The following is a 54984-nucleotide window of genomic DNA, read 5'->3' as shown; positions in this document are numbered from 1 at the left end:
GGATAGCGCGTGATGGCGTGCCGCCAGCGTGCTGCCGCCGAGGGCGGAGAGCTGCTCGGCGTGCAGCTTGACCGGCAGACCGGCGGCCTCGGCGGCGGCGAAGACCCGCTCCACCTGCGCCGGTGAGAACGCCAGATGTTCGCAGAAGGCGTCAACCGCATCCGCCAGGCCGGCTGCCGCCGCCTGCGGGATGATGGTGTCGCAGACCAGATTGATGTAGTCGTCGGCGCGGTTGGCGTATTCCGGCGGCAGCGCATGGGCCGCCAGACAGGTGGTTTTCACCTCGACCGGCAGCAACTCGCCCAACTTGCGCGCCACCCGCAGCATCTTCAGTTCGCTTTCCGGGCTGAGGCCGTAACCGGATTTGATCTCCACGCAGGTGACGCCTTCCGCCAGCAGCGGCCGCAGGCGGAACAGCGCCTGCTCCAGCAGCAGCGCTTCATCGGCCGCGCGGGTGGCTTTCACCGTGGAAATGATGCCGCCGCCCTGCGCGGCGATCTCGGCGTAGCTCACGCCGTTCAGCCGCTGTTCGAACTCGCCGCTGCGATTGCCGCCGAACACCAGGTGCGTGTGGCAGTCAACAAAACCGGGGGTGATGATGCCGCCGTCGAATTTCACCGTTTCGTCCGCGATCAGGCCGGACGGCAGCGCCGCATGTTCGCCAATCCAGACGATCTTGCCGTCGCGCACGGCGATCGCGCCGTCGGTCAGGGTGTGATACTTGCCGTCGCGCATGGTGACGATATCGGCGCCGTGCCACAGGCTGTCACAGTGAATCTCAGACGTCATTGCTTTCCTCCGCCGGAGCCGCAGCTCCCACATGGTTGTATATACAATTAAAAACAACCTAACGCATTCATCGGGATGTCACAAGGGGCGGGCGAAATTTTGTTATCAGGATGTGATCGATAGCGGAGATGCGGGCGCAGGGCGCGCCCGCCGGGGATCAGACTTCGCTGGTGAAGCGGCCGAACAGTTGATAACGGCTGCCGGGGTACAGCAGCCGGGCCGAGGTCACCACGGTTTTGCCGGACCAGGTGCGGCGATGGATCAGCAGGCCGGGTTCGTGGTCCTCCAGCTGCAGCAGCTCGCGCTCGCGCCGGGTGGGGATCACCGCTTCGACGATGTGTTCGCCGGCGGTCAGCGGCGCAGCCTGCGTCAGGTAGGTGTAAGGCGTGACGCGGTCGAAATCCTGCTTCAGGTAATCCGGCGCCACCTGCGGGTTGACGCAGCGGTCTTCCACCTGCACCGGCACATCGTTTTCGTAATGCACGATCTGCGAGTAGAACAGCCGTTGGCCGGGGTGAATGCCCAGCGCCGTCGCTTCTTCCTCGCTGGCCGCACGGGCCTTCAGCTCGAGGATCTTGCTGCTGTGGCGATGACCGCGCGCGGCAATTTCATCGGCGATGTTGTGCACTTCCAGCAGCGCGGTATGCGCCTTGGCTTCGGCGACGAAGGTGCCGACGCCCTGCATGCGGATCAAAAAGCCTTCGCTGGTCAGCTCGCGCAGCGCGCGGTTGATGGTCATGCGGCTGACGCCCAGTTCCGCCACCAGTTCACTTTCGGAGGGCACGCGCTGGTGCGGTTGCCAATGCCCCGCACGGATTTGATTCACGATCGCCTGTTTGACCCGTTGGTAGATCGGGGCGGGGGCATCGCTCATTGCAGCCGCCAGTTGTAACACGGTCTGTTGTTCAGCCACGACGTTAACCTCGTCAAATAAAAAAATAATAACACCAGTTTACTGTTGATGTCGGCGTATGTATATGTATATACAACTAGTGGCCGTCGCGCCAGAAACTTGCCGGCGGCCGCCAAAAATTCCCGAAGGCGCGCCATCGCCGCGCCTCATTCGCCGTTACACCAACAGTGGAATACTGCCATGCCTGCTTATTTTGCCCCACGCGCTTTGCTCCCTGAGGGCTGGGCGCATAACGTCCGGCTGGACGTCGATGCGCAAGGTTATCTGACTCAAGTTACCGCCGACGCTGAGCCGCAAGGCTGCACCCGGCTGCACGGCGATGCGGTGCCGGGCATGCCGAACCTGCACTCCCACGCTTTCCAGCGCGCGATGGCCGGGCTGGCGGAAGTGGCGGGCAACCCGCAGGACAGCTTCTGGACCTGGCGCGATCTGATGTACCGCCTGGTGCAGCGCCTGACGCCGGAGCAGGTGGAGGTAGTCGCCCGTCAACTGTATATCGAAATGCTCAAGGGCGGATACACCCAGGTGGCCGAATTCCATTATCTGCATCACGACGCTGACGGCAAGCCTTACGCCGATCGCGGTGAGATGACCGGCCGCCTCAGCGAGGCCGCGCATCAGGCCGGCATCGGCATGACGATGCTGCCGGTGCTGTACAGCTACGCCGGTTTCGGCGCGCAGCCGGCGCAGCCGGGGCAGAAACGTTTTATCCAGGATACCGAAAGCTATCTGCACCAGCAGCAGGTGATTGCCCGCCAGCTGGTGGATCGTCCGTTGCAGAATCAGGGGCTGTGCTTCCACTCGCTGCGTGCGGTGGAGCTGGGCCAGATGCAGCAGATTTTGGCCGCGTCGGATCGCACTTTGCCGGTGCATATTCATATCGCCGAGCAGCAAAAAGAGGTGAACGACTGCCTGACGTGGAGCGGGCAGCGCCCGGTGGCCTGGCTGTATGACCATCTGCCGGTCGATCAGCGTTGGTGCCTGGTGCATGCCACCCATCTGGATCGCGACGAGCTGGAAGCGCTGGCGCGCAGCCGCGCGGTGGCCGGGCTGTGCCTGACCACCGAAGCCAACCTCGGCGACGGCATCTTCCCCGGCGACGCTTACCTGCAGCAGCAGGGGCGCTGGGGCATCGGTTCCGACAGCCACGTTTCGCTCAACGTGGTGGAAGAGCTGCGCTGGTTTGAATACGGCCAGCGGCTGCGCGATCAGCGCCGCAACCGTCTGACGACGCCGGAACAGTCGGCGGTGGGCGATGTGCTGTACCTGCAGGCGCTGCAGGGCGGCGCGCAGGCGTGCGGCGCGCCGATCGGCCGGTTGCAGAGCGGCTATCGCGCCGACTGGCTGGTGCTGGACGGCGACGATCCGTATCTGGCGGCGGCGCCGGACGCCTCGATCCTCAACCGCTGGCTGTTCGCCGGCGGCAAAGAGCAAATTCGCGACGTGTTCGTCGGCGGCCGGCAGGTGATCGAGCAGGGGCGGCACGCGCTGCAGCAGCAGAGCGGCGCCGAGTTCCTGCAGGTGCTGAAAACCTTTCAGCAGGAGGCGTAATGAGCCTGACCCGTTTTAACTTCGCCGCGCTGCCGGTCAGCCCGTGGCGCAACGGCGGTGGGGAAACCCGTGAAATCGTCAGCTGGCCGCCGGGCGCGCAGGATTTTGACTGGCGCGCCAGCATCGCCACCATCGCACAGGACGGGCCGTTTTCCGCCTTTGCAGGCATCGATCGTTCGATCACGCTGCTGGAAGGCGACGGCGTGCGGCTGTTCAGCGCCGGGCATATCGACCATCAATTGGCGCGCGTCGGGGAGCCGTTCGCGTTCTCCGGCGACGTGGCGCTGGAAGCGACGCTGCTGGGCGGCGCCAGCCAGGATTTCAACATCATGACGCGCCGCGGCCGGCAGGCGGCCGAGGTGCGGCGCAGCACGGCGCCCGTCACCTTGCCACCCAACCGGGCGGGCGTGCTGTATGTGCTGAGCGGGGTCTGGTCGCTGCCGGGGGGCGGCGACCTGCGGGCGCGCGAGGGCGTCTGGTGGGCGGCGCAGGCGGCGGGCGGTGAAGTGGCGCCGCTGACGGCCGACGGCGCTCTTCTGTGGGCGAACATCACAGCCTGCTAACGCAGAGTAGAGTCCTGCGCCCGGTTATGGGATTATTCACTTTTCCCCATTAATCATAAAGAAGGGCGCATGGCTTCGCTGAAAGACGTCGCAAAACTTGCCGGAGTCTCGTTGATGACGGTGTCCCGCGCCATCAATGAACCCGGCAAGCTGCGGCCGGAAACCTACCGCCGCGTCAAACAGGCTATCGACCAGTTGGACTACGTGCCGGATCTGTCGGCGCGGCGTATTCGCGGTGACGGAAATCGCGTGCAGACGCTCGGCGTGCTGGCGCTGGACACCGCCACGACGCCGTTCTCGGTGGAAATGATCCTGTCGATTGAGAAAACCGCGCGCGAGCGAGGCTGGAACAGCTTCGTCGTCAACCTGTTTGCCGACGACAACGCCGAACAGACCGTCGATCTGCTGCTGGCGCATCGTCCGGATGGGGTGATCTTCACCACGATGGGGCTGCGCGAGGTGACATTGCCGGCCAAACTGCTGGACAAAAAGCTGGTGCTGGCCAACTGCGTCAGCCCGGCGCATTCGATCGCCAGCTACATTCCTGATGACGAGCAAGGGCAGTATGAGGCCACGCGCACGCTGATCGCCAAAGGCTATCGCGCGCCACTGTGCATTCATTTACCGGCGGATACGCTGGCGGCGGGCCTGCGCCGCCGCGGTCTGGAACGCGCCTGGCGCGAAGCGGGGCGCGATGTTGAACAGCTGCGGCAGTATCATCTCGATCTGAGCGGCGGCGATCAAAGCTATCGCGATTGCGTCGCGTTGCTGGAGCGGCATTTCTCTCCCGGTCGGCGCGATTGCGACGTCGTGGTGTGCGGGAACGATCGGATAGCCTTTCTGGTGTATCAGGTATTGCTGGCGCAAGGATGGCGGATACCGCAACAGGTGGCGGTGCTGGGTTACGACAATATGGTCGGCACCGGCGAGCTGTTCCTGCCGGCATTGACGACGGTGCAGCTGCCGCATTACGAGCTGGGCCGCCTTGCGGCGCTGCATGTGATTGAGCAGCGGGAGCAGCGTGAGACGGTGAAAGTGCCTTGCCCGCTATTGGCGCGTGGTTCGCTATAAGCGCACCGGGTGCGTCGCTGCGCGCCCGGTGCTCATTCCCATTATCCCCAGATGCTTGCCAGCCGCCATCCCGTGATGGGCTCGAACTGTGCCCGGCCGCCTTCGGCGAACAGGCTGAGGTGGCGCTCGCCCGCCGTCGGGTAGATGCGGCTGGTCAGGCAGGCCTGGCCCTGATTGACGAAGATCTCCAGCGATGAGCGGTCAATGAAGATCCGTAGTGACAGGGTGTCACCTTCCGGCAGCGGCACGCTGCGGCAGGTGCACAGGGCGGGGTTGTCATGAAAACGTTCCAGCACCAGCCGGTGCGCCTGATTGTCGACGAACAGGCGCGCCGCATTCCCGATGGCCAGCCCGTAACGCTCGGCGTCGTTGTCGGCCGGTCTCAACGTCAGGGTGAGTTCCTGCACGTCGTCCGCCAGCGGCAGATGCTGATTGGTCAGCGTCTGTGCCAAAAAGGTGTGCGATTCTCGGCGCAGCGCCGCCAGTTCACGCGCCGGGTTCATGCGGACGCTGCCGTCGGCAGCCAGCGTCAGCTCGCGCGGCAGGGTGAGGGCGCCGGCCCAACGGTGCACTTTGCTGGGCATCGGGGATTCCCACATATCCATCCAGGCAAACAGCAGCCGACGGCCGTCGGCGGCGGTGAAGGTCTGCGGCGCATAGAAATCGTGGCCGGCATCCAGCTCGCAGAAGGGTTGGGTCACCCTGAAGTCGCTGTCCGGCCGCCAGTGGCCGAGCAGATAGCCGCTCTGGAAGCGATTGCGGTAGCGGTAGCCCTGTGCCGCCAGCCCCTGCGGCGAGAACAGCAACAGGTGCTGTTCCCCCAGCGGGAAGAAATCCGGGCATTCCCACATATACCCTTGATGCGCCGCCAGCGCGCCGGCCAGCACCCGATCGAAGCGCCAGGCGCGCAGGTCTGCAGAACGGTACAGGCGCACCTGGCCGAGACCGTTTTCTTTGGCGCCGACCACCAGCCACCATTCGCCGTTCTCGCGCCAGACTTTCGGATCGCGGAAATGCTGAATGCCGTCCGGCGGGGCCAGCACCGGCCCATGTTTAACGAAGCGTATGCCATCTTCGCTGGTGGCGAGACATTGCACTTCCCGCACCTGGCTGTCGTCGCCGGGCTCGCCCAGCCACACGTGGCCGGTGTAAATCAGCGTCAGCACGCCGTTGTCATCCACGGCGCAGCCGGAAAAACAACCGTCTTTGTCATAGGGCGCATCGGGCGCCAGGGCGATGGGCTGGTGCTGCCAGCGGATCAGATCGCGGCTGGTCGCGTGCCCCCAGTGCATGGGCCCCCAGTGTTCGCTGTAGGGGTGATGCTGGAAGAAGGCATGATAGACGCCGTCAATACAGATCAGGCCATTGGGATCGTTGATCCAGCCGGCGGGCGGCGCGAGATGGAACTGCGGGTAGTATTCGTCTCGGCGCTCTGCGCGCAGGGCTTCGACCGCATGGTCGGCTTGAGCTAAGGCAGTGTTCATTGGACAGACTCGCTTGATTTAATGGCGGATTGAAAGGGGGTTGCGCCGGCGGAACGTTCGCCGCGCAGCAGGAAACAGGAGACAAGCGTCGTGGCGGCGACCGCGCACCCCATCAGCAGATAGGTGTCGGCAAAGCCGATGCGGTCATAACCGTAGCCCGCCAGCGGCGACAGGAAGCTGGCCATCACCTGGGTGATGAACTGAAAGCCCACCAGGTAAAGCGTTGAGGAGAGGCGACTGTCGAAGCGGCTGGCGATGTATTTGAAGATAGCGATCAGCAGGATCGGCAACTCTACGGCGTGCAGCAGTTTCATGGCGGAGATCATCAATGCGCCACTGACCAAGCCGGAGCCGAACATGCGCAGCGCCATCACGCCACCGGCCAGCAACAACCCCTGTTTGGCGCCGATGCGGTTCACCAGCAGCGGCGCCAGGAACATACCGCCGGCTTCGAGGAAGACCTGCAGCGAGTTGAGGAAGCCGTACATCTCGTTGCCCTGTTCGCGTGAAGCGAACTGCGAGGCGAAGTAGACCGAAAATTGCTGATCGAAAACGTTGTACACGCTGATACCGAGCACAAACACCACCAGCGCCCAGAAGCCCGGCATACGCAGCAGCGCCAGCGCATCCTGCAGCCGCAGATTTTCCGGTTTGCCGAACGCCAGGCCGGCCATGGCGTTCGGCTTCAGCTCGCGCACCTGGCTGAGCAGCAACAGGAATACCACGGCGGCGGCGGAGGCCAGCCAGAAATTGATGTTCGGATCGATATTGAAGATAAAACCGGCCAAAAAGGTGGCGCTGGCCCAGCCGAGCGATCCCCACATGCGGGCGCGGCCGAATTCGAAACCGCTGATGCGGCTGACTCGCTCGGTATAAGATTCCAGCGCGCCGATGCCGGCGAAGAAGGTGGCGCCGATAAATACCCCGCCGACCAGCGCGCCGAGCGGCAGGCTGCTGGCCAGCAGCGGGGCGTAAACGTAGATAAAGAACGGGCCGGTCAGCAGCAGCATCACGCCGAGAAACTGCAGCAGGTGCTTGCGCAGCCCAAGTTTGTCCTGAATAAACCCGTACAGCGGCTGGGCGCACAGCGCCACCAACGAGATAGCGGAGAAGATCAGGCCGGTCTCGGCGCCTTTCAGGCCGATCTTCTGATTCAGCCACAGCGAGATCAGCGAAAAGCTGGAAGACCAGGTGAAAAAAAAGAAGAACAGCAGGCCGCTGAGCAGCACGTAATATTTTTTAGTTTCGCGGTTCATGGGTAGGGCCCCGGTGAGTGAAGTTAGTTCTATTGTTAACGTTAACTCGCAAAGGGATGAAGCCAGCAGATATCACGCATGCGATGTTAATCACAAAAGTTAACGTTAACATTTATGCCTTGTGATCGAGGTCACGGGTTGGCAAGGGGGCGATGCGCCCCCGGAGGATTAACGTTCGTTCAGCGAGCGCAGATGATCGTCGCGGCGCAGCGTCATCAGCGCAAACAGGCTGACCACCGAGGTGGCGACCACGTAGTAGGCGGGAATGTCGATATTACCGGTCTGTTTGATCAGGCCGGTGATAATCAGCCCGGCCGAACCGGAAAACACCGCATTGGACAGCGAGTAAGCCAGCCCCAAGCCGGTATAGCGCACCCGGGTCGGGAACATCTCCGCCAGCATCGCCGGGCCGGGGCCGGCCAGCAGGCCAACCACGGCGCCGGCGATCATGACCGCCAGCCCTTTGGCCCACAGTGAACTCTGCGCATCCTGCAACAGGTGCAGCAGCGGGAAGGTGAACAGGATCACCGCCGCCACCGCCGTCAGCATCACCGTTTTACGCCCCAGTTTGTCGCTGACAATGCCCGCCGGCAGAATGGTCAGGGCGAAGCCGACGTTGGCGAGCACCGTCGCCACCAGCGCCTGCTGGAAGGTGGCGTGCAATGAGGTTTGCAAATAGGAAGGCATCACCACCAGGAAGGTATAGCCGGCGGCCGACCAGCCCATCATGCGGCCGATGCCGATCAAAATGGTTTTCACCACGCCGCCCAGCTTCGCTTCCGGCGGCGCGGCGGCGTGTTCCGCATGTTGCTGCGCCTGGGTGAACGTGGGCGTTTCCTCGAGCTTTAGCCGCAGCCACAGCGCCACGGCGCCCAGCGGCAGCGCCAGCAGGAACGGAATGCGCCAGCCCCAGTCATGCAGCTGCTGCACGCTGAGCAGCGCGGCCAACAGCGCCACCAGCCCGGCCCCGGCCAGCAGGCCGAGCGCGACGGTCAGCGATTGCCAGGCGCCAAACAGCCCGCGCTTGCCCTTCGGGGCGAACTCGGTCATCAGCGACACGGCGCCGCCGAATTCACCGCCGGCGAACAGCCCCTGAAACATGCGCAGCAGCGTCAGTAGCAGCGGGGCGGCGACGCCGATCGAGGCATAGGTCGGCATGACGCCGATCAGCGCGGTGGCCAGCGTCATCAACAGCAGAACCGCAATCAGCGTTGGGCGACGGCCGATGCGATCGCCGATGCGGCCGAATATCACCGCGCCGATCGGCCGACAGAAAAACGCCAGCGCGAAGGCGGCGTAGGTGAGGATCAGGCTGGTGATTTCGTTTTCACCCTGCAGCGTGAAAAAATTGGCGGCGATAACGATGGCCAGGAACCCGTACACCCCGAACTCATACCATTCGATAAAGTTGCCGACCGAGCCGGCCAGCAACGCCTGACGCGAGCGGCGCGCGTCGAGAGTCTGTTGATTCATCCCCGTTCCCATACTTTTGAATTATTGTTCGTCAGTTCTAAATTTATACGACAAAACAATCAATTGATTTCAGCGGGAACTGTGAGGCGCTCAGCGCATGCTGTCGATACGCCACCATTCGGGGCAAACATCGGTGAACGCAGTGGATGGAGGAAGAGTGAAAACAAAAAAGGGCCGACGAATCGGCCCTTGAGCGGGGGAATGCCGTTACCGTTTAGGCCCGGCGTTCACCAATTTTTCACCCGCCGGGGTGACGGTATATTTGGCGAAGTTATCGATAAAGCGCTGCGCCAAATCCTGCGCTTTCTCCTGCCACAGCGACTCGTCGGCGTAGGTTTTGCGCGGATCGAGGATCGACGGATCGACGCCCGGCAGCGCGGTCGGCACCTCCAGCCCGAAGATCGGCAGCGTGAACGTCCCGGCCTGCTCAATGTCGCCATTCAGAATGGCGTCGATAATGCCGCGCGTATCCTTGATCGAAATACGTTTGCCGCTGCCGTTCCAGCCGGTGTTGACCAGGTAAGCCTGGGCGCCGGCGGCCTCCATGCGTTTCACCAGCACTTCGGCATACTGCGTCGGGTGCAGCGTCAGGAACGCAGCGCCGAAGCAGGCGGAGAAGGTCGGCGTCGGCGCGGTGATGCCGCGCTCGGTGCCGGCCAGCTTGGCGGTGAAGCCGGACAGGAAATGGTACTGGGTCTGCTCCGGCGTCAGGCGCGATACCGGCGGCAGTACGCCGAAGGCGTCGGCGGTCAGGAAGATGATCTTGCGCGCATGGCCGGCTTTGGACACCGGTTTGACGATGTTCTCGATGTGATAAATCGGATAGGAAACGCGGGTGTTCTCGGTCTTGCTGGCGTCGTCGAAGTCGATGCTGCCGTCGGCCAGCACGGTGACGTTTTCCAGCAGCGCATCGCGGCGGATCGCCTGATAGATTTCCGGCTCCGCCTGCGGCGACAGCTTGATGGTCTTGGCGTAGCAGCCGCCTTCGAAGTTGAACACGCCGTCGTCGTCCCAGCCGTGCTCGTCATCGCCGATCAGCTGGCGCTTCGGATCGGTGGAGAGGGTGGTTTTGCCGGTGCCGGACAGGCCGAAGAACACCGCCACGTCGCCTTGCTCGCCGACGTTGGCCGAGCAGTGCATCGAGGCGATGCCCTTCAGCGGCAGCAGATAGTTCATGATCGAGAACAGGCCTTTCTTCATCTCGCCGCCGTACCAGGTGCCGCCGATCAGCTGCATGCGTTCCGTCAGGTTGAAGGCGACGAAGTTCTCCGAATGCAGCCCTTGCTGCTGCCAGTCCGGGTTGGTGCATTTGGCGCCGTTCAGCACCACGAAGTCCGGCTCGAAGTCCGCCAGTTCGGCGTCGCTCGGGCGAATAAACATGTTTTTCACGAAGTGCGCCTGCCAGGCCACCTCGGTGATGAAGCGCACTTTCAGGCGCGTGTCGGCGTTGGCGCCGCAGAACGCGTCCACCACGAACAGACGCTTGCCGGAGAGCTGGTTGCCCACCAGCGTCTTCAGATGCTGCCAGACTTCCGGGGAGAGCGGCTGGTTGTCATTTTTGCCGGTGCCGTTGTCCGACCACCAGACGGTATCGCGCGTGGTGTCGTCGCGCACGATGTATTTGTCCTTCGGCGAACGGCCGGTGAACTCACCGGTCGCGACGTTGACCGCGCCGAGTTGGGTGAGGGTGCCGCGTTCCAGCGGCGGCAGGTCGGCGCGGGTCTCTTCGGCGAACAGCAATTCATAGCTGGGGTTATAGACGATGTCGGCGGCCTGATGGATGCCGTAGCGAGCGAGGGTTTGTGGGGTAACAGCGCGTGAAGACATATTCTACTTCCTTATGAGTCATATTATGCCTCTTTCCCGTGCGGTGCCGCGCGCAGGATTAAGGTTCGGATCAAGCTGACCGGATTCAGCTAATGCGTTTCCGGTTCTTTATTAATAAAACAGGGGGCTTTTTCGCCCTCCTATAGCATAGCAGCGAATTTAAGCCTGCTTACTTTAATTACAAAATGCTGACGATAATTAATTAAAACCAACCTTGGCGGAGGGTCACAATATTGAATTTCGCCGGCGTAATTTAGTTTTGCATTTTTATTTTTTATCATATCGTCAGGGCTGTCCACTGTTTTATTTCTTATTAGAAAAAGCGAAATCCACAATAGGATTTTTCGTAATCATTTGTTTTTGCTTGGCTATGGCAGGACTGTTGCGCCAGGTGAATCTAACCGTACTGTACGCTTGTCAGCAGGGTGAATAATGAAACAGATAAATGCAGAACTGGCCTGTGATAAAAATACGGCATCGTCCGAATCCTCAGGGTTAATTAATCAACTTCGTCAAATAGATATCGGTGCGGTACCGATCGCGTTGTTTATCACGATTTGCGCGATCGTGGCGATTTCCGCCTACGCCAACTTCCTGCCGAAGAATATGATCGGCGGCCTGGCGGTGATAATGACGCTGGGCTTTGCGCTGGCGCAGTTGGGAAAAAGCATTCCCGTGCTGCGCGATATCGGCGGGCCGGCCATTCTGTGTTTGATGGTGCCGTCGGTGCTGGTCTATTTCAATGTCTTCCAGCCCAACGTCATGGGCACCGTCCATTTGCTGATGAAAGACGCCAACCTGCTCTATTTCGTCATCGCCAGTCTGGTGGTCGGCAGCATTCTCGGCATGAACCGGGTGATCCTGATTCAGGGGATGATTCGCATGTTTGTGCCCTTGGTGGTTGGTACGGTGACGGCGGTGATCACCGGGCTGCTGGTGGGCAAGCTGTTCGGCTTTACCTTTTATCACACCTTCTTCTTCATCATCGTGCCGATCATCGGCGGCGGCATCGGCGAGGGGATTTTACCGCTGTCGCTGGCCTATTCGGCGATCCTGGGAGCGACGCCGGACGTCTACGTCGCGCAGCTGGCGCCGGCGGCGGTGCTGGGCAACATCTTCGCCATCGTGACCGCCGGGGTGCTGGCGCGCATCGGCATGCAGCGCAAGGCGCTGAGCGGCGACGGCATGCTGATCCGCTCGGCGCAGGAGAACGCGATGTTCGCCATCAAGGAGCAAAGCGGCAACGTCGATTTCCAACTGATGGGCGGCGGGTTGCTGGTGATCTGCGCCTTCTTTATCGTCGGCGGCCTGTTTGAACACATCGTGCATATTCCCGGCCCGGTGCTGATGATCCTGTTCGCGGTGCTGTGCAAATACTGCCGGGTGATCCCGGCCTCGATGGAGACCGGCGCGCACAGTTTCTACAAGTTCGTCTCCACCGCGCTGGTGTGGCCGCTGATGATCGGTCTGGGCATGCTGTACGTGCCGCTGGAAAGCGTGGTGGCGGTGTTCTCGGTCGGTTATGTGGTGGTCTGCGGTTCGGTGGTGCTGTCGATGGGGCTGGTCAGTTTCATGATTGCGCCTTACCTGAAGATGTTCCCGGTGGAAGCGGCGATCGTCACCTGTTGTCACAGCGGCCTGGGCGGCACCGGTGACGTGGCGATCCTGTCGGCATCGAACCGCATGGGGCTAATGCCGTTCGCCCAAATCGCCACGCGCATCGGCGGCGCTTCCACGGTCATTGGCGCGACGCTGCTGCTCGGTTGGTTAGTCTGAGTCCAGAATTTCTTATGGATAGCCGGGGTTGGATTGCCCCGGTTTTTTATTTCGAGGACAGCCGCACCCACAGCGTGATGAGCTATTTCAGCGAAAGCAACATCGGGCAGGACTTTAAAGGCGCGTACTCATCCGGGCCATTGCTCAACGACATCACGGCGATCCCGCATTTCTACGGCGCCAACATGCACACCCGCATTGGCGATACGATCTACGGTTTCAATTCCAATACCGATCGCGACTTCCTCACCGCCACCGGCGGATTGGATCCGCGACTTCGTGCGCGGTGAAGACAAGAACGATCTGACGCTGTTCAACACCGGCAGCGATTTCCTGGTGAAAGTGGTGGGGCAGCCGCTGGATGCGGGTGATTTCGTGTTGGCGTAATACAGGCAACAAAAATAGGGCGTTTTGGGCAAAAACCCGACAATTCCTATTAATTCCGTCATATTAGCGTGACATAGTAGCGCGCAGAAGGCCGGGCTTGCATACCTCGGGCTTCTGTCGGATCGCCAACCTTTTCGGTTGGCGATTCATTTTCCGCCTTTCAGCATGTTGATGGCGGCGCCGAGCAGGATGCGCCGTTCGATATCGTTGCTGTCGGCCAGCTGCCGCGCCAGATGTTTTTCCAGCGTTTCCACCGACAGCGCTTCGCCGCGATGGCGCAGCTGCATCACGCCGTCGCCGATCAGGCGTGCGACCTCATCCCATACGGGTTTAATCTCCTGTTCCGAGAACGTCATGGCCTACCTCGGTTGGTTGATTTTTGCCCAATGTAGCAGCTGAACTGCGGCTTCGCTACCGGCTGCCTAAAACAGGAAGCATAAAAAACAAGCCATCAGTATTTCTTCTGGTTTTTACGCTCAATACTTGCGGTGTCGAAAAGCAGGAGAAAACATCATGAACTGGGTCGAAACCTTAGCGGAGTACTACCGCCTGAGCCGCACGGGTGAAACGCAGCATTGGCTGTGTCGCCGCTGGTTGCCGCAGGGAGAGGCGCGCTTGGCCTATTTGCGGGAGTTGCTGGAGCCGACCGTGCCGCGGCGGCGGTGAGCAGGGCGCCGGCGTTTGGCCGGCGTCGTTTCGCGGGATTAACCGAAGGCTATCGCCGCCCAACGCAACAGCAGCAACGCCAGGCAGATCAGCAGCAGCACCACCACCATTTTACTGAGCTTGGCGCCCATGCGTTTTGTTGCCACGTTGTTTCCCCTTTAGCTGAAATACCATCCACCGGCGAGGATGATGAGGAAAAGCGTCACTAACGCGACGCCGTTGAGTAAATCGCTGAAGGTATCGTCAGCATCGATGTCATTTTGCCGCATGTTGCCGCCTGGCGGTCGCCATTGGGTGAATAATGTTCACAGTATGCGCCCGACAGCGCGACAGGCACAGCGAAGAACGGTAAAAACGCGTAAAGGCGGCGGTGGCGGAACGCGCAGTCGCGCTTGCGACGGATGCAGACGGCCGGCAATACGTTGTACTATCCTGTCTGCATTGATGCATTTTTCCTAAAGGTATAATCATGGCGACGGCAATTCCACAGAAATACGAGCACCTTGAGCGCTGGGCGTTCGGCGATACCGAGCAGCAGGCCGATGAAGTGGTGCAATTGATCCTCAATGGCACCAAAACGGCCACCTGTTCCAACCTCGACGGCGAGGGGATCCCGCAGGCCGGCGATCGGTTCCTGGTGGTGGACGGCAAGGGTGAGCCGGTCTGCGCGGTCGAGCTGACCGCGGTGGAAATGAAAACTTACGATCAGGTTGATGAAGCGCACGCCTTTGCCGAAGGCGAGGGCGATCGCTCGCTGGCGCACTGGCGCAAAGAGCTGCAGCGCTTCTTTGAAGAGTACGATCTGTTCTCGCCGGACATGACGCTGGTGCTGATGAATTTCAAAGTCGTCGACAAATTCTAATCTTATGCGCGCCGTTCCCTACGAGTGCCAGTGGGCCAGCCCGGAGCTGGCCGCCGATCTGATCGCCGGCCGCGCGACGCTGGCGCAAGACGAAAATTGGGCGCGCAGCGGCGCCCGCGATCGGGCGGAGTACGTCGAGTGGGCCAATCACGTGTGCGGCATGGCCTGTCTGAAAATGGTGCTGGGCCACCGCGACGGCGAAGCGCCGCCGCTGCTGGAGCTGGCGCGGCGCAGCCTGCCTTACGGCGCCTATGTGCGCGAAGGGGAGCGGATAAAGGGGCTGATTTACGCGCCGTTCGTCGAGTTCGTACGCGAGCAGTTCGCGCTGCAAGCGGAGGTGAAGGTGGGGCTGGAGGCCGCTGACGTGCCGGCGCTGCTTCAAGAATGCCGTTACTTTATCGCCTCGGTGCATCCCTCCATTCGCCGGCCGGAGAGCATACCGCCGCAGCGGGGCGGGCATCTGGTGCTGATCACCGCCGCCGATGCGCAAAGCGTGACCTTCCACAATCCTTCGGGCGACAGCCCGGCGACGCGCGAGCGGGTGCACCTGCCGCTCAGCCGCTTCACCCCTTTCTTTGCCGGCCGCGGCATCGCCATCGCATAAAAAAACGCGCTGTTTCCGATGAAAACAGCGCGTCGTCAGCAGTTCTGATGCATTTTCATGCCAGCCGCATCACCCAGGCGTCCGCCTGCCGATCGTAGTGCTGCTTGTACAGCAGTGACTGTTTGCCGTCGAGGATCGCCGGAATGCTGGTGTGTTCATCCCAACCGTCCAGCTGCATGCACAGATCCGGATCGGACTTGCAGGGAATGCTCAGGGTGCCGGCGCGGTCGGCGCCGGCGTGAAGATGCGCGTCATCGACCTCGAAGCTGCCAATTTTTACGACGGTTTTGCTCATGGGAACTCCTTGCTCAATGGTGTGGTAGGAGGTTAGACCAGTGCGGCCATCGGTAACAGCATAGCCAAGTGAGCAAAAAATGCCACATAAAAATTACATTTTGGAAACAATTTCCACGACGGCAAAGCACCGCGCCTAGTATTCCACCACAAAACTGAGATTGTCTTGATAGCTGCCGACCGCCACTTCCGTCTGCGCCGCATTGACCGCCGCCTTATACGGGATGCTTTGCGCCAGCCCGGTGCCGGCGCCGCTCTGTTTGTTGGTGCTATCCCAAACGGTCGTCGTATTGGGCAAGTAAATCTGATACTGCATGAAATTGCTGGTGCCGCTTTTCATACGCCGCCAACCGGAGACCGGGTTATTGCCGTTGGTGAAATAGGTGTTGTATCCCTCGGTTTTGGTGCAGGTCAGGGTGATGCTCTGATTGACAGGATTGAACTGCCCGACCAATGCCATGCTGCCGAAGTTGACGTTGGGCGCGGTGCCGATCAGGCAGTCTTTGGTGATGGCGACGCTGACGCTGACCGTGCTGGCCTTGTTGACGCCGTCCCACCAGATGCACAGGCCGAGCACGCCGAGGCCGCAGATATGGTAGTTCCAGATCAGGTTGATGGTGTCGGTATAGGTGCCCGAACGCACGTTGGCGCCGGCGGTGGTTTTGATATACAGCGGAAAGTTGACGTTGGAGGAGATCAGGATCAGCGACAATAGATTCAGTGAACTGTAGTCAATGGTCTGCCCGATGCTGTAGGGATATTGATAGTTGGCGTCGGGATAGATCAGGTAGGCGATTTTATCGCCGGAACCGTCGGTGTTGGCGACCGCCATGCCGTTGGTGGTCGACGCAACCTTGACCGTGACGGTGTTCTGCGACAGCAGCGATAGCCCGAGGCCGGTGCAGTTGAGGCCGGCGGTGCCCTGGGCGTTGATCTGCCCGTTGTAGACCACGAAAGAGCTGCTTCCCGGTAAGGTGACGGTGCCGTTGGTGGTGGCGCAGTCGGCGAATGCGCGCTGACAGAACAGCAGCGAGAGGGTTAACAATAAGAAGGCTTTCAATCCCCGAAACATAGTGACTCTCCGTCGTTGAATTAGCGGCAGACAACCGGGCCGACGCGCTGGATGCCCTGAGGCTTCGCCAGGCTGAATTCCGCCTGACACGGCGGGCCGCCGTCGGCCGGGATCACGCTCAGCCGATTGTGTTGTTGCACCGGGTCGATATAGGTCATGCCATCCCAACCGACATAGCTTTGCTGATTGCCGCCAACCACCGCCACCTGGCTGCCGTTGGCCAACGGTTTGCCTTGCTCGTCAACAAGTTCGACGTCGGCGGCGGAGATGGGTTGGATGGGGAACTCAACCAGAAAACCGCTGTGATCGCGAATGGCGACGGTTTTCTCCACCGTCGGCAGCGCGACGTCGGCGGGCAGGTTGAGCGGATCAATCTGGAATTTCGCATGGTAGTAAGAGGTGACGGTCGGCACCAGTAAATAGCCCTGGGCGTCGGTCTTGCCGATCGGCTGGTTCTCATAGCTCACCGGAATGTCGGCGTATCCTTGCGTGGACACCAGCGCAAAGGCATCGTTGATGGTGTTGGTGGCGTACACGCCGCCGTTCATCGCCACCAGCGAACCGCTGATTTCTCCCCAGTGGTTGGTTTCATCGCGGGTGCCGTATACGCCCGCTCGGGCTTCGAGTCTGCGGGTGCGCCAGGTCAGATCGGCCTGGCGGTAATCGCCGCCGCTCGGGTTATTGGCGTAGGCCAGATTCCAGCCGAAACCGCCATTGGTCGGCGCGGCGCGGCTGTAGCTGACGCGTTCGCTCCAGCGGTTGTTGTTGTCGCGCGCGGCGCTGAAGCTGGCCGTGCCCCAGCTGTCGAACGGAATGGAGAGCTGCAGCTGGGCGCTGTAACCGCTGCTGCCGATTTCCCGGTTCAGCGAGGCGTACAGGCTGCTGTTGCGCCAAAGCGATACGCTGTAGGACAGGTTCACCAGGCGGGTTCGCTGAGCGATGGCGTCGCGGACGTCAAAATAACCGGCGCCGAGGCTGCCGAGCCGGCCCAGGCTGACGCTGCCGGTCAACTGATCGGTGCGGCGGCTCAGGCGGTAGTCGCTTTTATACACGGAAATGTCGCCAAAATCGGCGCTGCGCAGGATGCGTTGGGCGTTGAGGCTGAAACGTTGGTTGCTGTAGGTGTAACCAAAGCTGCTCTGATCGCCGTGGTTGCCGGTGTAGCGATAGACGGGCTGGGGATCCGGCTGTTGCAACGGCCTGCCGGTCAGCGGATCGTAATAGGTGGGGGATTGTATCGCCTGTCCGCCGTTAAACGCTTCATCGCCGGCCTGGCTGACGCTGTAGGACGCGTTGAGAACTCCCCATTGCCCGACGCGAAGGTCGGCGCCGGCGCCGCCAACCGCCAACTCGGCTGCGCCTTCGGCGCGTCCTTCCAGGGTTAACCAATCAGTGACGCCGTAACGTAAGCTGGCGCTGCCGACCCATTGCCCGTAATCGGCAGAATTCAACCCGTAGTTGCGCCGCAGCAAACCGGTGGAAATGCTGAAATCGCTCATGCCGGTCTGCAGCAGGTTGCTGGCCACGTAGAACGGTACCGTGGTGCTGACCTGGCGGCCGAGGGCGTCGGTGGTGACGACGGTGGCCTGACCCGCGCCGTTAATGTAGGGCACGCTGTTGAGGGTGAACGGCCCGGGATTGATGTTGGTGGTGCTGTTTTTATAGCTGTTGATGTATAAATCGACGCTGCTGGGCAATGCCGCCTGGCCGGAAAATTGCGGCAGCGGGTAGGTGATAAGATCCGGGCGCACCGCGAAATTGCGCGCCAATTGCAAGCCGCCGATGCGCACGGCGCTGCTCCAGGGGAGCGAGCCGGTGGTAAGGTCACCGGCGATCACACTCAGCATCCGCTGGTCGTCGTTGAAACGCCAGTAGCTGTCGTATCGAATATAGCGCCCGCCATCGTCGTTCGGCCCGCCGTTAAACCCGCTGCGGTAGATGCCGGTGTTGGCGATGACGCCGAACCCGTCGAACAGCCGCTGTTCGCTCCACGCCGACAGGTAGCCCGGCCGGCCATTGCCGTTGCTTTGGCTGGCATAGATGTCGTAGTTGAACAGCAAACCCAGACTGCTTTGCGCCGGCAAGCGCTGCAACGGTGAATGGGCGCCGATGGTTTGCTGCGGCAACCAGTCGTTGGGCACGTTGATCAGCAACTGCTGGCTCTCGCCGCTGTAGCTGACATCCACCTTCTCCAGCCGATCGACGGCGATCTCTTTCGCCTGCTTATCCGCTACCGGCAGCCCGGCGTCGAGCAGTTGCTGGGGCGTCATGTAGTAATGGCCGCCGCGGTAGTTGACCGGCACGACGTTGCCGGTTTGGCGCCCGTTGACGACCGGCTCCAGATACAGCGTGGTGTCCGGCATGCTGACGGCGCTGGGCGGCGGCGGCAGATCGTCGCCGAGCGCAAACGGCAGCCAGCCGCCGGCCGCCATGCTCAGCATGGCAAACGCCAGCGGCTTAAGGCTGAAGCGCCGCGTCGATAGCCTCCCTGTCGGCTGCACCTGGGCCTCAATAAGACGGAATGGCTACGGGCTGTTTGTTGTCATTGACCGTGGCCATCAGTTTGCCGCTGCTGAAACCGCCGGCGGGCGGCAAGGCGAAGCGCATTTGCGAACCGGGCAGCACGTATCCCATCAGACCGGAATTCAGGCTGCGGCCTTGCAGCGTCACTTTCGACATGCGGGCATGCACTGCGCCTTGATTTCGCACCTCCAGCCAGCGTTCGCTGCTTTGCTGCTGTAGACGATAGCTGAGCTGAGGTTGGCTGGCGGTTGCGTAATCGCGCGGTTTTTCGCTGTCCTGCTTGGTCCAAATGCCCTTGCCGCTGACGAACAGCGGCACCGAGTAGCGCATCTGGAATTTCAGCCCCATCTCCGCACCGCCGGGAGCGGCGCCAGACGACTGTTCTTTCACCGGCACTTCATCGACCAAAATGCGGTAGGCGCGCTCCTGTCCCGCCGCCGGGGCCGACTGTTTGATCAGGCGTATCAGCTGGCGTTTGCCTGGCGCGATCGACGCCACCGGCGGGCTGGCGATCACGTCGCTTTGGTTGCTGTAATCGTCTTTGCCGGCGGTTTGCCGCCAACCCAACACGCGAATTTGCATATAGACCGGTTTGCTGTCGCGATTTTCCAGCCACAGCGCGGTGGCCTGTTGTTGATCTTCAATCACCGGATCGATTGGCCAAATGAGAATGGAGGCCGCGGCCAGGGCGTGCTGCTGGCTTGCCAGGAGCAGGGCTGCCGTTAACGGCAGGCGGAAGGGTATGCGCATAACTCATCCTTATTGCAAAAAAACTTAATAAGTGACCGTCAACAAGACCGTATCGCTGTAAACGCCACTGGTGGGCAGGGTACTGGTCGAAAACAGACGGGCGTAAACCTTGATTTCTTGCGTGCTGCCGGTGGCGGCGACGGTCTGCGCCGCGCCGCCGTTGGCGCCATCCCCCCAAATGGTGGCGTAGTTGCTGTCTTGATAAAGTTGATACAGCAGCGTTTCCGACGTGGCGGCGTTTTGTAATTTTCTGCCGCCGGCGATGGATCCGGTCACATGATTGCCGACGCCGAGGGCCAGCGTAACGCTCAGCCCCGGGTTGCAGCGAAACAGCACCGAACCGGCGCCGCTGCTGGAGACGACGCTGACCGCGTTGCTCAGCGAGGACAGCTGGCCGAAGTTCAGGGTGCCGAAGGTGGTCACGTCGCTGACGCCGCTGCCTAATACGCAGCCTTTTACCACGGTTGCATTGACGGTGAACGGCTGGCTTTTGGTCAAGTCGTTGACGCCGGTATCGCTTTGAGCCGGGGAAAGCGGCAGGCAGAACAGCAAACCGCAAATGGAAGCGCGCATCGTCATTACCAATTGATCGTGACCTGTACCGTGTCGGTGTAGCTGCCTGTCGGGGGCGTGGACTGCGCCGGAATCATGCCATAGACCGGTAGCCAGTTGTCCGAACCGTTGGCGGTTTGTGACACGCCCGTCAGATTGTCCCAAATGGTGCTGTGGGCGGCGTTGGTGTACAGGTTGTAATTCACCCGTTGGCCGGCCGCGCTTTGCAGGTAGCGGGCCGCGGTATTGCCGCTTTGCCCGCCGCCAAGCAGAACGCTGTAGCTGGTGCCGTTGGTGCATTTCACCCGAATGGCGCCGGCGTTTTGCTGCCCGGCGACGCTGGTGGCGGTGCTGAGAAAATACAGCGTGCCGAAATTCAGCGTGCCGAAGCTGACGTTGCCGCCTGAGCTGCTGCCGGCTTCACAGGCGCTGAGTAAGGTCGCGCTGACGCCGAGGGTCGCCGTTTTACTGTCGGCCTGCGCCAACAGGCTGCACGCCCATAATCCTCCGCAGCAAAGTGCGAGCCGCACCGTTACCAGGTGACCGTCATCGTGACGGTGTCGTTATAGGTGTCCGCCGCTGGGGTAGAACCGACCGCCGGCACGCGGCCATACACGATCAGCGGAACGGCGGCGCCGGTGCCGGTGCCGGTCAGCGCGTTGGCGCCGCTGCCCCAGGCGGTGGTGCGCGCGGCATCCTGGTAAAGGTTATAGCTGATGAATGCGCCTGCCGTGCTGGCCATGCGGCGTTGGGTGCCTGACGTGACGTGGAGCCCGTTGTCCAGCGCCACTGTGTAGTCTGTGCCGGTGGTGCAGGTCAATGACAGCGTACCGGCCCCCCCTGCGCCGGTGGCGCTGGCGTCGATGATGTTGGCCAGTGAAGAGTAAGTGCCGAAGCTGATGGAGCCGAAGTCGTTGACGGAACCGCTGCTGTTGCCGCCCCCCACGACGCAACCGGCGCCGATGGTCAGCGTCACGCCTAGCGTGCCTTGAATGGTGCCTGCTGCGTTAGCCGCGCCGTTGGCGCACAGCAGGGTTGCTACCGAGGTCAATGCCATCAGAGTTTTTTTCATCTTATATTCCTTGCCGTATGAGAGAAAGCCCGCAAAGACGCCACCCAGAGGTGGGTTGAACGTATTCATTTAGCTGCACTTTAATTAATAGAATAAGAATCGGGAATTGTCTTGATGAAAGCGAGAAACTTTTTATTCCCATCCCCCGGCTGACGGGGCTTACAGGTGAGGTATACCGATAAATTGAAATGATTAGAATAATAACGAACGGTGATGGGAATATTATTAGCGTTATTTTATCGCCGGGGCGTTTAATTCCCCGGCGCGGTATCGTTTACAGGTGGAAATCCAGCGCGCCGTCGCGCACCAGCTCGCGCGGCAGGTTGTTCTTGATACGGCTACCGATGCGCTTGGCGATGCCCAGCGGCTGCCCTTGGTAGGTGACGATGCATTCATCGCCCGCCGGCGGCAGTTCCGGGTAGAGATCGCGGCCGTGATACCACTCCTGCGCCAGCGTAGCGTCCAGCTCGAAATGCGCTTTGCCGCCGGTGCCGGCCAGCGCGATCGCCGCCTCGTGCTGCCAGCGGAAACCTTTAGGGAAACGCTCCGCTAGTTTGAGGCCGATGCGCGAGAAGCGAACCTTGCCGAACAGCGGTTCCAGCTCGGCCGGGAACAGCCAGATCTCTTTGTCGCGCTCCCACAGCCGGCCGTCATCGCCCCAGGTTAAGCCGGATGCGGCGGCGGCTTGGGCGACCTGCGCCGCTTCTTTGCCGGACAGCGGGCTGAACGGGAATTTACCGACTTTGTAGGTCGGCTTCGCCAACGGCGCCACGGCGTGCCGTTTGCGCAGGCGGGCGACGAAAAAGCCTTCGCTGTCGTAAATCTGCGGGAAGACGTGCAGGAAACCTTCGGCGGTCAGCGCCTTGTCGGCGCCGGGGAACAGCTCGCCCAGCGGCTCGATGCTGACCGCGTCGCCGTAGGTGTCCAGCAGCCAGCGCACCACCTGCTGATTTTCCTGCGCATTGAGCGTGCAGGTGGAGTAAACCATCACGCCGCCCGGCGCCAGCGCATGAAACGCGCTGTCGATCAGCTCGCGTTGGGTGGCGGCGATCTCGGCCACGCTCTGTGGCGACCAGTTGCTCATGGCGTCCGGATCCTTGCGCACCACGCCTTCGCCGGAGCAGGGGGCGTCGAGCAGAATGGCGTCGAAGCTCTCCGGCAGCGCGGCGCCGAACACCCGGCCGTCGAAGTGGGTCAGCGCGGTGTTTTTCACGCCGCAGCGGCTGATATTGGCGTGCAGCACTTTCACCCGGCTGGCGGAGTATTCGTTGGCGACGATGCCGCCCTGATTGCCCATCAGCGCGGCGATCTGGGTGGTTTTGGATCCCGGCGCCGCCGCCACGTCCAGCACCCGAGTCGGCGCCGCGCCGCCCGCGAACAGCGCGCTGACCGGCAGCATCGAACTGGCTTCCTGAATGTAGAACAGGCCGCTCAGGTGTTCGGCGGCGCTACCCAGGCGCAGCTCTTCATCGTCGCGCTCGATCCAGAACCCTTCCGCGCACCAGGGAATGGGCTCCAGTTGCCAGTCGTAATCCTGCACCAGCGCCAGGAAGTCGGCGACGCTGATTTTCAGCGTATTGACGCGCAGGCTGCGGCGCAGCGGGCGCTGGCAAGCGGCGATAAAATCGTCCATCGCCAGCTCGGCGGGCATGATGGCGCGGGTGGCGTCAAGGAAAGCGGGGGGCAGAAAAACGGCGGTGGATTTGGCCACGGGCGAACTCTCAGGGTGCAAAAAAGATAAGGGCGAGAGTTTATCACAAAGCGGAAAAAAACAGGGCCCGGCGATGCCAGGCCCTGAGGAAAATGCGAAATTTAATCGCGCGGAATGGCGGTGCCCCAGGTTTTCCAGTCCTTAGGCTCTTCCGGATTCAGCAGGAAGTGTTTGTTCGGCGTGGCTTTCGGCGCCAGCGGAATGGTCGGCGGCGTGGCGAAGGCGATACCGCCGCGGATGAACTGCTGGAAGGTGCCGCTCTTGATCACGCCGCCGGTCAGGCCGAACTGCAGGTTGTAACCCGAAGCCAGCCAGAACACGCTGTTGTTGCGCACCAGATGCTGATATTTCTTGCTGATGCGCAGCGCGACGTGCACCCGATCGGACATGGCGCCAAGGTAGAAGCCGGTGATGGTACCGACCTCTACGCCGCGGAACAGCACCGGCGTGCCGATCTGCAGCGAGCCGGTTTCGGCGGCGTCGAGCACTACGCTCAGGCCGTCGAGATAGCGCGAGTCGGTGATGCTGGCCTGCTGCAGCTCGAAGGTGCGCAGCTCGCGGCCGCGCCCCGGCTCCACGTTGATATAAGGCTGGAGCAGGGTATCGAGATTGCTGACGCCGGCGGCGGAGATCTCCGGCGAAACGATCGAGAAGCGGCTGCCCAGGCGCGCGAAAGTGTGCACATATTCCGGATACAGCACCGCTTTGGCCAACACTTCGTTGCGCTCCGGCGCCAGCTGCAGCGACTCCACCTGGCCGACGTCGATACCGAGGTAGCGCAGCGGCATGCCCGCCGACAGCTTGCTGGCGTCATAGGTTCGCAGCATGATTTGGCTGCCCACCGCGCGGGCGGCGGTTTCGCTGGCGTACAGCACGCGGTTGGCGCCCTTGTTGAGCGTCACGCCCTGCAGGTTGTCGAAGCTGATGGCGCCTTTCAGCGCGCGGTTAAGCGGCGAAGCCTGCACCGTCAGCCCGCTGCCGTTGAGCTGCACCTTGGCGCCGCCTTCGGCCCAAAAGATGCTTTCGCGGGTCAGCAGCTTGCGGTATTCCGGGCTGATGTAGACATCCACCTCAAACTCGTTGGCCTTCGGCCGAACGTTGACGATCTCGCCCACCTGGAATTTGCGGTACAGCACCACCGAACCGGCCTGCACATCCGGCAGGCTGGTGGCGCTGAGGGTCAGGGTGGTGGAAGGGGCGTTGCCGACGATGCCTTCCTCGGCTTTTTCGCTGTTGGCGTACAGCGGGTATTGGCCGCCCGGTTCCCCCTTGCTGCCGGGAATAATGCGCACGCCGCCGTCCACCCATTCCTGAGCGCTGGCGCCGAGCACTTCCATACCGTCGATGCCCAGCTTGACGTCGAGCCGGCTGTTGACCACGAATTTGCTGTCTTTGTGCAGCAGGCCGCGATACTGCGCGTCGATGGCGGCGGTGAACACCACGCCGCCGGCGGTCAGGGTGCGGCTCAGGATCTGGCCGACTTTCACGCCGTGCACCACCAGCGGTTGCCCGACGTCGATGCCGTAGCTTTGCGGCGCATTCAGCGTGACGGTCAGCACGCCAGGCTGCTGCAACAGCGTTTCGCTGCTGTCCAGCACGTTGAAGCGCTGCTGCGGCTCACCTTCGCCCGGCACCAGCTCCAGCGTGGTGCCGGTCAGCAGTTGGCTGAGCTTGGCGTCGTTGAGGCTGATGCGCGGGCTGCGCATCACGATGCGGGTGCCGCTGCGCATCAGATCGACCACCGAAGGATCGATGGTCAGTTCACCGACCACTTTGCTGTCCTGTTGCAACGTCAGCTTGGTCAGGGTGCCGACCTGCAGCCCCTGGTACATCAGCGGCGTGCGGTTTTCACTCAGGCTGTTGCCGCTCGGCAGATCCAGCAGGATATTGACGCCGCGCTGGCTGTGGGCCAGATCCGGATACAGGGTATAGCTCTGATCGCCCTTGGCCTGCTGGCCATCGGCCGGCGAATCGAAGGCGATGGCGCCGTTGACCAGCGCCGCCAGGCTCTCCATTTGCACCGTCGCGCCGGACAGGCTGAAATCGCCCTTGAAACCGGAGACATTCCAGAAGCGGCTGTTGCTCTTCACCAGGTTGGCGAAACGGCGGTCGATCAGTACGTCGATGGTCACGCCCTTGTTACCTTCGCTGATGGTGTAGTCATACACCTTGCCGACCGGGATTTTACGGTAGTAGACCAGCGAGCCGCTGTTGAGCGAGCCGAGATCGTCGGCGTGCAGGTGGATCATCAGCTCGCCGGTGTTCAGGCGGTATTTCGGCTGGGTATCGAGCGCGGTGAAGTGAGTTTGCTCCTTGCCGCTGCCGGGCATCATGCCAATATAGTTGCCGCCGACCAGCGCATCGAGCCCGGAGACCCCGGCCAGCGAGGCTTTGGGCGTCACCAGCCAGAACTGAGTGCCTTCGCGCAGCGAGTCTTCCAGATCGCTTTTGATGCTGGCCTCCACCACGATGCTGCGCAAATCTTTGCTCAGGCTGATTTTCTGCACCGTGCCGACCTCTACGCCCTGATAGCGTACCGGCGTGCGGCCGGCGACGATGCCCGCCGCCGATTGGAAATCGATGGTGACGGTGGTGCCGCGCTCCTGGAAATTGTTATAGACCAGCCACCCGGCGATCAGCAGGGCGATGAACGGCAGTAACCAGAACGGTGAAATGCGGCGCTTGTTCTTGACCCGCGCTTCAGTCGGTGTAGTCGGCGTTTCCTGTTGCATGTGCATCCCAAATCAATCGGCTATCCAGCCACTCAACGGCAAGAATAGTCAAAATGACCGCCGAGCCAAAGTAAAACGCGGCCGGTCCCATAGTAAAAGATAACAGCTGGTCGCGGTTTACCAGCGACATCATCAAGGCGATAACGAACAGATCGAGCATCGACCAGCGGCCGATCCAGGCGACCAGACGCAGCAGACGAATGCGCGTCTTCAGGCTGTGCGAGGTTTTGAAGTGAATGCTGAACAACAGCGTGATCAGCACGATCACTTTGGTAAAGGGCACCAGCACGCTGGCGATGAACACAATGGCGGCAATCGGCACGTTGCCGGAGGTGGCCAGCGAGACCACGCCGGAGAATATGGTGTCTTCGAGGCGCACGCCGTTGGCGTAAATGATGGAAATCGGCAGCAGGTTGGCCGGTATCAACAGGATCATCGCCGCGATCAGCGCCGCCCAGGTTTTCTGCAGGCTGTAAGGCTGGCGGTGGCACATCGGCACGTGGCAGCGCGGGCAGCGGCCGCGCGCGTCGGGGTAGCCGGTATAGTGGCAGGACAGGCAAATGTGCAGCGCCGCCGGCGGGCCTTTCGGCTGTTCCTGCGGATAGTAACGCTCCCACAGCTGCTCCAGGTTGGCGTGGATCAGCGTCAGGATGCTGAGCAGGGTGAGCGACAGGTAGGCGATCAGCGCGCTGCCCGCCTGGATGTCGGCGTAATCCTGCACCTTGATCGCCGCCACCGCCATGCCGATCAGATAGATGTCCAGCATCACCCACTCTTTGAGCCGCTCCAGCATCAGCAGCACCGGCCGCAGGTTCATGCCGAGCGCGTGGCCGAAGCGCAGGTACAGCAACGACAGCGCCAGCGTCAGCGGGGCGCCGATGGTGCAGAACGCCACCATGCTGGCGGTAAGCGGGTCGCCCTGACGGCTCATCTGCCAGATGCCTTCCAGCAAACTGGCGTCGATGCGCGTGCCGAGCAGGCGGATGCTGATCAGCGGTTCGGTGAAGGCGAACGGCATCAGCAGCAGCATGGCGATCGCCATGGCGGTCAGGCGCGTCATCGACCAGTCGCGGCCGTTCACTACCTTGGCGTTGCAGCGCGGGCAATAGGCGGCCTGGTTGCCGCTGAGCGGCGGCAGCACGAACAGCAGATCGCACTCGCAGCAGCGCTGGTGGCGCCCTTTGGAAAGGGGGGCGGTGATCGCGTGTATTTTCATCTTTGACAAGTCGCTGCCCTTGAGCCCGCCGGAACTGTCAGCGTAGCTGAAAAATAAACCGGCCGCGTCACTGGCGATCGGGCGCCGGACGGTAAAACGAGGTAAACCGGGATTCTGAGCGGCAAACATACCCCGAGCGACAGGGTTTTGTGAAGCAACAGATGATTAACCTTGTGGCTATACGCATTTAATGCTTATTTTATAGGGCCTAAGCTTTGGGCTTCTGGCCATCTTCACTGTTTCAATGGTTATCACATGACAAAAGAACAATTCTACGCGGAATTAAAACGTGACCTGAGCGCGTTGCTCGGCGGGGAAACCAACTTTATCGCGGCGCTGTCCAACGCCAGCGCGTTGCTCAACGAGCGTCTGGATGACGTGAACTGGGTCGGTTTCTATCTGATGGATGGCGGCCAGCTGGTGCTGGGGCCGTTCCAGGGCAAGATCGCCTGCGTGCGTATTCCGGTGGGCAAGGGCGTGTGCGGCACGGCGGTGGCGGAAAATCGCGTGCAGCGCGTCGGCGACGTGCATGCGTTCCCGGGCCATATCGCCTGCGATGCGGCCAGCAACGCGGAAATCGTGCTGCCGCTGGCGGTTGGCGGCCGAGCGATCGGCGTTTTGGATATCGACAGCACGGTTTATCAACGCTTCGACGAACAGGACGAAGCGGGCTTGAAAGCAGTGGTGGCGGGGCTTTGTGAGCAACTGGAACAGTGCGACAGTGCGAAATATGTGACTGTGGCGGCAAGTTGATCGACGGTTAACGTGGCAATTACCGATGGCGTCATTATAATGACGCCTGTTCATGCCTGTGGCTTGTTGGCAATACCGTTGTAATCAGGAAATTTCATGGAAAATCAACCTAAGTTGAACTCTAGTAAAGAAGTCATTGCTTTTCTTGCCGAGCGTTTTCCGCTCTGCTTTAGCGCCGAAGGCGAAGCTCGTCCGCTGAAAATCGGTATTTTTCAGGATTTGGTAGAGCGCGTGCAGGGGGAAGAGAATCTCAGCAAAACGCAATTGCGTTCTGCCCTGCGCCTGTACACCTCAAGCTGGCGTTACCTGTACGGCGTCAAAGTCGGCGCGCAGCGCGTCGATCTGGACGGCAATCCGTGCGGTGAACTGGAGCAGCAGCATGTCGATCATGCTCGCCAGCAGCTTGAAGAAGCCAAAGCGCGCGTTCAGGCACAGCGTGCCGAACAAAACGCCAAAAAACGTGAAGCCGCCGGTGAATCCGCCGATGCCGCGCCACGCCGTCCGCGCCCAGCCGGTAAAAAGCCCGCTGCACGTCGCGAAGGCGGAGCCGCGCCGGAGAACCGCAAGCCGCGCCCACAAACTCGCCCACAGCCAGCTCGTCAACCTCGTGCAGCAAAAGAGGAAAACCAGCCGCGTTATGCGCCAGTCACGGATATCTCTAAACTGCAAATTGGCCAGGAAATCAAAGTCAGAGCAGGCAAGAGCGCGATGGATGCTACCGTACTCGAAATCGCTAAAGATGGCGTACGTGTGCAGCTCTCTTCCGGTCTGGCGATGATTGTGCGCGCAGAACACTTGCAGTTCTGATACGGAGGCCAACCCAGGCATGAACAAATTCGTCAGATTAACAGCGATTGCAGGGCTGCTGTGGGCGGGTGTCAGTTACGGCGCGGAAACAGCCAACATCCGCATCGGCCAACTGCCTCAACTGCAACAGGAACCTCAGCACGCTACGGTGAGTGAGCGCGTCACCTCGCGCTTCACTCGCTCTCATTACCGCCAGTTTGCCCTCGACGCGGAGTTTTCAGGCAAGATCTTCGATCGCTACCTGAACATGCTGGACTACAGCCATAACGTGTTGCTGGCCTCCGACGTGGCGCAGTTCGCCGGCAAACGCAATCAGGTGGGCGAAGAGCTGAAAACCGGCAAGCTGGACACCTTCTACGCGCTGTTCAATCTGGCGCAGAAACGCCGCTTTGAGCGTTACACCTATGCGTTGTCGTTGCTGGACAAGCCGATGAACTTCACCGGCAACGGCACTATCGATCTCGACCGCAGCAAAGCGCCGTGGCCGAAAGACAAGGCCGAGCTGGATAGCCTGTGGGATGCGAAAGTCACCTATGACGAGCTGAACCTCAAGCTGACCGGCAAGACCGACAAAGAAATCCGCGACACGCTGACCAAGCGCTATCAGTTCGCCATCAAGCGCCTGACGCAAAGCAACAGCGAAGACGTCTTCCAGCTGGCGATGAATGCCTTCGCGCATGAAATCGACCCGCACACCAACTATCTGTCTCCGCGCAACACCGAGCAGTTCAACACCGAAATGAGCCTGTCGCTGGAAGGCATCGGCGCGGTGCTGCAGATGGATGACGACTACACCCTGATCAACTCGATGGTGCCGGGCGGCCCGGCGGCGAAGAGCAAGGCGATCACCGTGGGCGATCGCATCGTCGGCGTCGGCCAGGCCGGCAAACCGATGGTGGACGTGATCGGCTGGCGCCTGGACGACGTGGTGTCATTGATCAAAGGGCCGAAAGGCAGCAAGGTGCGCCTGGAGATCCTGCCGGCCGGCAAGGGCACCAAAACCCGCGTGGTCACCCTGACCCGCGAGCGCATCCGCCTGGAAGACCGCGCGGTGAAAATGACCATCAAGACCGTCGGCAAAGAGAAGGTGGCGGTGTTCGACATCCCCGGCTTCTACGTCGGTCTGACCGATGACGTGAAAGTGCAGCTGCAGAAAATGGCCAAGCAGAACGTCAAGAGCGTGATCATCGATCTGCGCACCAACGGCGGCGGCGCGCTGACCGAAGCGGTGTCGCTGTCCGGCCTGTTCATTCCGAGCGGCCCGGTGGTGCAGGTGCGCGACAACAACGGCAAAGTGCGTGAAGACGCCGACACCGACGGCGTGACCTACTACAAAGGCCCGCTGGTGGTGCTGGTCGATCGCTTCAGCGCCTCCGCCTCCGAGATCTTCGCTGCGGCGATGCAGGATTACGGCCGCGCGCTGATCGTCGGCGAGCCGACCTTCGGTAAAGGCACCGTGCAGCAGTACCGTTCGCTGAACCGCATCTACGATCAGATGCTGCGCCCTGAGTGGCCGGCGCTGGGGTCGGTGCAGTACACCATTCAGAAGTTCTACCGCGTCAACGGCGGCAGCACCCAGCGCAAAGGGGTGACCCCGGACATCCTGATGCCGACCGGCGTCGATCCGGCGGAAACCGGCGAAGCGTTTGAAGACAACGCCATGCCGTGGGACAGCATCAATGCGGCGACCTACAGCAAGACCGGCGATATGGCGCCGTTCGAGCCGGAGCTGCTGAAAGATCACCAGCAGCGCATCGCGCAGAATCCGGAGTTCCAGTACATCGCGCAGGATATCGCGCATTACAAGGCGCTGAAGGATAAACGCAACATCGTGTCCCTCAATCTGGCGGTGCGCGAGAAAGAGAACCACGACGACGATGCGACCCGTTTGAAACGCATCAACGAGCGCCTGGAACGTGCGGGCAAGAAGCCGCTGAAATCGCTCGACGATTTGCCGAAGGATTACCAGGAACCGGATCCGTACCTGGATGAAACCGTGCATATCGCGCTGGAGCTGGCTCATCTGGAAAAAGATCGGCCCGCTCAGCAGCCAACGCCGGCCAAATAAGGCCGCGTCCGGCAGGATGAAAAACGCACCCTCGGGTGCGTTTTTTTATGGTGACGAGAAGGCCTGCTTCCCTGCAGGGGGAATGGGGACGGGCTTATGCGTCGCCTGATAAATTTATGGCAAAAAACCCCTCCGCCTTACGCAACAATCGTTTACAATTTGCCAAATCCCGGTCGCGCGCCGTTTTTGTAAAGTTTCGTATTTTTAGTAGGTTAATGACGCGCGACTCTTGAAACTGTGACGAATGCCCATACGATCTAGGGTATCTTCGACAGCGTTTTGTTAACATTTATGAGGAAGTAAACATTTTATGATGCGTATAGCTCTGTTCCTGCTCACCAACCTGGCGGTGATGTTGGTTTTCGGGCTGGTGCTCAGCCTGACAGGAATCCAATCCAGTAGCGTTCAGGGCCTGATGATCATGGCCGGTCTGTTCGGCTTCGGCGGCGCTTTCGTGTCGTTGCTGATGTCCAAGTGGATGGCGCTGCGCTCCGTCGGCGGGGAAGTGATTGAACAACCGCGTAACGAAACCGAAAACTGGCTGCTGGAAACGGTGCGCCGTCAGTCGCAGCAGGCGGGCATCGCCATGCCGCAGGTTGCTATCTACCACGCGCCGGACATCAACGCCTTCGCCACCGGCGCACGCCGCGACGCCTCGCTGGTCGCCGTCAGCACCGGCCTGCTGCAGAGCATGAGCCGCGACGAAGCGGAAGCGGTCATCGCGCACGAAATCAGCCACGTCGCCAACGGCGATATGGTGACCATGACCCTGATTCAGGGCATCGTGAACACCTTCGTCATCTTCATTTCGCGCCTGATCGCGCAGGTTGCCGCCGGCTTCCTGGGCAACCGCGACGGTGAAGGGGAAGGCAACGGCAACCCGATGATTTACTTCGCGGTGTCGATGGTGCTGGAACTGGTGTTCGGCATCCTGGCAAGCATCATCACCATGTGGTTCTCGCGTCACCGCGAGTTCTACGCCGACGCCGGCTCCGCCAAGCTGGTGGGCCGCGAGAAGATGATCGCTGCCTTGCAGCGCCTGAAAACCAGCTACGAGCCGCAGGAAGCGGGCAGCATGATGGCGTTCTGCATCAACGGCAAATCCAAGTCGTTCAGCGAGCTGTTCATGTCGCACCCGCCGCTCGACAAGCGCATCGAAGCGCTGCGTTCCGGCCAGTACCTGAAGTAATCGGTTGAATGAAAGGAAAAACCCCGGCTCGCCGGGGTTTTTTTATGGCATGACGAAATCGCTTTTTCAGGTGGAGGATGCTGATTCAAGCGTCAGATTTCGCGATTTGAATACGGCCTTTCCGCCTCTCGCGGTACGCTAGCCGCTGCAGGCTACCATGCCTGACGCCTTCGCTTGCTTGGTTTGGGAAGCTCATGCTATATGCTTTGGCACCATAACGTCTGTCCCTGAGGCCCTATGAAAATCAACGATCTTCCCTTGCTCGGCTGTGATGAGGCGCTGGCGCGCCTTACCATATTGGCGGGCGGCGTCGCCGATGCGTCTGCGGAGTTGTTAAACCGGAATGGTTACGATTCTGAACAGCCAGCTATACGCTGGCATTCAGGCGACCTGCACCTCCCATCGTTTTTCCCAGACGAGAACGACAGGCACGATTACGATTATCTGGTCGTAGAAGGAGATTTGATCGTAGAGGGGTGCATGGCGGTGTCACCCCAGCGGGAGGATGGCGGCATCATTGTGCTGGGGCGGCTGCAGTCGGATACGCTGATTTGTTTGGGCGAGCTGCTCGTGCGTGACGATGCCCGCATACGCCATGCCTATTGCAGCTCTGGAAACGACGGCGCGTTTGTGGTGGGGGGAAATCTGGCCGTGCTCACCCTGGTAGAAACGGGGGAATTTATCCATGTATATGGCGATCTCGACGCGCGATGTCTCGCCTCATTGCAGAACTTCGTTCAGGTTGACGGAGAGACGCGCTGCGGCTGTCGAATCGACAGCGCGCAGTCCGCTGAACCGATCACGCGCATGTTCGCTTCAGACCTGCTGAAGGCCTTTGAGGGGGAGGATAACGACGGCCAACACATTGTTGGCTGGTATCCGGATGACGATGCCTATTTAGCGTGTTTGCAACAAGGCCGCAGCCCTTTGAGGAGCGGCGACTGACGCCAAGCGTATCACACCTGGCGCGGCGTGATTCAGGCCGGCCGCATTGCTGGAACCGCCGGCTTTAGAATCGATGGGGTTTCGGCTGTTTCTATGGCCGCTATTTCACCTCGCGGCTTGGCTGCGCCGTTTGCGCCGTCGATTGGGTGATGCGCAGGCTGCTGACCGCCGCCGCCAGAGTGGCGAACACGCCGGCCAGGACCAGCGATGCGTGGGTGCCGGAGGTGGGGAACAGGTTGAACATCAGCGCCACCAGCGCGGCCCCCGAGGTTTGCCCCAGCAGGCGAGCGGTGCCCAGCATGCCGCTGGCGCCGCCGCTGCGGTTACGCGGCGCGGCGGAGATGATGGTGTGATTGTTGGGCGACTGGAACAGGCCGAAACCGGCGCCGCACAGCACCATGCGCCAGATGATGTCCCCATTCGACGGGTCCGCGGGCAGCAGCGCCAGCGAGAACAGCCCGAGCGCGAACACCGCCAGCCCAATGCAGCCCAGCAGGCCGGCGTGCACGCGCTCCACCAGCCGGCCGGCGATCGGCGCCATGACGACGATCGCCAGCGGCCACGGCGTCAGCAGCAGCCCGGTCGCCACTTCGTCGCGGCCCAATGCGCTTTGCAGGAAGAACGGCAGCGACACCATCGCCAGCATTTGCGCAGCAAACGAGCAGATTGAGGTGCCCATCGACAGGGCGAAGATCGGGATGCGCAGCAGGTCGACCGGCAGCAGCGGAAATTCCTGGCGCAGCTGGCGGCGCACGAACACCGCGCCAATCGCCAGCAGCGCGGCGATCTCGCTGAAGATCAGCGTCAGGCTTTGGCCCTGGGCGAAGCCGCTGATGGCAGTGATCAGCAGGCCGAAGGTCAGCGCGTTCAGCACGGCGCTGGTGGGATCGAAACGGCGGTTATCGCTTTTTTGGCCGTTGGCCGGCAGAAACTTCATGCCCAGCAGCAGCGCGACGAGGCCGATCGGCAGGTTGATGGCGAACAGCCACTGCCAGGACGCGACCGACAGGATCGCCGCCGCCACCGTTGGCCCGGCCGCCGAGGAGCAGGCGACGATCAGCGAGTTGATGCCCATGCCGCGGCCGAGAAAACGCTGCGGATAGATGATGCGGATCAGCGCGGTGTTGACGCTCATGATGGCGGCGGCGCCAAAGCCTTGCAGCACGCGGGCGATGGTCAGCGTAAGCAGCGAGTCGGACAGGGCGCAGAACAGCGAGGTAATGCTGAACACCAGCAACCCGGCCTGATAGATGCGGCGATAGCCGATCAGATCGCCGAGCGACGCCAGCGACAGCAGAGACACGGTGATCGCCAGCTGATAGGCGTTAACCACCCAAATGGAGCTGGCCGGGCTGGCGTTGAGATCGCGCGCGATGGTGGGCAGCGCCACGTTGGCTATCGCGCCGTCGAGCACGGATACGGTAATGCCGAGGGCGATGGCGAGGATCGCCCCATAGCGTTGCGGGACGGGGAGGCCGTCGGAACAAGGACGCATGTTGGTCTCAGCGGTATTTATTCAGGGGAGTATTATCATGCTAATCATATTCGCCCATGATTGCATGCCCCTTGTCCGCTGAATTGTAAACGGCGGTGAGCGGGCCGGCGGTTATCCATTTGGCTTCAATCGCTTAGCGTTCAACTGCGTTGCGCGTCGCGATCTGTTCCGATTATACTGAAACCCTTGTTTAAATTTCCTGAAACAGAACCGTTAAGTAGGGTATTTGCCATGGCTAACGCAGATTCAGACAAGCAACCGGATGCCGTCTCATCCGTAATGAAAGTGTTCGGTATTTTGCAGGCGCTCGGCGATGAGCGCGAGATTGGCATTACTGAACTGTCCCAGCGGGTGATGATGTCCAAAAGCACCGTCTACCGTTTTCTGCAGACCATGAAAGCGCTGGGCTACGTTTCGCAGGAAGGGGAGACGGAAAAATATGCGCTGACGCTCAAGCTGTTCGAGCTGGGCGCCAAATCGTTGCAGAACGTCGATCTGATCCGCAGCGCCGACGTGCAGATGCGCGAACTGTCGAACCGCACCCGCGAAACCATCCACCTTGGCGCCCTGGATGAGGACGGTATCGTCTATATCCACAAGATCGACGCGATGTACAACCTGCGTATGTATTCGCGCATTGGTCGCCGCAACCCGTTGCACAGCACCGCCATCGGTAAAGTGCTGCTGGCCTGGCGCGATCGGGATGAGGTGGCGCAGATCCTGTCGCAGATTGAATTTACCCGCAGCACCGAGCATACCCTGACCAGCGCCGCCGAACTGCTGCCGGTGCTGGCGCGGGTGCGTGAGCAGGGATACGGCGAAGATGCCGAAGAGCAGGAAGTGGGGATCCGTTGTATCGCGGTACCGGTATTCGATCGGTTTGGGGTGGCGATCGCCGGGTTGAGCATCTCCTTCCCGACGCTGCGCTTTTCCGAAGCGGCGCGGGAGGAGTATGTGGCGCTGTTGCACGTCGCCGCCCGGCGCATCAGTGAACAGCAGGGCTATTACGACTATCCGTTCTGACCCTTCGCTTCCATGAACAAGGCGCTGCCATGGCAGCGCCTTGTGGCTATTTAACGCCCGGCATCAGCCGCTGCGAAATCCGTTCCAGCACTAACATCAGCAACAGCGTGGCCGCCACCAGGATCATGGTCAGCGTCGCGCCGTTGGCGATGCTGCCGCGATCGGTCAGGCTGAAGATAGTGACCGGCAGCGTCGCCCAGCTCGGCGGGTAGATCATCATGGTCGCGCCCAGCTCTCCCATCGACAGCGACAGGCTGAGGGCGAAGGCGGAGATCATATAGGGGGCGATCATCGGCAGGGTGACGTGGCGCAGGCGGAACAGCGGCGAAGCGCCCAGGCTGGCGGCGACGTTCTCGTAGTCGCCAGGCAGCCGGGCCAGCCCGGCCATCACGTTGCCGAAGGTGAAGGCGGAAATCAGCACGAAGTGGGCGACGGGCACGATCAGGAAGGTGCCGTTCATCTGCAGCGGCCCCTGGCTGAACGCCACCAGCACCCCGAGACCTATCGACACCGAAGGCACCGCGCTGGGAATGAAGAACAGCGTGCTCAGCAGGCGCTGGCCGCGCCCCTGATGGTGGCGCAGCGCCAACGCCGCCCAGGTGCCGCACAGCAGCGCGAACAGGCTGGCGCTGAAACCGATAGCCAGGCTGGCGACCAGCGCGTCCCAGGAGGCGCCGCCAAAGGCCTGGCGGAAGTGGCTGAGGGTGAAACCGCTCGGCAGCACGCCGTTCCACTGTTCGCTCAGGCTGGACATCAGGATCACCGCCAGCGGCAGGCAGAAGAACAGCGCGAACAGCGTGACCGCCAGCGTGCAGGTCAGGGTGCGGCCGGTGCGAGACCAAATCAACATCGTCAGTTCCTCAGCCCGGCGCGCGCCGCGGCGTAGCGGTAAAGGGAGAACAGCCCGAGCGACAGCGCGATATTCACGACGGCGATCGCGCAGGCGACGGCGTAATCCGACTCCAGAATCGCTTTGGAGTAGACCATCATCGGCAGCGTGGTGACACCCTTGGCGCCAATAAACAGCACGATGCCGAACTCATTGGTGGTCAACAGTAGGCACAGGCTGCCGCCGGCCAGCAAGGCCGGCAGCGCGGCGGGCAAAATCACCTGGCGCACCACGCGCCCCGGCCGGGCGCCGAGGATGCTGGCGGCTTCGAGCTGGCTGCGATCGATCTGCGACAGCGCCGCCATCAGCGGACGCATTACCAGCGGCGTAAACACGGTGATTTCCGCCAGGATCACGCCCCAGATGGAGTAAAGAAAGTCTACCGGCGGCAGAGTAAAACCGAAGGTCGCCATCAGCGTACCGTTCAGCAGGCCGGCGGAGCCGTAGATAAAGGTGAAGGCCAAGGTGATCAGGAAGGTCGGCATGGCGATAAAGGTATCGATCACCCAGGCGATCAGCCGGCTGCCGGGGAACGGCGTGAACACCAGCAGCAGCGACAGCAGGGTGCCGAGCACCAGGCAGCCCAGCGTCGCCAGCAGCGCAATCTGCAGCGTGTTGAGCAGGGCGCTGACAAAGCGTCGGGATTCGAACACCTGCTGCAGCGCGGCGGCGCTGAACAGCCCCTGATCGTCGGTAAACGCCTGTTTGACGATCAGCGCCAGCGGATAGAAAAACAGCGTCGCCAGCACCAGCAGCGGCAGCAGGATCCATAAACGGCGCGGTGAACGCGGCCGCCGAGCCGGGCGAATAAGCGTAGAGTCGGTCATGTCAGTCCTCGATCAGTACCGCGTCATCAGGGGCGAAATAGAGCGGCACGCGCTCGCCGATCTGCGGCATCCGACTCTGATGGGTGGTGACCACGCGCAGCGGGTGGCCTTGCACGTCGAACTGCAGGTGCGTCAACTCCCCCTGCCAGTGAATATCGCGCAGCGTGCCGACGATGCAGTTGCTGCGCTGGGCATCGGCATCGAGCGCAATATGCTGCGGTCGAATGCACAGCAGTTTGTCGAAGCCGCGTTGTGCGCCGTAGGTGAAACAGCCGATCACTTTTCCGGCGCAGCTGACGGTGGTCATGCCTTGGCCGGCGGTGGTTTCCAGCGCGGTGGCCGGCAGCAGGTTGGCGCGGCCGAGGAACTCGGCGGCGAAGCGGTTTGTGGGATGACGGTACAGCGCGCGGGTCTCGCCGTGGGCGATCAGGTGTCCGTCGCGCATGATGCCAATCTTGTCCGCCAGCGTCAGCGCTTCGCCCTGATCGTGGGTGACGTACAGGATGGTCAGCTCCGGCAGCTCGCGGTGCAGGCGGGCGATCTCTTCCACCATGCTGTGGCGAATCTGCGCGTCCAGCGCCGACAGCGGTTCATCCAGCAGCAAGACTTTGGGGCGCACCGCGATGGCGCGGGCGATCGCCACGCGCTGCTGTTGGCCGCCGGAGAGCTGGCTGGGATAACGCCTGGCGTAGGCGGACATGCCGACGATGGCCAGCGCCTCCTCGACGCGCTCGGCGGTGAGGCCGCGCGGCTTGCCCTGGGCGCGCAGGCCGAACGCCACATTGTCCTCGACGCGCATATGCGGAAACAGCGCGTAGTTCTGTACCACCATGCCCAGACCGCGCTCATAGGGCGGCACGTCGGTGACATCGACGTCACCGATGGCAATACGCCCGGCGGAAGGCTGCACGAAACCGGCGATCGCCCTCAGCACGGTAGTTTTGCCCGAGCCGGAGGGGCCGATCAGCGCCAGCACTTCGCCGGGGGCGATGGTGAGTGTCAGGGGTTTCAGCACTTCGGTGCCGCGATACGACACGCTGACGCGGTCGAGTTGGATGCCCGACGGCCCGGCGATGTCGAGGCTGTTATCCCGCGCCTCGGCGCGGGAAGAGAGGGTAGAAGGCATTGTCAGCGTCATTCGGTCACCTTGTGCCAGCGTGAGATATCGGCGGACAGGCTGCTTACCACCTGATTCCAGTCCGGCGCCCAGATGTCCACGCCTTCCAGCGCCGCCTGCGACCGCTTGAAGTTATCGTCGGTCGGGATGACGTCCTTACGCACCGGCATGCCGTAGGACATGGCGCTAACGCTGCTCTGCGCTTCTTTGCTCAGCAGGAAGTCGATCAGCTTTTTGCCGTTGGCGCTTTGCGGCGCGCCTTGCACCAGGCCGACATAGTAAGGCAGCGCCAGCGTGCTGCGCTTGCCGTCCGGCCCGGCCGGCCAGAACACCTGCACGTTCGGGTTGCTGCGCATCTGCGCCAGGTTCATCTGCAGATCGCCGTTGGCCACCAACAGCTCGCCTTTATTGACCAGCGCGGTCAGCTTGCCGGTGGAAGCGGAAGGGCCGACGTTGTTGTTTTGCAGCTTGCCGAGGTAGTCGAAACCGGCGTCCTTGCTACCGAAGCTGTGAAACGCCTGCAGCAACACTGCGGTGCCGTCACCGGCCTGGCCCGGCGTGGAGTACTGCAGCTTGTTGCGGAACTGCGCGTCCAGCAGCTGTTGATAGCTGGCGGGCGCCTGCGGCAACAGTTTGGCGTTATAGATGAAGCTCAGGTAGTTGTTTACCAGCGGCACGAACTGCGGCTGAGCGTCGGCGATCTGCGCCGCATCCTGCGGGGTGAAATCCTGCAGCAGTTTTTCCGCGGCGGCGCGCTGGATGAACGGCGGCGGCGTCACCAGCACGTCGGCCTGCGGGTTGCTGCGCTCTTTCGACAGCCGCTCTACGATGGCGCCGGAACCGCCTTCGACGTATTGCACCTTGATGCCGGTTGCCTGAGTGAAGGCGTCGAACTGGGTTTGATACCAGCTGTGATCGCCGGCGTGCAGACCATCGGCGGAGTAGACGGTCACCACCGCGTCGGCGGCCCAGGCCGGCGCGGAGCCGAGTGCGATGGCGGTCATCACGATCAGACGAGAAAGTTTCATAGCTTCAGCCTCACTGTTGCGGATTTAAGCGTAACTGGTATACACCAGATATGCGGTCACGCTAATCGGCGAATATGACAAACAAATGAAAGCGGCAAAATATATTTGCCGGCAACGGGGAATTGGGCGTGGGGGAGAAAGGCGGGGCGGCGGGCGCAGCCCCTGTCATGCGGGGTTAAAGCGTATCGACTTCGATGCGCAGGCTGTCGTGGCGCCAGTACTCGATATCGAAATCGAGAATGCGGCCGTGCTGGTCGTAATTCAACCGGCGCAGCAATAAGGCGGGCAGGCCGACCATGGCGCCGAGCGCGTTGGCGGCGCGGTAAGGCAGGGCCGTCGGGTAGAACGACAGATGCATGTTGCTGTAAATCAACGCGTAATGCTGTTGATAGACTTCGGTCAGGCTGCCGTTGAGATCGTGGCTGAGCAGTTCCGGCACCCGCTGCGGCAGGCAATGGTTTTCGCAATAACAGATGGCGCGGCCGTCGGCGTAGCGCACGCGGCGCAGCAGATACACCTGGTCGAAGGGTTCGAGCGCCAGCGGCTGCATCACGTCGAGCGGCACCGTGGTTTTTTCGCCGGACAGCAGCGCGGTGCGCGGCACGCGCCCCTGCTCCTGGCACAGGCGGTGGAAGTTGGTGTTCTGCGTCGGATCCAGCCACAGCCGTTCCGGCGTGACGAACCAGCCGCGGCGATCGGCGCGATAGATGGCGCCGGTGGCCTCCAGCTGCGCCAGGCTCTCGCGAATGGTAACGCGGGTGGTGGAGAAGATGGCGCACAGCTCGCGCTCCGAAGGCAGCTTGTCGCCCGCCTGCAGCGCGCCGCGGGTGATGCGCGCCTGAAGCTGATCCTTGATCTGCAGGTAGTGGGGCATTTCGCCCTGATGTTCTTTCATTTCATCTCGCTATGGCATCGGCCCGTCATTCCGGCACGCGCTTATTATACATAGCCAGATGAATTTTTTGTTTCACCGCGCTTTGTCGTTTGACCAGGGAAGGAATTTGCCGCCACAATGCCTGCAATCTGGTATAGACCAAATAGGTGAATAACATGTCCGATCGAAACTACCTGCTGTTGACCCCCGGCCCGTTGACCACGTCGAAAACGGTAAAAGAGGCGATGCTGTTCGACAGCTGCACCTGGGATGAAGATTACAACCTGGGCGTGGTGCAAAGCATCCGGCAGCAGCTGGTGGCGCTGGCGACGCCGTCCGCCGGTTACACCTCGGTGTTGCTGCAGGGCAGCGGCAGCTTTGCGGTGGAGGGCGTGCTGGGCACGGCCATCGGCCCGCAGGACAAGCTGCTGATCGTCAACAACGGCGCCTATGGGGCGCGGATGATCGAAATGGCGCGGCTGATGGATATCGACCACCACGCTTTCGACTGCGGCGAGGTCAATGAGCCGGACGTGGCGGCGATGGAGGCGGTGCTGAAAAGCGATGCGCGCATCAGCCATATCGCCATGGTGCACTGCGAAACCACCACCGGCATGCTCAACCCGCTGCAGAAGGTCGCCGGCCTGGCGGCGCGCAACGGCAAGACCTTTATCGTCGACGCCATGAGCAGCTTCGGCGGTATCCCGCTGGATGTGGACGCGCTGGGCATCGATTTTCTGATCAGCTCCGCCAACAAATGCATTCAGGGCGTGCCGGGCTTCGCTTTCGTCATCGCCCGCCGCAGCGAACTGGAGAAATGCGCTGGCCGCTCGCGCTCGCTGTCGCTGGATCTGTATGCCCAGTGGCGCTGTATGGAAGACCAGGCCGGCAAATGGCGCTTTACGTCGCCGACCCACACCGTGCTGGCCTTCGCGCAGGCGCTGAAAGAGCTGGAACAAGAGGGCGGCATTGCCGCGCGCCACCGCCGCTATCAAACCAATCAGCGGCGGCTGGTGGCGGGCATGCGCGAGCTGGGCTTTGAGACTCTGCTCGATGATGCGTTGCATTCGCCGATCATCACCGCATTCTATTCGCCAAAGGCCGACACTTACCGCTTCGCCGAATTTTATCAGCGCCTGAAACAGCAAGGGTTTGTGATCTATCCCGGCAAAGTGTCGCAGAGCGACTGCTTCCGCATCGGCAACATCGGGGAAATTTATCCGCAAGATATCGAACGTTTGCTGGCGGCCGTCGGGCAGGCGATGTACTGGAATCAATAAGGATTGACCATGAAACAGATCAACGCAGTGATCCTCGACTGGGCCGGCACCACGGTGGACTTCGGCTCCTTTGCGCCAACGCAGATTTTCGTCGAGGCGTTCAAACAAACCTTCGATATCGACATCAGCCTGGCGGAGGCGCGCATTCCGATGGGGCTGGGCAAATGGCAGCACATCGAGGCGCTGGGCAAGCTGCCGGCGGTCGACGCGCGCTGGCGGCAGAAGCTGGGCCGCTCGATGAGCCACCAGGACATCGACGCGCTGTATCAGGCGTTTATGCCGCTGCAAATCGCCAAAGTGATCGACTTCGCCGATCCCATCGAGGGTGTGCCACAGGTGATTGCCGGGCTGCGCGAACAAGGCATTAAAATCGGCTCCTGCTCCGGTTATCCGCGTGCGGTGATGGAGGTGCTGGTGCCTGCCGCCGCGCAGCGTGGCTACGCGCCGGATTACTGGGTCGCCACTGACGATCTCGCGGCCGGCGGGCGGCCGGGGCCGTGGATGGCGCTGCAGAACGCCATCGCGCTGGGCATCGATGCGGTGGCGCACTGCGTGAAGGTGGACGACGCGGTGCCGGGCATTCATGAAGGGCTGAACGCCGGGATGTGGAGCGTCGGGCTGGCGCTGTCCGGCAACGAGTTTGGCGCGACCTGGCAGGAGTACCGCCAAATGGCGGCGGCAGAGATCGAGCTGCGCCGTACGGCGGCGGCCGATAAGCTGTATGCGGCGGGCGCACATTATGTGATAGACACGCTGGCGCAATTGCCGGGCGTTATCGCCGACATCAACCGGCGGCTGGCGGACGGCGAGCGGCCGTAACGACCGGGCGCGGGGCATAAAAAAACCGGGGAGAATCCCCGGTTTTTTCGTTTTGAGACGGCGTTAACGGTGAGCCAATTCGACTTCGTCTTCGCTGTCCATCACGGTTTTGTCGGTTTGCTTCATCAGCTGGCTGGTGATGGTGCCCGCCGCCATGGAGCCGTTGACGTTCAGCGCGGTACGGCCCATGTCGATCAGCGGTTCGACCGAGATCAGCAGCGCGACCAGCGTCACCGGCAGGCCCATCGCCGGCAGCACGATCAGCGCGGCGAAGGTGGCGCCGCCACCCACGCCCGCCACACCGGCGGAGCTGATGGTGACGATGCCGACCAGGGTGGCGATCCACACCGGATCCAGCGGGTTGATGCCGACGGTCGGCGCAACCATCACCGCCAGCATTGCCGGGTAGAGGCCTGCACAGCCGTTCTGGCCGATGGTGGCGCCGAACGACGCCGAGAAGCTGGCGATGGATTCCGGCACGCCCAGGCGACGGGTCTGCGCTTCCACGTTCAATGGAATGCTGGCGGCGCTGGAGCGGCTGGTGAAGGCGAAGGTGATCACCGGCCACACCTTGCGGAAGAATTTCAGCGGATTAACGCCGGTGAAGGCCAGCAGGGCGGCGTGAACCACGAACATGATGCCCAGGCCGATGTACGAGGCCACCACGAAGCTGCCGAGCTTGACGATGTCGTGAATGTTGGAACCGGCAACCACTTTGGTCATCAGCGCCAGCACGCCGTACGGCGTCAGTTTCATGACCAGACGCACCAGCTTCATCACCCAGGCTTGCAGGGTGTCGATAGCCACCAGCACGCGCTCGCCTTTCGGCTTGTCGTCTTTCAGCAGCTGCAGCGACGCCACGCCGAGGAAGGTGGCGAAAATCACCACGCTGATGATCGACGTCGGGCTGGCGCCGGTCAGATCGGCGAACGGGTTTTTCGGGATGAACGACAGCACCATCTGCGGCACGGTCAGGTCGGCCAGTTTACCCACGTAGTTGGTCTGGATTGCCGTCAGGCGCGCGCTTTCCTGCGCGCCCTGCACCAGGCCTTCGGCGGTCAGGCCGAACAGGTTGGTGACCAGTACGCCCACCAGCGCCGAGATCAGCGTGGTGAACAGCAGCGTGCCGATAGTCAGGACGCTGATTTTGCCCAGAGAAGAGGCGTTATGCAGCTTGGCCACCGCGCTCAGGATCGAGGCGAACACCAGCGGCATGACGATCATTTGCAGCAGCTGCACATAGCCGTTGCCGACGATGTTGAACCAGCTGATGGATTCTTTCAGTACCGGGTTGTCGGAGCCGTACACCAGCTGCAGGCCCAGGCCGAACACCACGCCGACCACCAGGCCGACCAGCACTTTTTTCGCCAGGCTCCATTGCTTGTGGCGGGTTTGCGCCAGCAGCAACAGGAGCGCGACAAACACCAGCACGTTAATCACGAGCGGAAAATTCATCCCCAATGTCTCCAATCATCTTTCTTATAAAAACGACTACGCATCACGTATGTCGCGATGTAAATATCGTAACAGTTTGCCGGGTGGCCTACTTATATCCAAATGGAATTTAATATAGCTTTTTGTGTGTTTTTGTTCGTTTTATATACATTAAGGTGATTGGTTGAGCGGATTTTTGTGATCAGGGTCTAATATTTCTGATTTGCTCGACATAGGATTGCACCGGCAGGGTGAAATCACCTTGCCAGCAGATGGCAAACGCCACCAGGCATAGACACAACACACGCTCCAGCTGGTTGCCCTTTTGCGAGTTGAGCAGCGGCAGGCGAAAACGCCAGCGGCACGGCCACAGCAGCGGCACGCCGGCGGGGGTGAGCATATCGGCCAGCAGATGGCTGAAGTAACCGATGATCATGGCGTGCAGCGCGTCGGCCGGGATCGGCCAGCTGCGCGGCACGTCCAGCTGGAACAGCGCCATGCCGCCGGCGATCGCCAGCAGGCTGTGGGTGAAACCGCGGTGGCCGAATGCGCGGGCGATGGGAATGGCGAGCCAGCGCAGACGCTGGCCCAGCACCGACTTGGGGTGATCGATGTCCGGCAGCAGCGAGGTCAGCAGCGCGGCGGGTATGATGTGCCACCAGTCGCCGGTAGCCAGCTCTGGCGTCACTTCCGCCTTCTTGGCGAAGATCGCGCAAGCGACAGAGAATATAAGGTGTCCTTCCGCGGTCATGCTGTTGCGATTCCGGCTGGTAAACTGTTAATTTATCCAGTATATGGGAAAATTCCCAGTAGTGGAAGCAGTTACCCTGTAACCAATTGTTTATTTTCCCCTGTTTTACAACGGGTTGTTACGGCAATGCGTAACAAATCATCGATTTTGACCGGTGAGAATTAACGGCGGGCGATGGGCGGTGGGGAACGGAAAGAAACGAGGGCTGTTGTTTGGCGTGCGGCGGGAGGAAGCGGCGGCCTTGAACAGCGCTGCGTGGCAGTGACAACGCTCCGCGGGCCGTCGCTTTCCCTGCCGCCCAGCATAATAATAACAACATGCCAATTCAATAATAATGAAACACTGTTTCGTTTGTTTTGCGGCGCGGAACCCCTTTATGCGCAGAGCGGCAAAGCCAGGGCGCCGGTGGCCGGCGCCGCAGGTCAGGCAAAGTGGGCGGGGGTGAGCTGTTCCAGGGTCTCCAGCTGGTGGTCCGCCAGCGCCCAGCGCGGATCGTGGCGGTATTCGGCGGCCGGGATGACGATGGAACGCATGCGCGCGGCCTTGGTGGCGATCATGCCGTTAAAGGAGTCTTCCAGCGTGATGCAGCGCAGCGGATCGCTGCCCAGGCGCTCGGCGGCGATCAGGTAGACCTCCGGATGCGGTTTGCTATACGGCAGGTATTCGGCGGAAACCAGCTGATCGAAGTAGCCCGCAAGATCGAACATCTTTAGCACCTGCCGTTGCATGTGCAGCGGCGAGGCGGAGGCGAGGCCGATGTTCAGCCCCTGCTCGCGGCACAGCTCCAGCGCCTGCCGGACGCCCGGCAGCAGCGGGCGCGTCTCGTGCACCAGCTCGATGGCGCGTTCGATAATCCGCGCCGACACCTCATCGAGCGATACGCCTTGCCACGGCATCGCCTGGTACCACATTTTCACCACCAGATCGATGCGCAGCCCCAGGGTGTCCGGCAGCTTGTGGCGATCGGACAGATCCAGACCCAGCGCGCCGAAGATATCCAGCTCGGCCTGCAGCCACAGCGGTTCCGAGTCGATCAACAAGCCGTCCATATCAAAAATTGCGGTTTCAATGCGTTGCGAATAAGCCATTAACGGTTAACTCCTGCCGGCGCGGGTGAATGTGCCCGATACTCTATCATCGCCGGTGGTGAGACTAAAATCTTTGCCTGCGCGTTTGGCTTTTGCCAAAGCGAAGGATATTCCACACCTCGCGTAATTTTAACCACCAGCGTTGGTGTTGGCGCTCGGTGACCTGTTGCAACATGCGGGCATAGTCCAGCACCAGTCCCGGCGTCCAGGTCATGCTTTCGCCACGGCTGCGCAGCACCGCCAGCATCCACAGATTGGGATCCAGCACCAATAACAGAAAACGGCGCCACAGATGTTTATCGCCCAGCACGCCCTCCAGCGCGCTGTCGAGTGCGCCGATGACCGTGGTGGAGCAGTTGCGCCGAGTCAGGTTGTAAGTCGCGTCCTGCCGATACCGCCGCCAGAATGCGCGCAGCGCCGCCGGGTTATAGCGATAGAACTGAATTTTCTTGTCCGGCGGGCACCAGGCGGCGATCTCGCCCGGCAGGTCGGGCAGGAAACGCCCGTCGACGTTGTTCTGTTCGCCGGCATGCAGCAACTGGCGGAAATCCTGAACGGAATGGCTGATGTCGTTGAGCGGGTAGTGACTGATATACACATCCGGCGCGAGCGCCAGGGCGGCATGACCGGTGGAGATATTGCCGCCGCCGTCGACCGCCGCGATGTATCGGTCGACGATGTAACGCCGGCGTGGATCTTTAGCCGCACCAATCGGTGTCCAGACATACACCGTGAGCGGCGTAGCCTCGTCCGCCGGGGGCGGTGGCTGCCGCGCGGGGTGCTGATTCAGAGAGAAGCTTGCCAGCCTCCGGGCGATACGCAATAAAGCCCAGCCGGAAAGCACCATCATCACGCCGAGGCAAAAGGGCACCGTCATCCGGTGCGGCGCCGGCCAGCCGACAAAAATCATCAACGAAAGCAGGATCTCGCCGCCGCCCGCCAGCGCCACGGTTTTCCATCGACTGTGTTGAATCACCGTGGAGGAGGCGATGCGCACGGCGCCGTCAAGCAGCAGCGCGCTGCCAAACACCACGGTGGCGACGATGTTATCGTCTGCGGGCACGTCCAACATTAAAAAGGCCATAAACACGAAGCCCAGCCCCTTCAGCAGCACCGGTCTGCTGGCGGAAGAGCCAATCACCAGCGCGGCGGATATCGCCACCAGCCCCTCCAGCGCCAGGATGACCGCCAGCGCATCCAGCGCCAGCACGGATCGGCCATCCTGCAGTATGTCGAACAGCACCAGCGCCCCTGCGGCTATCCACAGCCAACCGAACAGCACCAGCAGGCGGCGCTGGCCGTGCAGCGCCTGCGCGCCCAGCAATAAGATAATCAGTCGAATCATGGCGGCCTCTGCCCGAATGGATAACTTTATCTCTTCAATGATAGTGCCCCGACGGCGTTAAGCAGTTGATTTCGGCGAATTCGGCTAAGCTTGTAGCACAGCGGGAATGAAGAAAACGGTGGGCGAGCTTCGCCAACTGCAGGTAGACTTAGCCGATTCGGTTACGTCGCTAACAAGGGGAACACATGACGTATCAACAGGCCGGGCGTATCGCCATTTTGAAACGCATTCTCGGATGGGTGGTTTTTATCCCGGCGTTGCTGTCGACGCTGATTTCCGTGCTGGGCTTTGTCTACCAGCACAGTGAAAAAACCAAGGGCATCAACGCGGTGATGCTGGATTTTGTCCACGTGATGGTGGACATGGTGCGTTTCAATACGCCGTTCCTGAACCTTTTCTGGTACAACTCCCCGGTGCCTGACGTGGATAAAAGCCTGTTCAGCGGCGCCAATCTGATGTTCATCATCATCTACATACTGATCTTCGTCGGGCTGGCGCTGCAGGCTTCCGGCGCGCGCATGTCGCGCCAGGTCAAGTTCATCCGCGAAGGGTTGGAAGACCAGATGATCCTGGAGCAGGCCAAGGGCAGCGAAGGGCACACGCGCCAGCAGCTGGAGGAGCGCATTACGCTGCCGCACCACACCATCTTCCTGCAATACTTCCCGCTGTACATCCTGCCGATCGTGATTGCGGTGATCGCCTGGTTCGTGATCCGCCTGTTGGGGCAGTTGGCCGGCGCGGCCTGAGGCATGAACGGGGCGCCGAGCGGCGCCCCGGAACGTTACGACGCCTCGGGCTGCAACAGCGCCTCCACCGCGCGTTGCGCAGCCACCAGATGCTGGCCGCCGAACAGGTTGCTGCGGTTGAGCAGGTAGTACAGCTGATACAGCGGCTGGCGCTCGATAAACCCGGCACCCAGCGGCCACACGCTCTGATAGCCGTCGTAGATCTGCGGCGGCAGCTCCGGATACAGCGGCAGCATCGCCAAATCGCACTCTCGGTCGCCCCAGTAACTGGCCGGGTCGAACAGAATCGGCCCGTTGGCGGTCATCGCGCAGTTGCCCGGCCACAGGTTGCCGTGCAGCAGGGAAGGCTGCGGCTGGTGGTGCTGCAAGCGCAGATACACCCGATCGACGATGTCGTCGATATCGCCGAAGGTCATGCCTTTCTCCGCCGCCAGCTGCAGCTGCCAGCCGATGCGCTGCTCGGCGAAGAATTCCGACCAGCGGCGCTGCCAGGCGTTGGGTTGCGGGGTGGTGGTCAGATCGCTGTCGAAGTCGAGACCGAACTGCGGTTGCTCGCTCCACTGGTGCAGATGCGCCAGCTGCTGGCCCAGGCAGTAGGCGCCGTGGGCGTCGAGGGGTTTCAGCTGCTGATACTCCAGCAGCAGGAAGCTGTAGTCGCGATCGCTGCCGACGCCGTACACTTCCGGCACCCGCACGCTTTTGCTGCGTGCCAGCAACGCCAGCTGATCGGCCTCGGCGGTGAATATCGGCAGTTGTTCACGGGCGTCGCATTTCACGAACACCTCGTTGTCACCGTAACTCACGCGCCACGCCGGGTGAATGTCGCCCCCGGGCAGTTCAATCCTTTCGCGTATCTCTGCGCTGCCAAGATGTTCACTTAACAGACGGCTAACGGCTTGCCACATGGTATCTCCCCCTCTGTGCTGCCTGATAATTCATTAGGTTAGCGTCTTTCCCGTGGTGAAAACACGACGCGGCGCACAGCCGGCGTCAAAGGCGGCGATTTTTTCAGCGTCTCGCCAGCTCAAAGTATATACCCTATTGATTAATTTAAGCGCAATACCGGTTGCAACTTGATGACAACAACGCAATGAGCGGGGGCAGGCGATGCGGCGAGCAGAGTGCATCGCCGCATCGGAGGGGATTAACCGCCGGTGAGGGCGGTTTGGTTACGCTGTAACGAACGCAGCTTGCTGTACAACAAGGCGATAACGAACAGCACGGCCTGTACGATGACGATGCAGGGCCCGGTGGCACCGTCGATGTGGAAGCTGATCAGGGTGCCAAGCACGCAGGAGAACACCGACACCACCGTCGCCACCACCAGCATGCGTTCGAAGCGGCGGCACAGCATAAAGGCGATGATGCCCGGGGCGATCAGCATGGCGATCACCAGGATCACCCCCACGGCCTGCAGCGAGGCGACGATGGTCATCGCCAGCAGGCACAGCAGCCCGTAGTGCAGCAGCTTGACCGGCAGGCCAATCACCCGCGCATGATGCGGATCGAAGCAGTACAGCATGAAATCTTTGCGCTTGAGCAGCACCACCGCCAGGGTGATGCCGGCGATCAGCAGTGTTTGCTTCAGCTCGCCGTCGGTAATGCCCAGCATGTTGCCGAACAAAATGTGGCTCAGGTGCTGGTCGGTATCGATGCGCGAGAACAGCACCAGGCCGAAGGCGAACATGCCGGAGAAGACGATGCCCATCACCGTGTCTTCTTTCACCCGGCTGTTCTCTTTCAGGTAACCGGTGGCTACCGCGCAAAAGATGCCGGAAAGGAAGGCGCCGATCGCCAGCGGAATGCCGACCACGAACGCCACCACGATGCCGGGCAGCACCGCGTGCGAGATGGCGTCGCCCATCAGCGACCAGCCTTTGAGCACCAGATAACAGGAGAGCACGGCGCACACCACGCCGGTGACGATGGCGGCGACGATCGCCCGCTGCATGAACGGGTAGGCGAAGGGTTCGCTGAGCAGTTGATACAGGGTGTCCATCAGCGGCCTCCGGTTTGCGAATGCGCCACGCGGCGCCGGGACGCCAGCAGGCCGTGTTTCGGCGCGAAGAAGAACGCCGCGAGGAACACCAGCGTTTGCAGGGTGACGATCACCCCCCCGGTGGCGCCGTCGAGGAAGAAGCTCAGGTAGGCGCCGATGCCGCTGGTCAATGCGCCGATGATGATGGCGATGATCACCAGCCGGCTGAAGCGATCGGTCAACAGATAGGCGGTAGCGCCCGGCGTGATCACCATAGCGATCACCAAAATGGCGCCGACGGTTTGCAGCGCGGCGACGGTGCAGGCGCTGAGCAGGGTGAAGAACAGGATCTTCAGCCGCAGCGGCGACAGGCCGATCGACACCGCGTGGCTTTCGTCGAAGAACACCGCCAGCAGGTCTTTCCACACCAGGCACAGGATCAGCAGCGAAACGCCGATGATGATTTCCACCTGCAGCACGTCTTCGTCGGCGATGCCGAGGATGTTGCCGAAGATGATCGACTGCACGTTGACCGAGGTGGGGTTGAGCGACACGATCAGCAGGCCGACGGCGAAGAAGGTGGAGAAGATAAAGCCGATGATGGCGTCTTCGCGCAGCCGGGTGATGTGGCGCACCAGCGTCATCGCCAGCGCCGCCAGCATGCCGGTAAAGAAGGCGCCGGCGGCGTAGGGCAGGCCGAGGGCGTAGGCGCCGGCCACGCCGGGCACCACCGAGTGCGACAGCGCATCGCCCATCAGCGACCACCCTTTCAACATCAGGTAGGCGGACAGGAACGCGCAGGCGGCGCCGACGATGGCGCTGACCCAGATGGCCTTCACCATGTAGTTATAACTGAAAGGTTGCAGCAGAAGGTCCAGCATCAGGATTGTTTCTCCCTGGCCTGGCTGTTGGCCGGCGGATCGCTCTTGGTGTGGCCGTAGAACACCGCCGGGCGCTCATCGTCGGTCAACACCGTAACGGTGCGCGGATCGTTGTCATCGTGCAGATCCGGGCCGGAGAGGTTGATATGGCGCAGCACGCCGCCGAACGCCTGCTCCAGATTACTCTGGGTGAAGGTGGTTTCGGTCGGGCCGGCGGCCAGCACCGTGCGGTTGATGAGGATCACCCGATCGCAAAACTCCGGCACGCTGCCGAGGTTGTGGGTGGAGACCAGGATCAGGTGCCCCTCGTCGCGCAATGCGCGCAGCAGATCGATAATGGCATTCTCGGTTTTCACATCCACGCCGGTGAACGGTTCATCCAGCAGCAGCACGGTGCCCTGTTGCGCCAGCGCGCGCGCCAGAAACACGCGCTTCTTCTGGCCGCCCGACAGCTCGCCGATCTGCCGGCCGCGCAGCTCGCTCAGGCCGACGCGCTCCAGCGCCTTGTCGACCCGCAGCCGATCCTCGCGCGACGGAATGCGCAGGAAGTTCATCTTGCCGTAGCGGCCCATCATCACCACGTCTTCCACCAGCACCGGGAAGTTCCAGTCGACGTCTTCGGTCTGCGGCACGTAGGCGATCAGATTCTTTTTCAGCGCCTCCGCCACCGGTTTGTCGCTCAGCGACACCCGGCCGGCGGTGGGCCTGACCAGGCCCATGATGCTTTTGAACAACGTCGACTTGCCGCTGCCGTTGACACCGACCAGCGCGCAGATCGAACCGCCGCTCAGGGTAAAGCTGGCGTTGTGAATGGCGGTGTGTCCGTTGTTGTAGGTCACTGTGACGTCGTCCACGTTCAACTCAGGGCGGACAAACGGTTCATGGGTCATTGATCGAATCCTTTGGCGATGGTTTGCACGGTGGTGTTAAGCAGGTCGATGTAGGTCGGCACCGGACCGTCGCGGGTGGACAGCGAGTCTACGTACAGCACGCCGCCGTATTTGGCGCCGGTTTCTTTCGCCACCTGTTTGGCCGGCTTGTCGGAAATGGTGCTCTCGCTGAACACTACCGGAATATGGTGGGCGCGCACTGCGTCGATCACCCGGCGCACCTGCTGCGGCGAGCCTTGCTCATCGGCGTTGATCGGCCACAGATAGACTTCTTTCAGCTGATAGTCCTGCGCCAGGTAGCTGAAGGCGCCTTCGCTGGTCACCAGCCAGCGCTGTGCGGCCGGAATGCGCGCCAAGCGTTCGCGCAGCGGGGCGTCCAGCGCGCCGATTTTCTCTGCGTAGGCTTTGGCATTGCGGTTATAGGTTGCCGCGTTGGCCGGATCGTGCTCCACCAGCGCTTTGCGGATGTTCTCGATGTATACCAGCGCGTTGCTCGGCGACATCCAGGCGTGCGGATTAGGGTTGCCGTTATACGGCCCTTCGCGGATCGGCAGCGGGGTAATGCCTTCGGTGACTACCGCCGCCGGCACCTGCTTGATGTTTTCGAAGAAACGCTGGAACCAGCGTTCCAGGTTCATGCCGTTCCACAGGATCAGGTCGGCGTGCTGCGCTTTGACGATATCGCGCGGGGTCGGTTGATAGTCGTGGATCTCGGCGCCCGGCTTGGTGATGGACTCTACCACGGCGGCATCACCCGCCACGTTCTGGGCGATGTCCTGAATGATGGTAAAGGTCGTCACCACGCGCAGCTTTTTTTCCGCCAGCGCGTTTTGGCTGACCAAGGCGGCGCCGAGCAGCAGGCAGGCGAGCGTGAAAGGGCGTAACAGTGTGGCAGCGCGGAAAGGGCGACTGCGACGAAAAGCGCAACTTATCAATGGCATGATGACGTCTCCTGGTTCAAATGAAAATGATTATCAATATCAATTGAAGCGAAGTCAAGCGTCACTTGCCCACCGCCGGCGGGGTACATCTCCAACTGAAAAAATAATACCCTCCGGGAAGTTATAGCATTTTATGTATCAGTATGTAACCGCTGAAGGTAGTCCTTACAGGCGCATATCGCCACCTCCGGCTGTTTTCCCAATGCCAACTGGCCGAACCCCTGTGCCAGGCGCTGTACATCCTCTTGATCCAGCGCGGTTATGAACGCAAAACTGTTGCTGCCGAGCTCATGGTGCACGCCATTTTCGTCTGTCACCGACGTGACAAAACCTTCGCGCGTCAATTGCCCGGTCAGCTTCGCCAGGTCGGTTAATCCCTCTTCCTGATAGCGAAAAGTCACCACAAAGCAGTTTGTTGCAGATTGACTCATAAATCACCTCTTGGTATATGGATAGCTTGAGATTAGCCCAAAAAATTACTGCAGGTGTCCTTACAAGTTGTATATGCTACGCAACTCATTGAAAGGAGTGAGGGATTCTGTGAAAACAAAAATAGGTTGCCTTACGGCAATTTTGCTTTTGTCGGGGTGCGCCAAAGATCCGCAAACGGCAAGCAATATTTCAGGCAGTGGCACAACGCGCGGCGGTTGGTTAAAACCCCCTCCGCAGGCACCGGTAAACCGCACAGGCACGCCGGTTGCCTATAACGATTACATTCGTCAGGCCGCCAGCAACTACGGCGTTGACGAAACGCTGATTAAAGCGATTATTCAGGTGGAGTCCGGGTTTAACCCGAACGTGGTCAGCACCTCGAACGCAGTGGGATTGATGCAGCTTAAGGCTTCTACCGCCGGCCGCGACGCCTATCGCATGAAAGGAAGAAGCGGGCAACCCAGCTCGCGTGAGCTGAAGGATCCGGCGGTCAATATTGATCTGGGAACGGCCTATATCAATATTCTTCAAAGCCAGCAGCTAGCCGGGATCAACAACCCACAGACTTTGCGTTATGCCACTATCGTTTCGTACGTGAACGGGGCGGGCGCCATGTTGCGCACCTTCTCATCGGACAAGCGCGTGGCGGTCAATCGCATCAATCAGATGAGCCCGGATGAGTTTTATCAGCACATCCAGAAAAAGCATCCGGCGCCGCAGGCACCGCGCTATTTGTGGAAGGTGACCACCGCCTATCAGGCGATGTCGCAGTAACCCTCTCTCTTGTCTAATCGGCCGCTGAATGCGGCCGATTTTGTTTCCGGCACCGTTCCAGCGCGCGAGCTGCTTCTCATTTTTCGTTATTTCCTCACCGCTTATCGGAAAAACCGCACGAAAAGTTAAATTTACGTTAGCAGATAAATCTTTACGTTCATTCAATAAGTTACCGGTAACATTTTTGCGCTTGGATGCATTCTGACCTTCAATAAATATACAAATAAGTAACAAATTATTTTAAAAACCCGTATCGATCGCAAGGTTGCGGTTAAATAGTTGTGACTATCTTTGGATGGAATGTGACATGTCGAATCATAAAACCAACAATTCGCGGCGCGATTTCTTGTTGAAATCGATGACCTTAATTCCTGCGGCGGTAATTGGTGGCAGCGGCGTTGGCGCGCTGACGGCACCGACACCGGCGGTCGCGGCCTCGAACACCTCAACGCAGAACGATTACCAACCGACCTTTTTCACCCCGGAAGAGTGGGCCTTCATCAAGGCCACCGTGGCGCGCCTGATCCCGGCCGACGAGCGCGGCCCCGGCGCACTGGAAGCCGGCGTGCCGGAGTTTATCGATCGCCAGATGAATACCCCGTACGCCACCGGCGCCATCTGGTACATGCAGGGGCCGTTCAACCCCGATGTGCCGAAGGAGATGGGCTATCAGCTGCCGCTGGTGCCCAAGCAAATCTACAACCTCGGCATCAGTGACGCCGACGCCTACAGCAAGAAAACCGCCGGCAAGCCCTTCGCCGAACTGGATGGCGCGCAGCAAGACGCCATGCTGCAAAAGTTCGAGTCCGGCGAGGCGGAGTTCCCGCAGCTGCCGTCGAAACTGTTCTTCTCCTATCTGCTGCAAAACACCCGCGAAGGTTTCTTCAGCGATCCCATCCATGGCGGCAACAAAGACATGGTGGGCTGGAAGCTGATTAATTTTCCGGGCGCGCGCGCCGATTTTATGGACTGGGTTGAGCGAGGGGAGCGTTATCCCTTCCCGCCGGTCTCGATTCGTGGGGAGAGGGGCTAAGCATGGCAACGGTAATGAAAAAAGTAGACGCGGTGATCGTCGGCTTCGGCTGGGTGGGCGCGATCATGGCCAAAGAGCTGACCGAAGCCGGCCTCAACGTGGTGGCGCTGGAGCGCGGCCCGATGCGCGATACCTATCCGGACGGGTCTTATCCGCAGGTGATCGACGAGCTGACCTATAACATCCGCCGCAAACTGTTCCAGGATCTGTCGAAAAGCACCGTCACCATTCGCCATAACAGCAGCCAGACCGCGGTGCCTTACCGCCAGCTGGCGGCGTTCCTGCCGGGCACCGGCGTCGGCGGCGCCGGTTTGCACTGGTCGGGCGTGCATTTCCGCGTCGATCCGATCGAACTGCGCATGCGCAGCCACTATGAAGAGCGCTACGGCAAAAACTTCATTCCGAAGGACATGACCATCCAGGACTTCGGCGT

53 protein-coding genes and 1 pseudogene (2 of these 54 cut by a window edge) are annotated in these 54984 nt (G+C 61.2%); 20 read left to right on the top strand and 34 right to left on the bottom strand.

Annotated features, from left to right (window positions below; genetic code table 11):
- Both hutI and hutC read right to left on the bottom strand, forming a co-directional pair.
- A protein-coding gene (gene hutI, locus ACJ8MK_RS00625; protein WP_033646347.1) for an imidazolonepropionase crosses the window boundary here: on the bottom strand, positions 1-789 show its 5' portion. It extends 435 nt beyond the left edge of the window; the window shows 789 of its 1224 coding nt (coding positions 1-789); it begins with the start codon at positions 787-789; the stop codon falls past the left edge of the window.
- Between the two features lie 157 nt (positions 790-946).
- Positions 947-1702: a histidine utilization repressor gene (gene hutC / locus ACJ8MK_RS00620; RefSeq protein WP_049196246.1), complete on the bottom strand. Its 756-nt coding sequence runs from the start codon at positions 1700-1702 to the stop codon at positions 947-949.
- A 180-nt stretch (positions 1703-1882) separates the two neighbouring features.
- On the opposite strand from hutC, the gene ACJ8MK_RS00615 reads away from it, so the two are divergent.
- From ACJ8MK_RS00615 to ACJ8MK_RS00605, 3 genes are all read left to right on the top strand, one after another.
- Positions 1883-3253, top strand: coding sequence for a formimidoylglutamate deiminase (locus ACJ8MK_RS00615; protein ID WP_060452884.1), 1371 nt, complete (start codon positions 1883-1885; stop codon positions 3251-3253).
- Positions 3253-3816 (top strand): HutD/Ves family protein, encoded by a 564-nt coding sequence (locus ACJ8MK_RS00610; RefSeq protein ID WP_103829440.1) that lies wholly within the window; start codon positions 3253-3255, stop codon positions 3814-3816. Before ACJ8MK_RS00615 ends, ACJ8MK_RS00610 begins: the two co-directional genes overlap by 1 nt.
- A 69-nt stretch (positions 3817-3885) precedes the next feature.
- Positions 3886-4887: a LacI family DNA-binding transcriptional regulator gene (locus tag ACJ8MK_RS00605; RefSeq protein ID WP_041034807.1), complete on the top strand. Its 1002-nt coding sequence runs from the start codon at positions 3886-3888 to the stop codon at positions 4885-4887.
- 41 nt (positions 4888-4928) lie between these two features.
- Here ACJ8MK_RS00605 and ACJ8MK_RS00600 read toward each other — a convergent pair whose 3' ends face one another.
- The 4 genes from ACJ8MK_RS00600 to pckA all read right to left on the bottom strand — a co-directional run bounded on the left by ACJ8MK_RS00600 (position 4929) and on the right by pckA (position 10927).
- Positions 4929-6371 (bottom strand): glycoside hydrolase family 32 protein, encoded by a 1443-nt coding sequence (locus ACJ8MK_RS00600; protein WP_041034809.1) that lies wholly within the window; start codon positions 6369-6371, stop codon positions 4929-4931.
- Positions 6368-7627, bottom strand: a complete 1260-nt coding sequence (locus tag ACJ8MK_RS00595; protein WP_103829442.1) for an MFS transporter — start codon at positions 7625-7627, stop codon at positions 6368-6370. The genes ACJ8MK_RS00600 and ACJ8MK_RS00595 overlap by 4 nt, the downstream gene beginning before the upstream one ends.
- A 168-nt stretch (positions 7628-7795) precedes the next feature.
- On the bottom strand, positions 7796-9100 hold the full coding sequence (locus tag ACJ8MK_RS00590; protein WP_103829443.1) for an MFS transporter: 1305 nt from the start codon (positions 9098-9100) through the stop codon (positions 7796-7798).
- A 207-nt stretch (positions 9101-9307) separates the two neighbouring features.
- Entirely contained in the window at positions 9308-10927 is a 1620-nt protein-coding gene (pckA, locus tag ACJ8MK_RS00585; RefSeq protein ID WP_060426257.1) for a phosphoenolpyruvate carboxykinase (ATP), read from the bottom strand.
- A 432-nt stretch (positions 10928-11359) separates the two neighbouring features.
- Here pckA and ACJ8MK_RS00580 point away from each other — a divergent pair, with 432 nt between their 5' ends.
- Together ACJ8MK_RS00580 and ACJ8MK_RS00575 are read left to right on the top strand one after the other, a co-directional pair.
- Positions 11360-12703: a 2-hydroxycarboxylate transporter family protein gene (locus ACJ8MK_RS00580; protein ID WP_060452891.1), complete on the top strand. Its 1344-nt coding sequence runs from the start codon at positions 11360-11362 to the stop codon at positions 12701-12703.
- 47 nt (positions 12704-12750) lie between these two features.
- Positions 12751-12963: pseudogene (locus tag ACJ8MK_RS00575) on the top strand (M10 family metallopeptidase C-terminal domain-containing protein); the annotation flags it as partial.
- A gap of 273 nt (positions 12964-13236) precedes the next feature.
- Here ACJ8MK_RS00575 and ACJ8MK_RS00570 read toward each other — a convergent pair.
- Positions 13237-13446 carry a hypothetical protein gene (locus tag ACJ8MK_RS00570; protein ID WP_004931526.1) on the bottom strand — a complete coding sequence of 70 codons (210 nt, stop codon included), beginning with the start codon at positions 13444-13446 and terminating at the stop codon, positions 13237-13239.
- 157 nt (positions 13447-13603) lie between these two features.
- On the opposite strand from ACJ8MK_RS00570, the gene ACJ8MK_RS00565 reads away from it, so the two are divergent.
- On the top strand, positions 13604-13756 hold the full coding sequence (locus ACJ8MK_RS00565) for a hypothetical protein (RefSeq protein WP_165790328.1): 153 nt from the start codon (positions 13604-13606) through the stop codon (positions 13754-13756).
- 38 nt (positions 13757-13794) lie between these two features.
- On the opposite strand, the gene yniD is transcribed toward ACJ8MK_RS00565, so the two are convergent.
- Positions 13795-13887, bottom strand: coding sequence for a small membrane protein YniD (yniD, locus tag ACJ8MK_RS00560; RefSeq protein ID WP_223307179.1), 93 nt, complete (start codon positions 13885-13887; stop codon positions 13795-13797).
- 338 nt (positions 13888-14225) lie between these two features.
- On the opposite strand from yniD, the gene ACJ8MK_RS00555 reads away from it, so the two are divergent.
- Positions 14226-14618, top strand: coding sequence for an ASCH domain-containing protein (locus ACJ8MK_RS00555; RefSeq protein ID WP_033638276.1), 393 nt, complete (start codon positions 14226-14228; stop codon positions 14616-14618).
- A gap of 4 nt (positions 14619-14622) precedes the next feature.
- Positions 14623-15222 carry a hypothetical protein gene (locus ACJ8MK_RS00550; RefSeq protein ID WP_033646337.1) on the top strand — a complete coding sequence of 200 codons (600 nt, stop codon included), beginning with the start codon at positions 14623-14625 and terminating at the stop codon, positions 15220-15222.
- A 55-nt stretch (positions 15223-15277) separates the two neighbouring features.
- On the opposite strand, the gene ACJ8MK_RS00545 is transcribed toward ACJ8MK_RS00550, so the two are convergent.
- The 10 genes from ACJ8MK_RS00545 to yebS all read right to left on the bottom strand — a co-directional run bounded on the left by ACJ8MK_RS00545 (position 15278) and on the right by yebS (position 27144).
- A complete protein-coding gene (locus ACJ8MK_RS00545) occupies positions 15278-15517 on the bottom strand; it encodes a DUF1480 family protein (protein WP_004931517.1) in 240 nt (79 codons plus the stop codon).
- 135 nt (positions 15518-15652) lie between these two features.
- Positions 15653-16588 carry a Csu type fimbrial protein gene (locus tag ACJ8MK_RS00540; RefSeq protein WP_033638278.1) on the bottom strand — a complete coding sequence of 312 codons (936 nt, stop codon included), beginning with the start codon at positions 16586-16588 and terminating at the stop codon, positions 15653-15655.
- Positions 16589-16608: 20 nt separating this feature from the next.
- Positions 16609-19029 (bottom strand): fimbria/pilus outer membrane usher protein, encoded by a 2421-nt coding sequence (locus ACJ8MK_RS00535; protein WP_442517601.1) that lies wholly within the window; start codon positions 19027-19029, stop codon positions 16609-16611.
- A gap of 67 nt (positions 19030-19096) precedes the next feature.
- Positions 19097-19861: a fimbrial biogenesis chaperone gene (locus ACJ8MK_RS00530; protein ID WP_442517430.1), complete on the bottom strand. Its 765-nt coding sequence runs from the start codon at positions 19859-19861 to the stop codon at positions 19097-19099.
- A 24-nt stretch (positions 19862-19885) separates the two neighbouring features.
- The gene (locus ACJ8MK_RS00525; protein WP_442517429.1) at positions 19886-20434 is read right to left on the bottom strand and encodes a Csu type fimbrial protein; all 549 of its coding nucleotides are present in this window, start codon (positions 20432-20434) and stop codon (positions 19886-19888) included.
- Between the two features lie 5 nt (positions 20435-20439).
- Positions 20440-20943 (bottom strand): Csu type fimbrial protein, encoded by a 504-nt coding sequence (locus tag ACJ8MK_RS00520; protein WP_071998115.1) that lies wholly within the window; start codon positions 20941-20943, stop codon positions 20440-20442.
- A gap of 2 nt (positions 20944-20945) precedes the next feature.
- Complete coding sequence (locus tag ACJ8MK_RS00515) at positions 20946-21485, bottom strand: Csu type fimbrial protein (RefSeq protein WP_342181759.1); 540 nt, start codon at positions 21483-21485, stop codon at positions 20946-20948.
- A gap of 274 nt (positions 21486-21759) precedes the next feature.
- The gene (gene rsmF, locus ACJ8MK_RS00510; RefSeq protein ID WP_442517428.1) at positions 21760-23196 is read right to left on the bottom strand and encodes a 16S rRNA (cytosine(1407)-C(5))-methyltransferase RsmF; all 1437 of its coding nucleotides are present in this window, start codon (positions 23194-23196) and stop codon (positions 21760-21762) included.
- Positions 23197-23297: 101 nt separating this feature from the next.
- Positions 23298-25928 carry a PqiB family protein gene (locus ACJ8MK_RS00505; RefSeq protein WP_033647432.1) on the bottom strand — a complete coding sequence of 877 codons (2631 nt, stop codon included), beginning with the start codon at positions 25926-25928 and terminating at the stop codon, positions 23298-23300.
- Positions 25897-27144: a membrane integrity lipid transport subunit YebS gene (gene yebS, locus ACJ8MK_RS00500; protein WP_041037977.1), complete on the bottom strand. Its 1248-nt coding sequence runs from the start codon at positions 27142-27144 to the stop codon at positions 25897-25899. The genes ACJ8MK_RS00505 and yebS overlap by 32 nt, the downstream gene beginning before the upstream one ends.
- 255 nt (positions 27145-27399) lie before the next feature.
- Between yebS and ACJ8MK_RS00495 the strand changes: the two genes are divergently transcribed.
- The 5 genes from ACJ8MK_RS00495 (at position 27400) to ACJ8MK_RS00475 (ending at position 32906) form a co-directional block, all read left to right on the top strand.
- On the top strand, positions 27400-27897 hold the full coding sequence (locus ACJ8MK_RS00495; RefSeq protein ID WP_033638286.1) for a GAF domain-containing protein: 498 nt from the start codon (positions 27400-27402) through the stop codon (positions 27895-27897).
- A gap of 96 nt (positions 27898-27993) precedes the next feature.
- Positions 27994-28704: an RNA chaperone ProQ gene (gene proQ, locus ACJ8MK_RS00490; RefSeq protein WP_033638287.1), complete on the top strand. Its 711-nt coding sequence runs from the start codon at positions 27994-27996 to the stop codon at positions 28702-28704.
- A gap of 19 nt (positions 28705-28723) precedes the next feature.
- Positions 28724-30772 carry a carboxy terminal-processing peptidase gene (gene prc, locus ACJ8MK_RS00485; protein WP_033638289.1) on the top strand — a complete coding sequence of 683 codons (2049 nt, stop codon included), beginning with the start codon at positions 28724-28726 and terminating at the stop codon, positions 30770-30772.
- Between the two features lie 310 nt (positions 30773-31082).
- Complete coding sequence (gene htpX / locus ACJ8MK_RS00480) at positions 31083-31961, top strand: protease HtpX (RefSeq protein ID WP_033638291.1); 879 nt, start codon at positions 31083-31085, stop codon at positions 31959-31961.
- A 237-nt stretch (positions 31962-32198) separates the two neighbouring features.
- Positions 32199-32906, top strand: a complete 708-nt coding sequence (locus tag ACJ8MK_RS00475) for a hypothetical protein (protein WP_041034825.1) — start codon at positions 32199-32201, stop codon at positions 32904-32906.
- A 100-nt stretch (positions 32907-33006) separates the two neighbouring features.
- Here the strand turns inward: ACJ8MK_RS00475 and ACJ8MK_RS00470 are convergent, their stop codons facing one another.
- Positions 33007-34401 carry an MFS transporter gene (locus ACJ8MK_RS00470; RefSeq protein ID WP_033646331.1) on the bottom strand — a complete coding sequence of 465 codons (1395 nt, stop codon included), beginning with the start codon at positions 34399-34401 and terminating at the stop codon, positions 33007-33009.
- Positions 34402-34632: 231 nt separating this feature from the next.
- Between ACJ8MK_RS00470 and kdgR the strand changes: the two genes are divergently transcribed.
- Positions 34633-35424 (top strand): DNA-binding transcriptional regulator KdgR, encoded by a 792-nt coding sequence (kdgR, locus tag ACJ8MK_RS00465; RefSeq protein WP_103772699.1) that lies wholly within the window; start codon positions 34633-34635, stop codon positions 35422-35424.
- A gap of 46 nt (positions 35425-35470) precedes the next feature.
- Here the strand turns inward: kdgR and ACJ8MK_RS00460 are convergent, their stop codons facing one another.
- The 5 genes from ACJ8MK_RS00460 to phnR all read right to left on the bottom strand — a co-directional run bounded on the left by ACJ8MK_RS00460 (position 35471) and on the right by phnR (position 40180).
- Positions 35471-36274, bottom strand: a complete 804-nt coding sequence (locus ACJ8MK_RS00460; protein WP_041034829.1) for an ABC transporter permease — start codon at positions 36272-36274, stop codon at positions 35471-35473.
- Between the two features lie 2 nt (positions 36275-36276).
- Positions 36277-37140 (bottom strand): 2-aminoethylphosphonate ABC transporter permease subunit, encoded by an 864-nt coding sequence (gene phnU / locus ACJ8MK_RS00455; protein ID WP_060427719.1) that lies wholly within the window; start codon positions 37138-37140, stop codon positions 36277-36279.
- Position 37141: 1 nt separating this feature from the next.
- Positions 37142-38272 (bottom strand): 2-aminoethylphosphonate ABC transport system ATP-binding subunit PhnT, encoded by a 1131-nt coding sequence (gene phnT, locus ACJ8MK_RS00450; RefSeq protein ID WP_405051312.1) that lies wholly within the window; start codon positions 38270-38272, stop codon positions 37142-37144.
- A 2-nt stretch (positions 38273-38274) separates the two neighbouring features.
- Positions 38275-39285, bottom strand: a complete 1011-nt coding sequence (locus tag ACJ8MK_RS00445) for a 2-aminoethylphosphonate ABC transporter substrate-binding protein (protein WP_442517427.1) — start codon at positions 39283-39285, stop codon at positions 38275-38277.
- A gap of 175 nt (positions 39286-39460) precedes the next feature.
- The gene (gene phnR / locus ACJ8MK_RS00440) at positions 39461-40180 is read right to left on the bottom strand and encodes a phosphonate utilization transcriptional regulator PhnR (RefSeq protein ID WP_047567850.1); all 720 of its coding nucleotides are present in this window, start codon (positions 40178-40180) and stop codon (positions 39461-39463) included.
- A 155-nt stretch (positions 40181-40335) separates the two neighbouring features.
- On the opposite strand from phnR, the gene phnW reads away from it, so the two are divergent.
- Both phnW and phnX read left to right on the top strand, forming a co-directional pair.
- Entirely contained in the window at positions 40336-41439 is a 1104-nt protein-coding gene (phnW, locus tag ACJ8MK_RS00435) for a 2-aminoethylphosphonate--pyruvate transaminase (RefSeq protein ID WP_041034837.1), read from the top strand.
- A gap of 9 nt (positions 41440-41448) precedes the next feature.
- Entirely contained in the window at positions 41449-42258 is an 810-nt protein-coding gene (gene phnX / locus ACJ8MK_RS00430; RefSeq protein WP_033653909.1) for a phosphonoacetaldehyde hydrolase, read from the top strand.
- Positions 42259-42321: 63 nt separating this feature from the next.
- On the opposite strand, the gene ACJ8MK_RS00425 is transcribed toward phnX, so the two are convergent.
- From ACJ8MK_RS00425 to ACJ8MK_RS00410, 4 genes are all read right to left on the bottom strand, one after another.
- Positions 42322-43713 (bottom strand): L-cystine transporter, encoded by a 1392-nt coding sequence (locus tag ACJ8MK_RS00425; RefSeq protein ID WP_033653910.1) that lies wholly within the window; start codon positions 43711-43713, stop codon positions 42322-42324.
- A 181-nt stretch (positions 43714-43894) separates the two neighbouring features.
- Positions 43895-44443, bottom strand: coding sequence for a metal-dependent hydrolase (locus ACJ8MK_RS00420; RefSeq protein WP_033638305.1), 549 nt, complete (start codon positions 44441-44443; stop codon positions 43895-43897).
- 422 nt (positions 44444-44865) lie between these two features.
- The gene (gene hxpB, locus ACJ8MK_RS00415) at positions 44866-45531 is read right to left on the bottom strand and encodes a hexitol phosphatase HxpB (protein ID WP_060420804.1); all 666 of its coding nucleotides are present in this window, start codon (positions 45529-45531) and stop codon (positions 44866-44868) included.
- A 64-nt stretch (positions 45532-45595) separates the two neighbouring features.
- Positions 45596-46876, bottom strand: coding sequence for an HdeD family acid-resistance protein (locus ACJ8MK_RS00410; RefSeq protein ID WP_033653912.1), 1281 nt, complete (start codon positions 46874-46876; stop codon positions 45596-45598).
- 185 nt (positions 46877-47061) lie between these two features.
- Between ACJ8MK_RS00410 and ACJ8MK_RS00405 the strand changes: the two genes are divergently transcribed.
- Positions 47062-47622, top strand: a complete 561-nt coding sequence (locus ACJ8MK_RS00405; protein ID WP_033638308.1) for a YniB family protein — start codon at positions 47062-47064, stop codon at positions 47620-47622.
- 35 nt (positions 47623-47657) lie between these two features.
- On the opposite strand, the gene ACJ8MK_RS00400 is transcribed toward ACJ8MK_RS00405, so the two are convergent.
- From ACJ8MK_RS00400 to ghoS, 6 genes are all read right to left on the bottom strand, one after another.
- A complete protein-coding gene (locus ACJ8MK_RS00400; protein WP_033642864.1) occupies positions 47658-48527 on the bottom strand; it encodes a fructosamine kinase family protein in 870 nt (289 codons plus the stop codon).
- Positions 48528-48766: 239 nt separating this feature from the next.
- Positions 48767-49621 (bottom strand): metal ABC transporter permease, encoded by an 855-nt coding sequence (locus ACJ8MK_RS00395; protein ID WP_442517426.1) that lies wholly within the window; start codon positions 49619-49621, stop codon positions 48767-48769.
- Positions 49621-50481: an iron/manganese ABC transporter permease subunit YfeC gene (gene yfeC, locus ACJ8MK_RS00390; RefSeq protein WP_033638311.1), complete on the bottom strand. Its 861-nt coding sequence runs from the start codon at positions 50479-50481 to the stop codon at positions 49621-49623. The genes ACJ8MK_RS00395 and yfeC overlap by 1 nt, the downstream gene beginning before the upstream one ends.
- The gene (locus ACJ8MK_RS00385) at positions 50481-51371 is read right to left on the bottom strand and encodes a manganese/iron ABC transporter ATP-binding protein (RefSeq protein WP_033638312.1); all 891 of its coding nucleotides are present in this window, start codon (positions 51369-51371) and stop codon (positions 50481-50483) included. The genes yfeC and ACJ8MK_RS00385 overlap by 1 nt, the downstream gene beginning before the upstream one ends.
- Positions 51368-52312 (bottom strand): metal ABC transporter substrate-binding protein, encoded by a 945-nt coding sequence (locus tag ACJ8MK_RS00380; protein ID WP_033638313.1) that lies wholly within the window; start codon positions 52310-52312, stop codon positions 51368-51370. Before ACJ8MK_RS00380 ends, ACJ8MK_RS00385 begins: the two co-directional genes overlap by 4 nt.
- 131 nt (positions 52313-52443) lie before the next feature.
- Positions 52444-52743 carry a type V toxin-antitoxin system endoribonuclease antitoxin GhoS gene (gene ghoS, locus ACJ8MK_RS00375; protein ID WP_033638315.1) on the bottom strand — a complete coding sequence of 100 codons (300 nt, stop codon included), beginning with the start codon at positions 52741-52743 and terminating at the stop codon, positions 52444-52446.
- Positions 52744-52852: 109 nt separating this feature from the next.
- Here ghoS and ACJ8MK_RS00370 point away from each other — a divergent pair, with 109 nt between their 5' ends.
- The 3 genes from ACJ8MK_RS00370 to ACJ8MK_RS00360 all read left to right on the top strand — a co-directional run.
- A complete protein-coding gene (locus ACJ8MK_RS00370; protein ID WP_004931439.1) occupies positions 52853-53518 on the top strand; it encodes a transglycosylase SLT domain-containing protein in 666 nt (221 codons plus the stop codon).
- Between the two features lie 307 nt (positions 53519-53825).
- A complete protein-coding gene (locus tag ACJ8MK_RS00365) occupies positions 53826-54551 on the top strand; it encodes a gluconate 2-dehydrogenase subunit 3 family protein (RefSeq protein ID WP_442517425.1) in 726 nt (241 codons plus the stop codon).
- 2 nt (positions 54552-54553) lie between these two features.
- Positions 54554-54984: the beginning of a GMC family oxidoreductase gene (locus ACJ8MK_RS00360; RefSeq protein WP_442517424.1), read on the top strand. Its footprint extends 1351 nt past the window's final position; the window shows 431 of its 1782 coding nt (coding positions 1-431); the start codon lies at positions 54554-54556; its stop codon lies off the right edge, out of view.

The organism is Serratia sp. CY38905, from assembly GCF_052168875.1.
Taxonomy (GTDB): Bacteria; Pseudomonadota; Gammaproteobacteria; order Enterobacterales; family Enterobacteriaceae; genus Serratia; species Serratia sarumanii.
This window is presented reverse-complemented; position numbering and strand designations above follow the sequence as displayed.

What these genes read in the sequence shown, in the direction of transcription:
- ACJ8MK_RS00615 (WP_060452884.1), top strand. Translation starts at nt 1,883, where the DNA reads ATGCCTGCTTATTTTGCCCCACGCGCTTTGCTCCCTGAGGGCTGGGCG.
- ACJ8MK_RS00610 (WP_103829440.1), top strand. Translation starts at nt 3,253, where the DNA reads ATGAGCCTGACCCGTTTTAACTTCGCCGCGCTGCCGGTCAGCCCGTGG.
- ACJ8MK_RS00605 (WP_041034807.1), top strand. Translation starts at nt 3,886, where the DNA reads ATGGCTTCGCTGAAAGACGTCGCAAAACTTGCCGGAGTCTCGTTGATG.
- ACJ8MK_RS00600 (WP_041034809.1), bottom strand. Translation starts at nt 6,371, where the DNA reads ATGAACACTGCCTTAGCTCAAGCCGACCATGCGGTCGAAGCCCTGCGC.
- ACJ8MK_RS00595 (WP_103829442.1), bottom strand. Translation starts at nt 7,627, where the DNA reads ATGAACCGCGAAACTAAAAAATATTACGTGCTGCTCAGCGGCCTGCTG.
- ACJ8MK_RS00590 (WP_103829443.1), bottom strand. Translation starts at nt 9,100, where the DNA reads ATGAATCAACAGACTCTCGACGCGCGCCGCTCGCGTCAGGCGTTGCTG.
- pckA (WP_060426257.1), bottom strand. Translation starts at nt 10,927, where the DNA reads ATGTCTTCACGCGCTGTTACCCCACAAACCCTCGCTCGCTACGGCATC.
- ACJ8MK_RS00580 (WP_060452891.1), top strand. Translation starts at nt 11,360, where the DNA reads ATGAAACAGATAAATGCAGAACTGGCCTGTGATAAAAATACGGCATCG.
- ACJ8MK_RS00570 (WP_004931526.1), bottom strand. Translation starts at nt 13,446, where the DNA reads ATGACGTTCTCGGAACAGGAGATTAAACCCGTATGGGATGAGGTCGCA.
- ACJ8MK_RS00565 (WP_165790328.1), top strand. Translation starts at nt 13,604, where the DNA reads ATGAACTGGGTCGAAACCTTAGCGGAGTACTACCGCCTGAGCCGCACG.
- yniD (WP_223307179.1), bottom strand. Translation starts at nt 13,887, where the DNA reads ATGGGCGCCAAGCTCAGTAAAATGGTGGTGGTGCTGCTGCTGATCTGC.
- ACJ8MK_RS00555 (WP_033638276.1), top strand. Translation starts at nt 14,226, where the DNA reads ATGGCGACGGCAATTCCACAGAAATACGAGCACCTTGAGCGCTGGGCG.
- ACJ8MK_RS00550 (WP_033646337.1), top strand. Translation starts at nt 14,623, where the DNA reads ATGCGCGCCGTTCCCTACGAGTGCCAGTGGGCCAGCCCGGAGCTGGCC.
- ACJ8MK_RS00545 (WP_004931517.1), bottom strand. Translation starts at nt 15,517, where the DNA reads ATGAGCAAAACCGTCGTAAAAATTGGCAGCTTCGAGGTCGATGACGCG.
- ACJ8MK_RS00540 (WP_033638278.1), bottom strand. Translation starts at nt 16,588, where the DNA reads ATGTTTCGGGGATTGAAAGCCTTCTTATTGTTAACCCTCTCGCTGCTG.
- ACJ8MK_RS00535 (WP_442517601.1), bottom strand. Translation starts at nt 19,029, where the DNA reads ATGCTGAGCATGGCGGCCGGCGGCTGGCTGCCGTTTGCGCTCGGCGAC.
- ACJ8MK_RS00530 (WP_442517430.1), bottom strand. Translation starts at nt 19,861, where the DNA reads ATGCGCATACCCTTCCGCCTGCCGTTAACGGCAGCCCTGCTCCTGGCA.
- ACJ8MK_RS00525 (WP_442517429.1), bottom strand. Translation starts at nt 20,434, where the DNA reads ATGCGCGCTTCCATTTGCGGTTTGCTGTTCTGCCTGCCGCTTTCCCCG.
- ACJ8MK_RS00515 (WP_342181759.1), bottom strand. Translation starts at nt 21,485, where the DNA reads ATGAAAAAAACTCTGATGGCATTGACCTCGGTAGCAACCCTGCTGTGC.
- ACJ8MK_RS00505 (WP_033647432.1), bottom strand. Translation starts at nt 25,928, where the DNA reads ATGCAACAGGAAACGCCGACTACACCGACTGAAGCGCGGGTCAAGAAC.
- yebS (WP_041037977.1), bottom strand. Translation starts at nt 27,144, where the DNA reads ATGAAAATACACGCGATCACCGCCCCCCTTTCCAAAGGGCGCCACCAG.
- ACJ8MK_RS00495 (WP_033638286.1), top strand. Translation starts at nt 27,400, where the DNA reads ATGACAAAAGAACAATTCTACGCGGAATTAAAACGTGACCTGAGCGCG.
- proQ (WP_033638287.1), top strand. Translation starts at nt 27,994, where the DNA reads ATGGAAAATCAACCTAAGTTGAACTCTAGTAAAGAAGTCATTGCTTTT.
- prc (WP_033638289.1), top strand. Translation starts at nt 28,724, where the DNA reads ATGAACAAATTCGTCAGATTAACAGCGATTGCAGGGCTGCTGTGGGCG.
- htpX (WP_033638291.1), top strand. Translation starts at nt 31,083, where the DNA reads ATGATGCGTATAGCTCTGTTCCTGCTCACCAACCTGGCGGTGATGTTG.
- ACJ8MK_RS00475 (WP_041034825.1), top strand. Translation starts at nt 32,199, where the DNA reads ATGAAAATCAACGATCTTCCCTTGCTCGGCTGTGATGAGGCGCTGGCG.
- ACJ8MK_RS00470 (WP_033646331.1), bottom strand. Translation starts at nt 34,401, where the DNA reads ATGCGTCCTTGTTCCGACGGCCTCCCCGTCCCGCAACGCTATGGGGCG.
- kdgR (WP_103772699.1), top strand. Translation starts at nt 34,633, where the DNA reads ATGGCTAACGCAGATTCAGACAAGCAACCGGATGCCGTCTCATCCGTA.
- ACJ8MK_RS00460 (WP_041034829.1), bottom strand. Translation starts at nt 36,274, where the DNA reads ATGTTGATTTGGTCTCGCACCGGCCGCACCCTGACCTGCACGCTGGCG.
- phnU (WP_060427719.1), bottom strand. Translation starts at nt 37,140, where the DNA reads ATGACCGACTCTACGCTTATTCGCCCGGCTCGGCGGCCGCGTTCACCG.
- ACJ8MK_RS00445 (WP_442517427.1), bottom strand. Translation starts at nt 39,285, where the DNA reads ATGAAACTTTCTCGTCTGATCGTGATGACCGCCATCGCACTCGGCTCC.
- phnR (WP_047567850.1), bottom strand. Translation starts at nt 40,180, where the DNA reads ATGAAAGAACATCAGGGCGAAATGCCCCACTACCTGCAGATCAAGGAT.
- phnW (WP_041034837.1), top strand. Translation starts at nt 40,336, where the DNA reads ATGTCCGATCGAAACTACCTGCTGTTGACCCCCGGCCCGTTGACCACG.
- phnX (WP_033653909.1), top strand. Translation starts at nt 41,449, where the DNA reads ATGAAACAGATCAACGCAGTGATCCTCGACTGGGCCGGCACCACGGTG.
- ACJ8MK_RS00425 (WP_033653910.1), bottom strand. Translation starts at nt 43,713, where the DNA reads ATGAATTTTCCGCTCGTGATTAACGTGCTGGTGTTTGTCGCGCTCCTG.
- ACJ8MK_RS00420 (WP_033638305.1), bottom strand. Translation starts at nt 44,443, where the DNA reads ATGACCGCGGAAGGACACCTTATATTCTCTGTCGCTTGCGCGATCTTC.
- hxpB (WP_060420804.1), bottom strand. Translation starts at nt 45,531, where the DNA reads ATGGCTTATTCGCAACGCATTGAAACCGCAATTTTTGATATGGACGGC.
- ACJ8MK_RS00410 (WP_033653912.1), bottom strand. Translation starts at nt 46,876, where the DNA reads ATGATTCGACTGATTATCTTATTGCTGGGCGCGCAGGCGCTGCACGGC.
- ACJ8MK_RS00405 (WP_033638308.1), top strand. Translation starts at nt 47,062, where the DNA reads ATGACGTATCAACAGGCCGGGCGTATCGCCATTTTGAAACGCATTCTC.
- ACJ8MK_RS00400 (WP_033642864.1), bottom strand. Translation starts at nt 48,527, where the DNA reads ATGTGGCAAGCCGTTAGCCGTCTGTTAAGTGAACATCTTGGCAGCGCA.
- ACJ8MK_RS00395 (WP_442517426.1), bottom strand. Translation starts at nt 49,621, where the DNA reads ATGGACACCCTGTATCAACTGCTCAGCGAACCCTTCGCCTACCCGTTC.
- yfeC (WP_033638311.1), bottom strand. Translation starts at nt 50,481, where the DNA reads ATGCTGGACCTTCTGCTGCAACCTTTCAGTTATAACTACATGGTGAAG.
- ACJ8MK_RS00385 (WP_033638312.1), bottom strand. Translation starts at nt 51,371, where the DNA reads ATGACCCATGAACCGTTTGTCCGCCCTGAGTTGAACGTGGACGACGTC.
- ACJ8MK_RS00380 (WP_033638313.1), bottom strand. Translation starts at nt 52,312, where the DNA reads ATGCCATTGATAAGTTGCGCTTTTCGTCGCAGTCGCCCTTTCCGCGCT.
- ghoS (WP_033638315.1), bottom strand. Translation starts at nt 52,743, where the DNA reads ATGAGTCAATCTGCAACAAACTGCTTTGTGGTGACTTTTCGCTATCAG.
- ACJ8MK_RS00365 (WP_442517425.1), top strand. Translation starts at nt 53,826, where the DNA reads ATGTCGAATCATAAAACCAACAATTCGCGGCGCGATTTCTTGTTGAAA.